The 55,265-nt window shown below is 70.9% G+C and carries 59 protein-coding genes and 1 tRNA gene (2 of these 60 cut by a window edge); 23 read left to right on the top strand and 37 right to left on the bottom strand.

From position 1 onward, the window contains the following. The 3 genes from VC184_RS03235 to VC184_RS03225 form a co-directional block, all read right to left on the bottom strand. Positions 1-44, bottom strand: partial view of a PepSY-associated TM helix domain-containing protein gene (locus tag VC184_RS03235; RefSeq protein ID WP_407667125.1) — the 5' portion only. Its footprint begins 1,459 nt before the window's first position; only the first 44 of its 1,503 coding nucleotides appear in the window; it begins with the start codon at positions 42-44; the stop codon falls past the left edge of the window. An 81-nt stretch (positions 45-125) separates the two neighbouring features. Then, a complete protein-coding gene (locus VC184_RS03230; protein ID WP_323987274.1) occupies positions 126-770 on the bottom strand; it encodes a hypothetical protein in 645 nt (214 codons plus the stop codon). Positions 771-794: 24 nt separating this feature from the next. After that, positions 795-1,268 (bottom strand): S-ribosylhomocysteine lyase, encoded by a 474-nt coding sequence (locus VC184_RS03225; RefSeq protein ID WP_114588189.1) that lies wholly within the window; start codon positions 1,266-1,268, stop codon positions 795-797. Between the two features lie 230 nt (positions 1,269-1,498). On the opposite strand from VC184_RS03225, the gene VC184_RS03220 reads away from it, so the two are divergent. Further along, the gene (locus VC184_RS03220) at positions 1,499-2,530 is read left to right on the top strand and encodes an aggregation-promoting factor C-terminal-like domain-containing protein (protein WP_323987273.1); all 1,032 of its coding nucleotides are present in this window, start codon (positions 1,499-1,501) and stop codon (positions 2,528-2,530) included. Positions 2,531-2,625: 95 nt separating this feature from the next. Here VC184_RS03220 and VC184_RS03215 read toward each other — a convergent pair whose 3' ends face one another. Beyond that, complete coding sequence (locus VC184_RS03215; protein WP_323987272.1) at positions 2,626-2,754, bottom strand: hypothetical protein; 129 nt, start codon at positions 2,752-2,754, stop codon at positions 2,626-2,628. Positions 2,755-2,840: 86 nt separating this feature from the next. On the opposite strand from VC184_RS03215, the gene VC184_RS03210 reads away from it, so the two are divergent. The 3 genes from VC184_RS03210 to VC184_RS03200 all read left to right on the top strand — a co-directional run bounded on the left by VC184_RS03210 (position 2,841) and on the right by VC184_RS03200 (position 5,509). Beyond that, the gene (locus tag VC184_RS03210; protein ID WP_114588191.1) at positions 2,841-3,113 is read left to right on the top strand and encodes a VOC family protein; all 273 of its coding nucleotides are present in this window, start codon (positions 2,841-2,843) and stop codon (positions 3,111-3,113) included. A gap of 23 nt (positions 3,114-3,136) precedes the next feature. Continuing rightward, positions 3,137-4,375, top strand: a complete 1,239-nt coding sequence (locus tag VC184_RS03205; protein WP_269267295.1) for an amidohydrolase — start codon at positions 3,137-3,139, stop codon at positions 4,373-4,375. Between the two features lie 69 nt (positions 4,376-4,444). Continuing rightward, entirely contained in the window at positions 4,445-5,509 is a 1,065-nt protein-coding gene (locus VC184_RS03200) for a sodium:calcium antiporter (protein ID WP_323987270.1), read from the top strand. Between the two features lie 22 nt (positions 5,510-5,531). On the opposite strand, the gene VC184_RS03195 is transcribed toward VC184_RS03200, so the two are convergent. Continuing rightward, complete coding sequence (locus VC184_RS03195) at positions 5,532-5,864, bottom strand: hypothetical protein (RefSeq protein ID WP_112616605.1); 333 nt, start codon at positions 5,862-5,864, stop codon at positions 5,532-5,534. 326 nt (positions 5,865-6,190) lie between these two features. Next, positions 6,191-7,990, bottom strand: a complete 1,800-nt coding sequence (locus VC184_RS03190; protein ID WP_323987269.1) for a DUF2207 domain-containing protein — start codon at positions 7,988-7,990, stop codon at positions 6,191-6,193. A 35-nt stretch (positions 7,991-8,025) separates the two neighbouring features. Between VC184_RS03190 and VC184_RS03185 the strand changes: the two genes are divergently transcribed. Then, positions 8,026-8,457, top strand: coding sequence for a MarR family winged helix-turn-helix transcriptional regulator (locus VC184_RS03185; RefSeq protein ID WP_112616601.1), 432 nt, complete (start codon positions 8,026-8,028; stop codon positions 8,455-8,457). 137 nt (positions 8,458-8,594) lie between these two features. Beyond that, a complete protein-coding gene (locus VC184_RS03180; RefSeq protein ID WP_323987268.1) occupies positions 8,595-9,977 on the top strand; it encodes an HNH endonuclease signature motif containing protein in 1,383 nt (460 codons plus the stop codon). A 138-nt stretch (positions 9,978-10,115) separates the two neighbouring features. On the opposite strand, the gene VC184_RS03175 is transcribed toward VC184_RS03180, so the two are convergent. Continuing rightward, positions 10,116-10,541 carry an Hsp20/alpha crystallin family protein gene (locus VC184_RS03175; RefSeq protein ID WP_064956137.1) on the bottom strand — a complete coding sequence of 142 codons (426 nt, stop codon included), beginning with the start codon at positions 10,539-10,541 and terminating at the stop codon, positions 10,116-10,118. A gap of 150 nt (positions 10,542-10,691) precedes the next feature. Continuing rightward, positions 10,692-12,101 carry an L-serine ammonia-lyase gene (locus tag VC184_RS03170; protein WP_323987267.1) on the bottom strand — a complete coding sequence of 470 codons (1,410 nt, stop codon included), beginning with the start codon at positions 12,099-12,101 and terminating at the stop codon, positions 10,692-10,694. Between the two features lie 89 nt (positions 12,102-12,190). Here VC184_RS03170 and VC184_RS03165 point away from each other — a divergent pair, with 89 nt between their 5' ends. Continuing rightward, positions 12,191-13,261, top strand: a complete 1,071-nt coding sequence (locus VC184_RS03165; RefSeq protein WP_274178416.1) for an FUSC family protein — start codon at positions 12,191-12,193, stop codon at positions 13,259-13,261. Positions 13,262-13,274: 13 nt separating this feature from the next. On the opposite strand, the gene VC184_RS03160 is transcribed toward VC184_RS03165, so the two are convergent. The 4 genes from VC184_RS03160 to VC184_RS03145 form a co-directional block, all read right to left on the bottom strand. After that, the gene (locus tag VC184_RS03160) at positions 13,275-14,528 is read right to left on the bottom strand and encodes an FAD-binding protein (RefSeq protein ID WP_323987266.1); all 1,254 of its coding nucleotides are present in this window, start codon (positions 14,526-14,528) and stop codon (positions 13,275-13,277) included. 124 nt (positions 14,529-14,652) lie between these two features. Continuing rightward, positions 14,653-14,725: transfer RNA gene (locus VC184_RS03155), tRNA-Arg, on the bottom strand. Between the two features lie 76 nt (positions 14,726-14,801). Then, positions 14,802-15,419, bottom strand: a complete 618-nt coding sequence (locus tag VC184_RS03150) for an asparagine synthase (RefSeq protein WP_269267287.1) — start codon at positions 15,417-15,419, stop codon at positions 14,802-14,804. Positions 15,420-15,463: 44 nt separating this feature from the next. Further along, the gene (locus VC184_RS03145) at positions 15,464-15,892 is read right to left on the bottom strand and encodes a YdeI/OmpD-associated family protein (RefSeq protein ID WP_112616589.1); all 429 of its coding nucleotides are present in this window, start codon (positions 15,890-15,892) and stop codon (positions 15,464-15,466) included. Between the two features lie 219 nt (positions 15,893-16,111). On the opposite strand from VC184_RS03145, the gene VC184_RS03140 reads away from it, so the two are divergent. Continuing rightward, positions 16,112-16,528 carry a DUF4383 domain-containing protein gene (locus VC184_RS03140; protein ID WP_112616587.1) on the top strand — a complete coding sequence of 139 codons (417 nt, stop codon included), beginning with the start codon at positions 16,112-16,114 and terminating at the stop codon, positions 16,526-16,528. Then, on the top strand, positions 16,528-17,073 hold the full coding sequence (locus VC184_RS03135) for a hypothetical protein (protein WP_274178413.1): 546 nt from the start codon (positions 16,528-16,530) through the stop codon (positions 17,071-17,073). Before VC184_RS03140 ends, VC184_RS03135 begins: the two co-directional genes overlap by 1 nt. A gap of 39 nt (positions 17,074-17,112) precedes the next feature. On the opposite strand, the gene VC184_RS03130 is transcribed toward VC184_RS03135, so the two are convergent. The 7 genes from VC184_RS03130 to VC184_RS03100 all read right to left on the bottom strand — a co-directional run bounded on the left by VC184_RS03130 (position 17,113) and on the right by VC184_RS03100 (position 24,971). Next, positions 17,113-18,048, bottom strand: coding sequence for an aldose 1-epimerase family protein (locus tag VC184_RS03130; RefSeq protein ID WP_282502099.1), 936 nt, complete (start codon positions 18,046-18,048; stop codon positions 17,113-17,115). A 32-nt stretch (positions 18,049-18,080) separates the two neighbouring features. Continuing rightward, on the bottom strand, positions 18,081-19,583 hold the full coding sequence (araA, locus tag VC184_RS03125) for an L-arabinose isomerase (RefSeq protein WP_112616582.1): 1,503 nt from the start codon (positions 19,581-19,583) through the stop codon (positions 18,081-18,083). A 28-nt stretch (positions 19,584-19,611) separates the two neighbouring features. After that, positions 19,612-21,225 carry a xylulokinase gene (locus tag VC184_RS03120; protein WP_282502098.1) on the bottom strand — a complete coding sequence of 538 codons (1,614 nt, stop codon included), beginning with the start codon at positions 21,223-21,225 and terminating at the stop codon, positions 19,612-19,614. 89 nt (positions 21,226-21,314) lie between these two features. After that, positions 21,315-22,334: a LacI family DNA-binding transcriptional regulator gene (locus VC184_RS03115; protein ID WP_323987265.1), complete on the bottom strand. Its 1,020-nt coding sequence runs from the start codon at positions 22,332-22,334 to the stop codon at positions 21,315-21,317. A gap of 91 nt (positions 22,335-22,425) precedes the next feature. Next, positions 22,426-23,058, bottom strand: coding sequence for a hypothetical protein (locus tag VC184_RS03110; RefSeq protein WP_282502096.1), 633 nt, complete (start codon positions 23,056-23,058; stop codon positions 22,426-22,428). A 185-nt stretch (positions 23,059-23,243) separates the two neighbouring features. Continuing rightward, positions 23,244-23,831, bottom strand: a complete 588-nt coding sequence (locus VC184_RS03105; RefSeq protein WP_282502095.1) for a PadR family transcriptional regulator — start codon at positions 23,829-23,831, stop codon at positions 23,244-23,246. Between the two features lie 63 nt (positions 23,832-23,894). After that, positions 23,895-24,971 (bottom strand): FUSC family protein, encoded by a 1,077-nt coding sequence (locus tag VC184_RS03100; RefSeq protein WP_323987264.1) that lies wholly within the window; start codon positions 24,969-24,971, stop codon positions 23,895-23,897. A 67-nt stretch (positions 24,972-25,038) separates the two neighbouring features. On the opposite strand from VC184_RS03100, the gene VC184_RS03095 reads away from it, so the two are divergent. Next, complete coding sequence (locus tag VC184_RS03095) at positions 25,039-25,539, top strand: DnaJ family domain-containing protein (RefSeq protein ID WP_282502093.1); 501 nt, start codon at positions 25,039-25,041, stop codon at positions 25,537-25,539. 22 nt (positions 25,540-25,561) lie between these two features. Here the strand turns inward: VC184_RS03095 and VC184_RS03090 are convergent, their stop codons facing one another. The 3 genes from VC184_RS03090 to VC184_RS03080 form a co-directional block, all read right to left on the bottom strand. Continuing rightward, positions 25,562-26,716, bottom strand: a complete 1,155-nt coding sequence (locus VC184_RS03090) for a cystathionine gamma-synthase (RefSeq protein WP_269267270.1) — start codon at positions 26,714-26,716, stop codon at positions 25,562-25,564. Then, positions 26,713-27,732 carry a pyridoxal-phosphate dependent enzyme gene (locus tag VC184_RS03085; protein WP_269267269.1) on the bottom strand — a complete coding sequence of 340 codons (1,020 nt, stop codon included), beginning with the start codon at positions 27,730-27,732 and terminating at the stop codon, positions 26,713-26,715. Before VC184_RS03085 ends, VC184_RS03090 begins: the two co-directional genes overlap by 4 nt. Before the next feature lie 156 nt (positions 27,733-27,888). After that, positions 27,889-28,701, bottom strand: coding sequence for an NADPH-dependent oxidoreductase (locus VC184_RS03080; protein WP_323987263.1), 813 nt, complete (start codon positions 28,699-28,701; stop codon positions 27,889-27,891). A gap of 85 nt (positions 28,702-28,786) precedes the next feature. On the opposite strand from VC184_RS03080, the gene VC184_RS03075 reads away from it, so the two are divergent. Continuing rightward, the gene (locus VC184_RS03075) at positions 28,787-29,356 is read left to right on the top strand and encodes a flavin reductase family protein (protein WP_112616979.1); all 570 of its coding nucleotides are present in this window, start codon (positions 28,787-28,789) and stop codon (positions 29,354-29,356) included. Between the two features lie 20 nt (positions 29,357-29,376). Here the strand turns inward: VC184_RS03075 and VC184_RS03070 are convergent, their stop codons facing one another. Beyond that, the gene (locus VC184_RS03070) at positions 29,377-30,234 is read right to left on the bottom strand and encodes a sulfurtransferase (protein WP_323987262.1); all 858 of its coding nucleotides are present in this window, start codon (positions 30,232-30,234) and stop codon (positions 29,377-29,379) included. Between the two features lie 161 nt (positions 30,235-30,395). Here VC184_RS03070 and VC184_RS03065 point away from each other — a divergent pair, with 161 nt between their 5' ends. Together VC184_RS03065 and VC184_RS03060 are read left to right on the top strand one after the other, a co-directional pair. Then, a complete protein-coding gene (locus VC184_RS03065; RefSeq protein ID WP_323987261.1) occupies positions 30,396-31,733 on the top strand; it encodes an O-acetylhomoserine aminocarboxypropyltransferase/cysteine synthase family protein in 1,338 nt (445 codons plus the stop codon). Further along, positions 31,730-33,055, top strand: coding sequence for an NtaA/DmoA family FMN-dependent monooxygenase (locus tag VC184_RS03060; RefSeq protein ID WP_323987260.1), 1,326 nt, complete (start codon positions 31,730-31,732; stop codon positions 33,053-33,055). Before VC184_RS03065 ends, VC184_RS03060 begins: the two co-directional genes overlap by 4 nt. 15 nt (positions 33,056-33,070) lie before the next feature. On the opposite strand, the gene VC184_RS03055 is transcribed toward VC184_RS03060, so the two are convergent. Both VC184_RS03055 and VC184_RS03050 read right to left on the bottom strand, forming a co-directional pair. After that, positions 33,071-35,557 (bottom strand): MMPL family transporter, encoded by a 2,487-nt coding sequence (locus VC184_RS03055; protein ID WP_323987259.1) that lies wholly within the window; start codon positions 35,555-35,557, stop codon positions 33,071-33,073. A 55-nt stretch (positions 35,558-35,612) separates the two neighbouring features. Further along, positions 35,613-36,167, bottom strand: coding sequence for a TetR/AcrR family transcriptional regulator (locus VC184_RS03050; protein ID WP_112616556.1), 555 nt, complete (start codon positions 36,165-36,167; stop codon positions 35,613-35,615). Positions 36,168-36,205: 38 nt separating this feature from the next. On the opposite strand from VC184_RS03050, the gene VC184_RS03045 reads away from it, so the two are divergent. Continuing rightward, complete coding sequence (locus VC184_RS03045; protein WP_282502084.1) at positions 36,206-36,811, top strand: response regulator transcription factor; 606 nt, start codon at positions 36,206-36,208, stop codon at positions 36,809-36,811. Between the two features lie 54 nt (positions 36,812-36,865). Here the strand turns inward: VC184_RS03045 and VC184_RS03040 are convergent, their stop codons facing one another. Beyond that, positions 36,866-37,456 (bottom strand): DoxX family protein, encoded by a 591-nt coding sequence (locus VC184_RS03040; protein ID WP_269267261.1) that lies wholly within the window; start codon positions 37,454-37,456, stop codon positions 36,866-36,868. A gap of 181 nt (positions 37,457-37,637) precedes the next feature. Here VC184_RS03040 and VC184_RS03035 point away from each other — a divergent pair, with 181 nt between their 5' ends. Then, positions 37,638-38,093 (top strand): CinA family protein, encoded by a 456-nt coding sequence (locus VC184_RS03035; RefSeq protein ID WP_282502082.1) that lies wholly within the window; start codon positions 37,638-37,640, stop codon positions 38,091-38,093. Between the two features lie 13 nt (positions 38,094-38,106). Here VC184_RS03035 and VC184_RS03030 read toward each other — a convergent pair whose 3' ends face one another. The 3 genes from VC184_RS03030 to VC184_RS03020 all read right to left on the bottom strand — a co-directional run bounded on the left by VC184_RS03030 (position 38,107) and on the right by VC184_RS03020 (position 39,765). After that, a complete protein-coding gene (locus VC184_RS03030) occupies positions 38,107-38,400 on the bottom strand; it encodes a hypothetical protein (RefSeq protein ID WP_112616550.1) in 294 nt (97 codons plus the stop codon). 64 nt (positions 38,401-38,464) lie between these two features. Further along, entirely contained in the window at positions 38,465-39,424 is a 960-nt protein-coding gene (locus VC184_RS03025) for a Gfo/Idh/MocA family protein (RefSeq protein WP_323987258.1), read from the bottom strand. Positions 39,425-39,468: 44 nt separating this feature from the next. Next, on the bottom strand, positions 39,469-39,765 hold the full coding sequence (locus tag VC184_RS03020) for a hypothetical protein (RefSeq protein WP_114589261.1): 297 nt from the start codon (positions 39,763-39,765) through the stop codon (positions 39,469-39,471). A 173-nt stretch (positions 39,766-39,938) separates the two neighbouring features. Between VC184_RS03020 and VC184_RS03015 the strand changes: the two genes are divergently transcribed. Next, positions 39,939-40,238, top strand: a complete 300-nt coding sequence (locus VC184_RS03015; RefSeq protein WP_323987257.1) for a DUF7882 family protein — start codon at positions 39,939-39,941, stop codon at positions 40,236-40,238. A 2-nt stretch (positions 40,239-40,240) separates the two neighbouring features. Here the strand turns inward: VC184_RS03015 and VC184_RS03010 are convergent, their stop codons facing one another. The 5 genes from VC184_RS03010 to VC184_RS02990 form a co-directional block, all read right to left on the bottom strand. Continuing rightward, the gene (locus tag VC184_RS03010) at positions 40,241-40,690 is read right to left on the bottom strand and encodes a MarR family winged helix-turn-helix transcriptional regulator (RefSeq protein ID WP_269267256.1); all 450 of its coding nucleotides are present in this window, start codon (positions 40,688-40,690) and stop codon (positions 40,241-40,243) included. Between the two features lie 86 nt (positions 40,691-40,776). Then, on the bottom strand, positions 40,777-42,231 hold the full coding sequence (locus tag VC184_RS03005) for a phytoene desaturase family protein (RefSeq protein WP_323987256.1): 1,455 nt from the start codon (positions 42,229-42,231) through the stop codon (positions 40,777-40,779). Beyond that, the gene (locus VC184_RS03000) at positions 42,228-42,668 is read right to left on the bottom strand and encodes an SRPBCC family protein (RefSeq protein ID WP_323987255.1); all 441 of its coding nucleotides are present in this window, start codon (positions 42,666-42,668) and stop codon (positions 42,228-42,230) included. The genes VC184_RS03005 and VC184_RS03000 overlap by 4 nt, the downstream gene beginning before the upstream one ends. A gap of 24 nt (positions 42,669-42,692) precedes the next feature. Next, on the bottom strand, positions 42,693-43,868 hold the full coding sequence (locus tag VC184_RS02995; protein WP_269267250.1) for a zinc-dependent alcohol dehydrogenase: 1,176 nt from the start codon (positions 43,866-43,868) through the stop codon (positions 42,693-42,695). Next, entirely contained in the window at positions 43,865-44,083 is a 219-nt protein-coding gene (locus tag VC184_RS02990; protein ID WP_112616536.1) for a multidrug transporter, read from the bottom strand. Before VC184_RS02990 ends, VC184_RS02995 begins: the two co-directional genes overlap by 4 nt. 104 nt (positions 44,084-44,187) lie before the next feature. Here VC184_RS02990 and VC184_RS02985 point away from each other — a divergent pair, with 104 nt between their 5' ends. After that, on the top strand, positions 44,188-44,310 hold the full coding sequence (locus tag VC184_RS02985) for a hypothetical protein (RefSeq protein ID WP_258524624.1): 123 nt from the start codon (positions 44,188-44,190) through the stop codon (positions 44,308-44,310). A 59-nt stretch (positions 44,311-44,369) separates the two neighbouring features. Here VC184_RS02985 and VC184_RS02980 read toward each other — a convergent pair whose 3' ends face one another. Further along, the gene (locus VC184_RS02980; RefSeq protein WP_274178396.1) at positions 44,370-44,879 is read right to left on the bottom strand and encodes a MarR family winged helix-turn-helix transcriptional regulator; all 510 of its coding nucleotides are present in this window, start codon (positions 44,877-44,879) and stop codon (positions 44,370-44,372) included. Between the two features lie 178 nt (positions 44,880-45,057). On the opposite strand from VC184_RS02980, the gene VC184_RS02975 reads away from it, so the two are divergent. Together VC184_RS02975 and VC184_RS02970 are read left to right on the top strand one after the other, a co-directional pair. Continuing rightward, positions 45,058-45,414 carry a DUF7882 family protein gene (locus VC184_RS02975; RefSeq protein WP_269267244.1) on the top strand — a complete coding sequence of 119 codons (357 nt, stop codon included), beginning with the start codon at positions 45,058-45,060 and terminating at the stop codon, positions 45,412-45,414. Positions 45,415-45,570: 156 nt separating this feature from the next. Then, positions 45,571-47,223: a thiamine pyrophosphate-binding protein gene (locus VC184_RS02970; protein WP_323987254.1), complete on the top strand. Its 1,653-nt coding sequence runs from the start codon at positions 45,571-45,573 to the stop codon at positions 47,221-47,223. 9 nt (positions 47,224-47,232) lie between these two features. On the opposite strand, the gene VC184_RS02965 is transcribed toward VC184_RS02970, so the two are convergent. Further along, positions 47,233-49,122, bottom strand: coding sequence for an FAD-dependent monooxygenase (locus VC184_RS02965; protein ID WP_323987253.1), 1,890 nt, complete (start codon positions 49,120-49,122; stop codon positions 47,233-47,235). A gap of 22 nt (positions 49,123-49,144) precedes the next feature. Then, positions 49,145-50,545 (bottom strand): MFS transporter, encoded by a 1,401-nt coding sequence (locus tag VC184_RS02960; RefSeq protein WP_274178393.1) that lies wholly within the window; start codon positions 50,543-50,545, stop codon positions 49,145-49,147. A gap of 76 nt (positions 50,546-50,621) precedes the next feature. On the opposite strand from VC184_RS02960, the gene VC184_RS02955 reads away from it, so the two are divergent. The 4 genes in view from VC184_RS02955 to hpaD are tightly spaced (at most 53 nt apart) and all read left to right on the top strand, a layout consistent with a single transcriptional unit that may run on beyond the window. Continuing rightward, positions 50,622-52,082, top strand: a complete 1,461-nt coding sequence (locus VC184_RS02955; protein ID WP_323987252.1) for a fumarylacetoacetate hydrolase family protein — start codon at positions 50,622-50,624, stop codon at positions 52,080-52,082. Then, the gene (locus tag VC184_RS02950) at positions 52,079-52,777 is read left to right on the top strand and encodes a GntR family transcriptional regulator (RefSeq protein ID WP_114589260.1); all 699 of its coding nucleotides are present in this window, start codon (positions 52,079-52,081) and stop codon (positions 52,775-52,777) included. Before VC184_RS02955 ends, VC184_RS02950 begins: the two co-directional genes overlap by 4 nt. A gap of 27 nt (positions 52,778-52,804) precedes the next feature. Beyond that, positions 52,805-54,316: a 5-carboxymethyl-2-hydroxymuconate semialdehyde dehydrogenase gene (gene hpaE / locus VC184_RS02945; protein ID WP_282502073.1), complete on the top strand. Its 1,512-nt coding sequence runs from the start codon at positions 52,805-52,807 to the stop codon at positions 54,314-54,316. Positions 54,317-54,369: 53 nt separating this feature from the next. Further along, positions 54,370-55,265, top strand: partial view of a 3,4-dihydroxyphenylacetate 2,3-dioxygenase gene (gene hpaD, locus VC184_RS02940; protein ID WP_114589187.1) — the 5' portion only. Its footprint extends 265 nt past the window's final position; 896 of the gene's 1,161 nt are visible here — the first part of the coding sequence; its start codon is at positions 54,370-54,372; the stop codon falls past the right edge of the window.

Below are 55,265 nucleotides of genomic sequence, written 5' to 3'. Positions count from 1 at the left end.
TCGGGGGCGCCGTCGGTGGACGCGTATGACTCGGTGATGGACATGGGACTCCTCGGTCATCGGGGTGCCTGCACGCGAAGCATGGTCAGCGCGCACGACGGATCGCCCCGACGGGCGCCGGGGCGTCAGAGAGCGAGGAGAGCGGGCGGGCCGCGACGCGCGGGCGCCGCGACGAGGGCGCGAAGGCGCGGTGTGCGAACGCTCGACGCGAGGGGGCGCAGACGCGGCGGCATCGGCGCGGAAGGGACGGCATCCCGAGTCACAGACCGCAGCCGCGTCGCGATGCGCCGCGCGAGATCGGCGAGCGCCGCGAGCAGCCGTTCGCCGCGATGCAGCAGCAGGGTCGTGATGGCGGCCGCCAGGATGTGGGCACCGATCATCGCGGCGTCCGGGGCTGCCGCAGCGATCGCACCCGGCGCGAACGGGGATGCCGGGAGCGACATATGTCCCGCGTGCAGGCTGAACGGCCCCGTCAGGCTCGACGCCGGCGTGGGAATCCGTGCGGAGCCAGCGAGCGGCACGACTCCGAGCGCGAACATGACGTGGAAGAGCGTCTGCGCGGCCGTGACCGCGGCACCGAGGCGCACGACCGAGACGCGGCGCCCGACGACGGGGAGGCTGATCATCAGCGACAGCGCCCACGGGAGGGCGGCACCCAGCGCCGAGGGCGGTTCGCCTCCCGCTGCGACGTGCGACAGCAGCGCGACGAACGTGGCCAGGGTCGCGGCAGCGGCGGCTCGCAGCGCGCGCTGGTGGCGAGACGGGGTCACGTCGCGGCGGTCGGTCGGCCGGCCTCAGACGCCGACGCGGGAGAAGGCGTCGAGGCTGATGCCCTGATCGAGGACGGTCTTCGACCACTCGCGGGCCGAGTGCAGCGAGTGGTCGCGGTAGTTGCCGCACTCGAGAGCGGAGACGCCCGGGATGTCGGCCTCGACGGCCTCCTCGGCGATGAACCGCAGGCTGCCGGTGAGCGCCGCGACGACATCGGCGACCTCGGGCTCGCCCCACATCAACAGGTGGAAGCCGGTGCGGCATCCGAACGGCGAGATGTCGATGACCCCCGCGATCCGATCGCGGAGGAGACCCGCGAGCATGTGCTCGATGGTGTGGATGCCGGCGGTCGGGATCTCGCCCGCGTTGGGCTGCACGAAGCGGACGTCGAAGTTGGTGATGGTTCCGCCGTCCGGTCCGTGCTCGACGCCGATCCGGCGCACGTACGGGGCCAGCACAGCGGTGTGATCCAGCGTGAAGCTCTCGATTTCAGCCACGTGTTCCTCCTTCGACGCGGACGGTCGGACGGCCGCCGAGCGCCGCCGTTCCGGCCAGAGTAACGCTCCCCGTCATGGGCTCGGCGCGCTCGGGCATTCAGGTTACGTCCAGGGACTGTCCGGGACTCGTCCAGACTCAACCCGCAGACTCGGGGAGTTTTGTGCGTCCGCCCGAGACGCCCGCCGCCTGTCGCGGTGCCCGCAAACATCGAAGGACCGCCCCTGTTCGCATGACTTCTTCGTCGAACCAGACCACCCGCCGCGACCTGCGGCGCTCCGCCAGCGTGAGCTCCAGCTCCGCATCCCGCCGCTTCGTCCGTCCCGCCGCCCTCACCCTCGGGCTGGCCATGGGGCTGACCGCGGTCGTGGGCACGACTGCCTCGGCCGCACTGCCCACGGCATCCGGCCCCGCACCGGTGATGCAGCGCGCTGCACTGGTGACCGCCGCGGCCACGTCGACGGCGAAGCCGCTCAGCGCGATCGAGCAGGCCACGAGCGACGCCGTCGCCGCGGCTGAGGCATCGGTCGTCGAGGCCGCCACCGTGACCGGCGACGTCTCAGCCGCCGCGCTTCCGATCGAGGGCGACACGACGATCGACACGACGCAGCTGCGCGAGCGCATCGAGGGCCTGAAGGACACCGAGGTCATCCCGACGCTGCTCCTGCCCGACCTCACCGACCAGCTCACGGACGCAACCGACGACGTGCAGGCCGAGACGGCCGACCTCCGCGGACGTCTCGAGGCCGCACAGGCGCAGAAGGCCGCCGAGGAAGAGGCCGCGCGGATCGCCGCCGAAGAGGCCGCAGCCGCTGAGGCCGCCGCGAAGGCGAAGGCCGAGGAAGAGGCCGCCGCGGCCGCAGCGCAGCGTTCGAGCGGCTCGCGCTCGTCGTCCTCGTCTTCGTCCTCGTCCTCGTCCGCGCCCGCTGCTTCGGCGGTCGCTTCGACGGGCGACAACTCCCCCGGCGCCGCGCAGCAGGCCGCGAGCAACATGCTCGGCGAGTTCGGCTGGGGCCAGGACCAGTTCTCGTGCCTCGTATCGCTCTGGAACAAGGAGTCGGGCTGGAACTACCAGGCCTACAACAGCGGCAGCGGTGCGTACGGCATCCCGCAGGCGCTTCCCGGCAGCAAGATGGCTTCGGCCGGTGGCGACTGGCAGACCAACGCCGTCACCCAGGTTCGCTGGGGCCTCGGCTACATCTCCGGCCGCTACGGCTCGCCCTGCGGCGCCTGGGGCCACTCGCAGTCGGTCGGCTGGTACTGATCACCGCTCGCTGACGGTTCGCGAAAGCGCACGTCCGCACGGTCCGCTCACGCGGAGACCGTGCGGACGTGCGCTTTCGCCGTTCCGGAGCGGGGTCAGTCCTCGTCGAGGGTGTCCTCGTCGAGGGGGTCCTCAGCCGTGACCTCGAGCGTCGGAGCTTCCTCGATCGGGTCGATGGGCATCTCACCGGGTGCGACGAAGGGCACGTTTCCATTGAGGCTCATGGTGGTTCCTCCCTGCAGTTCGTGAGTGGCTCACGCTACGACGTCGCCAGCGAGCGGTCAGCCCCGTTGCCGTCCGGCGATACCGGGTGTACCCACTGTCGGAGGGCGGGAGTACCGTCGGTCGCGACGAGGAGGTCACCGGCTCGAAGCGGGGGCGCAACCGCCTGCACATCGACGTGTCGGTCGCACCCGTCGACGGTGCCCGCCGCGCGACGGCCGAGGCCGTGGATGCCGAGAAGGATCGTCTCGTCGGGCTCGGGGCGAGCGTCGTGCGGCTGGTGGAACAGCAGTGGGGTGCGTGGCCCGAGCGGTATTGGCAGATGCGAGACCCCGAAGGCAACGAGTTCTGCCTCCAGTGATCGTCCGGCATAGGGTCGAGGGCATGGCCCCCCGCATCCTCGCCGTCGTGAACGGCCGCATCGTCCCCGTGTCCGCGCCCGTCATCGAGAGCGGGACGGTGATCGTCACGGACGGCGTGATCACCGCCGTCGGCGGGGCCGAGACGCCCGTGCCCGACGGCGCCGAGATCGTGGATGCCGCGGGGCGCTGGGTTCTGCCCGGGTTCGTCGAGGCCCACGGCCACCTCGGAGTCCACGAGGACGGCGAGGGCTGGTCGGGCAACGACACCAACGAGATGACCGACCCCAACGGCGCCCGCTTCCGCGCGCTCGACGGCATCGACATCGACGAGGTCGGGTTCCGCGACGCCCTGCGCGGCGGCGTCACCTCCGTCGTGATCAAGCCGGGGTCGGGCAACCCGATCGGCGGACGCACCGTCGCCATCAAGACGTGGGGCGGGCGCACCGTCGACGAGCAGGTGATCGCCGAGAACGTGTCGGTGAAGTCCGCCCTCGGCGAGAACCCGAAGCGCGTCTACGGCGACAAGAAGCAGACGCCCTCGACCCGCCTGGGCGTCGCGTCCGTGTTGCGCGACGCCTTCGTCGGCGCCCAGAACTACGTCGCGAAGCGGGATGCAGCGGCGGCCAAGGGCGAGCCGTTCGAGCGCGACCTCGGCAAGGAGACGCTCGCTCAGGTGCTCGACGGCACGCTGCTGTGGGATCAGCACAGCCACCGTCACGACGACATCGTCACCGCGATCCGGCTCGCCGAGGAGTTCGGCTACCGGCTCGTCGTGAACCACGGCACCGAAGGCCACAAGATCGCGGACGTCCTGGCCGAGAAGGGCATCCCCGTCATCTTCGGGCCGATGCTCACCTCGCGCTCGAAGGTCGAGCTGCGCGACCGGGCGATCGGGGCACTCGCCCTGATCGCCGAGGCCGGCGTCACCGTCGCCATCACGACCGATCACCCGGTGGTGCCGATCGACCAGATCCGTCTGCAGGCGATCCTCGCCGTGCGAGAGGGCCTCCCGGCGGATGTCGCGTTGCAGGCGCTCACGACGAACCCGGCCAGCATCCTGCGACTCGACGACCGCGTCGGCGCCCTCGAGGCCGGTCGCGACGGCGATCTCGTCCTGTGGTCGGGCGACCCGCTCGCGGTGGAGTCGCGAGTCGAGCACGTCGTCATCGGCGGCACCACGGTGCTCGAGACCACGGATGACGGCGATGTGCACATCGTCGAGCGGTGGGAGCGGTTCGGACGCTCCAGCTGGCTCCGCTGAGCCGGAGTCCATTCCGGCCGCGAACGCAAGCGGTACGCCGTCGCACAGGTTCGGGTGTGCACTGAGGGGATGTCGAACCTGCCCCTCTGGCTGCTCCTCCTGGTCTTCGCCGCTGCCGCCGCCGTGGTGTGGGTGGCCGGCATCCAGCTCTCGAAGTCGACCGACGTCCTCGACGATCGCTGGCACATCGGCAGCGCGTTCGGCGGGCTGATCGTGCTCGCTGTGGCCACGAACCTGCCCGAGATCGCCATCACCGTCAGTGCCGCCATCGCGGGCAACCTCGAAGTCGCCGTGGGCAACATCCTGGGTGGCATCGCGCTGCAGACCGTGGTGCTGGTGATCCTCGACTTGTTCGGCAAGCGCGGTCGCGGGGTCAGGCCGCTGACCTATCGCGCCGCATCCCTCGTCCTCGTGCTCGAAGCCGTGATCGTGGTCGCCGTGCTCGCGGTCGTGATGGCGGGGAGCCAGCTTCCCAGCGACCTCGTCGTCGCACGTGTCACCCCCGATGTCGTGCTCATCGCGGCGCTGTGGCTCGCCGGGCTCTTCCTCGTGCAGCGCGCCGGCAAGCACCTCCCCTGGCACGAGAACGGCACGTCGCCGGGTGCGAGTGAACACACCCCGGGCCACCGGCGCGCCAAGCCGCGGCATCCGCATCATTCGATGAGCACCGGGGCGGTCGTCGCGATCTTCGCGGTCTCCGCGCTCGCGACGCTCGGAGCCGGTGTCGTGCTGGAGCGGGTCGGCGACGCCATCGCCGACGAGATCGGCCTGTCGGGTGTGCTGTTCGGCGCGACCATCCTCGCGCTCGCGACCGCGCTGCCGGAAATCTCCACGGGGCTGCAGGCCATCCGTCAGGGCGACGACAATCTCGCGATGAGCGACATCTTCGGCGGCAATGCGTTCCTGCCCGTGCTGTTCCTCGTGGCCACCCTGATCTCGGGCCAGGCGGTGCTGCCGCAGGCGAATGGAGCCGACATCTACCTCACCGCGCTGGCCGCGCTGCTGACGCTCGTCTACGTCATCGGACTCATCTTCCGGCCCGCGAAGCGGATCGCCGGGATGGGTGTCGACTCGCTGACCGTGCTCGTTCTCTACGGCGCGGGGATCGCGGGGCTCTTCGCCGTCGCCGCGTGACCGACCGCGACGCGCGGGCGACTCAGACCTCGTCGGAGCGCGGCGACCGCACCGACCATCCGACCCGCCGCAGCGCATCGGCCAACCGCGCGGCCTCCGTCGCCGCGACATCCCAGGACACGTCCGAGCAGACGTCGACGGCGAGCGGCGGCGGGTCGGCGAACTTCGGGATCTGCACCTCGGCCCACACGTCCCGGCCCAGCCCGACGCGCGGGAAGGCCGTACCCGCATTCTCGATCGCCCCGTCCGATACGAAGGCGATCGTCTCGAGGGCATCGGGCTTGGCGATCGGCAGGTCGACGACGAGCGTGACCACGAAGGGTCCGCTGGCGGTGTCTCGGCCGTGGGCGTGCACGCGCTCATCCTGACAGACCCGCGGCACTGCGGAGGCCGAAAACCGGATGTCGTCGAGGTGCCGGCTCAGCGTTTCCGATGATTACGAAAAGATAACGGGAAAACCCTTGCTCGTCGTTACCTCGCCGTTATAGAGTGCTCGCACGGTAGCTGTTTTGCTGTGGCAGCCACCGGCATGTGATTGCAGGAAACTCTTGGTGCAAAGGGACGAGGGTCCGACCGAATGCCTCTTCGGTCGGACCCTCAACTGTCTTCCGGCCGCGAGAGCCGACCGCGCGCGACGACCGCGCGCGACGACCGCGCGTGACGACCGCGCGTGACGACGCGTCAGGCGCCGCCACCACCGCCTCCGCCGCCTCCCCCGCCGGCAGACCCGCCCCCGCTCGACCCGCCCGCGGTCGACGACGACGACGATGCCGCCGACGACAGCGTGCCGATACCTGCCGCGAACGATGACGCATCGAACGCCGCCGTTCCCACGTACCACCCCGGCGTCGCGATGCCCGCGTCGCCGTAGAGCGCCGTCAGGTGCGCAGCCCACTCCTTCTCGCGGCCGAACAGCACGGCGTACGGCAGCAGTCGCTCGTAGATCCGGAGCGTCTCCCGGGGGTCGTCCGTTGCGACCGGCTCGCGCTCAGCGCCGGTCGGCGACTGCAGCATCCGGATGCGGTCGGCTTCGGCCCACCGGATGAAGAGGTCCAGCCCGCGCAGGTGGTCGCGGATCTCCGCCCCCGTGTCCGACAGCGGCTCACCGGCGACCGCGAAGACGACCACCAGGAACGACGCCGTCGCCAGAACGATGCCGACGATGGGCAGTGCGGGGTGGACGTGAGCGTTCAGCGCGAGCGCACCGAACAGGATGACCAGACCCGCCGCGATGGCCCATGCGGCGACGGGCCAGCCACGCACTCCCGCCGGCACAGGCTTGTACATGCCGCGACCGCGGAGACTGTCTTTGGCCATCTTCAGCGCCCGCTGGGTCTCGGTGGACAGCCGGGTGTCGGAGGAGCCGAAGCGGTAGACCTCGCCACGACGGTGATGCGGGAACATGCCGCGCAGGAGTCTGCGCCCGTTCTCATCTGCGGCCCGAGGGTCGACGAGCTCCGCCTGCAGCTTCGCACGTCCCCAGCGGCTCTTCCCATCGTCGACGATGCGGATGGCGCCCACCAGCGCCAGCTCGAGGACCTCGGCGGGAATCGCCTTCGACGTCTTCTGCAACAGCACCGCCGCGTCGATCGCATCGATGCGGCGCGGTGGCGCGTACTCGGCGATGACCGTCGGGCGCCCGGGCTCGTCGCGGAGGTACCGCCGGCGATTGCGCAGCGCCCAGCCGGTGGCGCCGGCGAGCAGCGCCGTCGACCCGGACTGGAGCCATCCGAGCGGCGACGCTAGGAACCCGGTGTCGTACACCTCGAACGTGCCCTCCTCGAACCCGACGGCGAAAGTGAGCGTCTCGTGCGGCGCGAGGTCGGTCGCCGAGGCGGCGATCGCGGTTCCGTCCGGTGAGGCGACGATCTCGGGACACGGCGTGGTGCTGTCCTGCTCGCCGACATAGCAGGCCTGCCGGCCGGCGAGGGCGTCCGCGATAGCGGGGTCGACCCGCAAGGTGGCCGTCACCTGCCGGAACGGCTGATTCCAGTCGGTGCCGTTGACGTCCCAGTAGAACTCGAGCCCGGTGTCCGGGAAGTCCCACACGACATTCTCGAGGTCGTAGGTGAAGACGAAGGTGTTCGGCCCGTGCAGGTACTCGGGCCCGCGCGTCAGGATGCCGAGGGTGCCGTCCTCGCTGTCGGTCTCGACGGGACGGGCATCGCCGTTCTCGTCGGTGACCGAGATGAGTTCCGGATGCAGCGGCTGCCCGTTGTAGGTCTCGGGCAGAAGGCGGCGCATGCCCCGGTTCTGATCGGACTGGGGGAAATCGGCGACGAAGGTCTCGACGACCCGCATCCTGGCCATGCCGTCCTCGTCGCGGCTGAGGGTGTAGTCCACGGCGAGCGAATCGAAGACGAAGGCGTCGAGATCGGCGGATTCGTCGGCGGATGCCGCGGCAGGGACCGCCAGCCCGAAAAGGCCCGTGATCAGCACGAGGACCACGATCGCGAGTGCCGCCCGGGTGCGACGCATCATGCCGACCAGCTTAGGCGGGCAGTAAAGTTGTCGCCATGAACGATCGTCGTCGCGCCGTTGCCGCGTGGGAGAGCCTCTTCCGCGCGCAGCACGAGATCTTCGACGACATCAGCAATGACTTCGCCGGCGATGAGCTGACCCAGGCCGAGTACGACGTGCTCCTGACGGTCGCGCGAGGCACGGGCCATCGCGCTCGCCTGCGAGACGTCACCGCGAACATGCTCATCAGCCAGCCGAGCGTCTCGCGCCTGGTCGATCGGATGGTCGCGCGCGGCCTCATCACCAAGTGCGGCGACCCGACGGATGGCCGCGGCGCAATGCTCACGGCGACGCCGGAGGGGCTGTCGGCGTTTCGTCGACTCGCCGCCGCCCACGGCCGCTCCATCGCCGAACGGATGTCGGTGCTGTCGACCGAAGAGCTCGAGCAGCTCGAGCAGCTGACGACGAAGCTGCGACGTCTGTCCTGACGACCGCGCGGAGCGGAGTTGCGGGTCGCGCGGCGTCTCGCGATGTCGATTCCTCCCCCGGCGGGACGGTGCCCTGACTTTCGATAACCGAACATGTGTTCGACTCGAATGTCGTACCCCGCTGTCACAATGGGAACATGACGGCGAGTGACGGGGGAAGCGAGGCGCGACGCGACGAGGTCACGCCGTCGCAAGCGCTCGCTTTTGCGAGGTACGCGGAGGCCCTTGACCTCTCTCACGCCGCTGACATCGCTCGCACCCGGGCGCTGGCCGACCTGGGTCACGCCGCCCTGCACGACGCGCGCCGCGACGGGGTGCGGGGTATGGCGTCGGACATGGAGTTGCGTTCAGTCGCGGCCGAAGCGGCCGGGATGGCGCGGTTGACGGATCGGCGGCTGCAGGGTGAGATCGACCATGCGATGACCGTCATCGACGACTATCCCGCGGTGTTCGAGGCGTGGGTGCAGCGGCGGATCGAACGTGGCCACGTGAATGTGGTCGTGCGGGTCGGTGCGGGGCTTCCGAATGAGGTGCGGGATTCGTTCGCGGAAGCCGCGATCGCGGTGTGCGAGCGGGACGTGCCGTCGCGGGTGCGGGGTGCGCTGGATGCGTTGGCAGCCCGGCTTCACCCGCAGACGTTCACCGACCGGCACAAGACCGCGGCGGCGGAGCGGTGCGTACGGGTGTTCCACGGGTCGGATGGGATGTCGAATCTCGTCGCGAACCTTCCGACGGTCATCGCCGCCGGGATGCTCGACCGGCTGACGCAGATGGGGCAGTCCGTGAAGGACGCCCGGGCGGAGGGCGACGGGGCGGAAGGTGCCGGGGCGGATGCCGCTGGGTCGGGTAAGCCCGCCGACACGAGGACGATGGATCAGCTGCGCGCCGACATCCTCGGCGACCTGGTGCTCGGCGGGGCGCCGGTCGTTGACCCGACGTATGGGATCGACCGGGCTGGTGGGCTCGGGGCGATCCGCGCGCGGGTTCAGGTGGCGGTCACCGCCGAGACGTTGATGGGGCGTGACGAGAACCCGGCCGAAGCCGTCGGGGGCGCGCTGATCGATGCGGATACGGCACGCGAGCTCGCCGGGCAGGTCAGCGAGTGGGACCGGCTCTTCATCGACCCCGTCACCCGCACCCCGGTCGAGATCGACACCTACCGGCCCACGGCGTCGATGAAGAAGCTCCTGATGGCGCGCGACCAGCACTGCCGGTTCCCCGGATGCCGCAGAGCCGCGATCCGCTGCGAGCTCGACCACACGATCGATCACGCCCTCGGCGGGCACACCCACATCTTCAACCTCGCCCACCTCTGCCAACGACACCACTCGATGAAGCAATTCACGAAGTGGGAGGTCAGGCAGGTCGGCGGCGGGGTCCTGGAATGGACCTCACCCCTCGGCCGGGTCTACCGCGAAGACGTACCCATACCGGCCGTCTGCTTCACCATCGCCACCACGGACCCGCCACCGGATGCGACACGCGGCGGACCACCGCCGGACGAACCGCCACCCTTCTGAGTGCTGCAGCCACGCAGTCGGGCGCGCGCATCGCGCGCCTTCGAATCGGTCGCGGGCGCTGGGGGATATACGCGAAAGGGCGGCCGCCGCCCCCGAAAGAGCTGCGGCCGCCCGTCGTGCGAACGCGGATCTGCGCGATCAGTTCTCGATCGGCACCACCGGCGCGGCTGCGTCGGTCGTGACCTCGACCTTGCGCGGCTTGGCCTTCTCGCTGACCGGGATGGTCACAGTCAGGACGCCGTTGTTGTAGGTCGCGGCGATGCCTTCCGTGTCGACGCCCTGGCCGAGGTTCAGCTGACGCAGGAAGCTCGCGGCTTCACGCTCGCGCGTGATCCACTTCACTCCGTCACCGCTCGCGAGCGTGCGCTCGGCGCGGATGGTCAGCAGCTGGCCGTCGACGTCGATGTCGACCGAGCCCGGGTCGATGCCCGGCAGGTCGGCGGTCATCACGTAGTGGTCGCCGTCACGGTAGAGGTCCATCGGCATGCGACGGGGGCCGCGGCGCGTGTCGAAGAGGCTCGAGGCGATGCGGTCGAGGTCGCGGAACGGGTCATAAGTAGCCATCGATCTTTCCCTTCTCTGATGCTTCGTGTTGAGATCTGAAAGTTGAGCCGTCTCGGCTCAACTGCATCCAGATTAGCACTCTCCCCCATCGAGTGCCAAGGGTTCTCGCACAGCGAACAGCGCCCCGAAGACGGGGCGCGGGAGGGCCTCTCAGCACTCGACGACGTTCACGGCGAGACCGCCCTCGCTCGTCTCCTTGTACTTGTGCGACATGTCGATCCCGGTCTGGCGCATCGTCTCGACGACGGCATCCAGCGACACGTAATGCTGCCCGTCACCCCGCAACGCGAGTCGCGCCGCGGTGACCGCCGTCGACGCCGCGATCGCGTTGCGCTCGATGCACGGGATCTGCACGAGGCCACCGACCGGGTCGCACGTGAGCCCGAGGTGGTGCTCCATCGCGATCTCCGCCGCATTCTCGATCTGCGCGCTGTTGCCGCCCATGACCGCCGTCAGGCCTCCCGCAGCCATTGCGCACGCAGATCCGACCTCGGCCTGGCAGCCGCCCTCCGCACCCGAGATGGACGCGTTCGCCTTGAACAGCGACCCCAGCGCCGTCGCGGTCAACAGGAACCGCCTGATGCCGCGGCGCCGATCCAGATCCTCCGACGCGAGCCGCGACTTCGCCGCGAACCGCCACCAGTACATAGCCACCGCCGGAAGGATTCCTGCGGCACCGTTGGTGGGCGCGGTGACCACGCGTCCACCCGACGCGTTCTCCTCGTTGACGGCGAGCGCGAAAGCACCGAGCCACTCCCCCGGCAGCTCACGCCCACCCGCCGCCTCCGCCTGTTCGAGCTGCGCCCGCATCGCCCCCGCCCGGCGCCGCACGCGCAGCATCCCCGGCAAGGTGCCGTCGGCTCGAAGCCCCGCCTCGACGCACCCCGCCATGGCATCCCAGATCGCGTCGAGGCCGGCAGCGACCTCGGCCTCCGGCCGGAGTGCCTCCTCGTTGCGGCGCGCGAGGCCGGCGATGCTCATCTGCTCGCGCTCGCACAGCTCGAGCAGCTCCGCCGCGGTGCTGAAGCGGTACGGCCAGGCGACAGCGCCCGAACCTCCGCGCCGTCCGCCCGCCTCGGCGGCTTCGCCTGCGCGTCGGATGAAGCCGCCCCCGACCGAGAGATACGTTTCCGACGCGACGAGATCGCCCGCGGCGTCCCACGCGCTCAGGGTCATCGCGTTGGGATGCTCCGGAAGCCGCGTCCGCGGTTCGAAGGTCACGTCGCTCCGCGAGAACGGCACCGCGTGCCACCCCGCGAGCACCAGGGGCGACCCGTCGACCCATTCGGTCCACGCGCCGCGAACCACGTCGGGATCGACGGTCTCGGGCGCATGACCCTGTAGCCCTGCGACCACGGCGTCGGGCGTGCCGTGCCCGATCCCGGTCGCTCCGAGCGACCCGTACAGCACGCAGCCGACCCGTGCGACCTCGGGAAGCCGCCCCGCGGCCTCCAGCCTGACGACGAAAGCACGGGCAGCACGCAACGGGCCGACCGTGTGGGAGCTCGAGGGTCCTACACCGATGGAGAACAGCTCGAACGCCGAGACGTAAGCGCTCACTCGCCCAGGCTACGCCAGCATCTGCCGTACGGGCCCGGCGGCGTCAAGGGGCTGCTGTCGGGCGCGCTGTACGCCTATCGTCGCGATTGATGACCGCCGTACCCCATCCCCGCCTTGTCTCGCTGAAAGCCGCGGCGCGGACCGCGGGCGGAGAGGCCTTCGCGCTCTCTCGTCTGCTGCTCGCCGGCAAGGCGGCCCTCGCCGCTGCGATCGCCTGGTATCTCGCGCCGTACGTACCTTTCGCGCACGACGAGTACTCCTACTACGCTCCGCTCGGCGTGCTCGTGAGCATGTATCCGACGATCGCCGACTCGGCCAAGGCCGGCCTGCAGGCGGTCGGCGGCCTGGCGATCGGCATCGCGATCGGCCTGGTGGGCCTGTGGTTCGTGTCGGGCCCCAGCCCCCGCATCGTGGGTGTGGCGATCGTCGTCGGCGTCGGCGTCGCCGTCGGCGGCATCCGAGCGCTCGGCACCGGCCGAGACTGGATCGCCATCGCCGCCCTGTTCGTACTGCTGCTCGGGGCGAACGACGCGGGCGGCTTCTCGGTGTCGTACCTCGTCACGATGGCGTTCGGCGTCGTCATCGGCGTCGCCGTCAATCTCGCCATCATTCCGCCCCTCTACCTCCGCCGCGCCTCCACACGCCTGTCGCAGCTGCGCGACGCCGTATCGGACCGGCTCGAGATGCTCGCGACCTCGATCGCCGACGGCGAACCGGCCGACGAGGCCGGTCAGCGCTATCTCGAGGAGATCCTCGACGCCGTGTCGACCGACGTCCGCGAGGCCGCACGCAGCCGCAAAGCGCATCCGCTCGCCCGTCGCCGACGGGGCATCGAGACGGAGAACAACCGCCGATTGCGCGCCCTCGAGAACACCGTCCGCCAGACGATCGAGCTGGCCGACGGCATCGACGGGCTGCCCCTCACACCGGATGCCGCGCCCCCGCGTGCCGCACTCGCCGAGGCTGTCCGTGCGACCGCCCGAGCCGTGGCTCGCCCTCTGGGCGACCCCGCCGCCGCGACCACGGTCGAGGATGCCGAGAAGGCGCTCGCCCGCGTCGTCGAGACGGTTCCCGCCCGCAACGACGGGCGCATCTCACCGTGGACGCGGACCGCCGTCGACCTCAGCCGCATCATCGACGCCTCGCGACCCTTCACCTGAGCCGCGGGGCTCCTCAGCGCGCGGGGATGCCCAGTACCCGCTCGAGGTAGGGGCCCGAGAACTTCCCCGTCGGGTCGACGCGCGCCACGAGCTCCCGGAAGTCATCCAGGTGCGGCAGCGATCCGCTGATGGGCATCGAGAAGACCTTGCCCCAGTGCGGGCGCGGATCGAAGGGGGCGAGCGCCCGCTCCACGTGCGAGATGGCCGTGCGCACGGCATCCGGCTCGTTCTTCCAGGTGAAATGGATGCACACGCTGTCACGTCCGAACCCGGGAGAGAGCCAGAGGTCATCGGCGGCGACGGTGCGCAGCTCCGTGACGAGGAGGGCGGGCTCTACCCGGTCGGCGATCGAGCGGACGGCGGCGATGGCGTCGACGGCGACAGCCCGGTCGACCCAGTACTCCGTCTGGATCTCGTCGCCGTTGGACGGCGTCGCATCGATGCGGAAATGAGGCAGACGCTCGCACCAGTCGCCCGGGACGCCGCCCTGCTCGGTCGTGTTGTCGACCCCGTCGGCCGCCGGCGAGTCCGCCTTCGCCGTCACCCGGCGTGCGCTCAGCACTCGTTCCGGCATGTCGGGAGCCGCGGTGTCGTCGAGGCGCTCCTTGACCCATACCTCGCCGACGTCGGGCGTGTTCCAGCGTGTGAAGACACTGACGCTGTAACCGGCTGCCGTCACCCCGTCGAATCGCTCGAAGAGGTCATCCCACGTCAGGCCGGCGTAGGTGTCCTGCCTCACCTGATACGTCGGCTCGATCGCGAGCGTCAGCCGGACGACCGGCCCGAGGGCGCCGAGGTGGACCACACTGCCGGCGAAGTCGGCGTCGCCCGCGGAGACCGTGCGGAGCTCGCCGCCCGGGCCGATGAACTCAAGCGCTCGCACGGCGGTGGCGAGGGATCCGTTGCGATCCCCCGAGCCGTGCGTCGACGTCGCCGTCGCACCTCCGACGGAGACGTGGGGCAGCGACCCCATGTTGTGCAGCGCCCAGCCGTGATCGGCGAGGTGTCGCGCGACCACGGCGTAGCGCGTGCCGGCCCCCACTGTCACCGTGCGGGCCGTGTCGTCGACCTCGATGTCGGGCGCGATCGCCGTCAGGTCGAGAAGGGTGCCGGGAGTATCGGCCAGATCGTTGAAGGAATGCCGCGTTCCCAGCGTCCGGATGCGGTCGTGTGAGGCGACGAACCGCTGCGCCTCGGCGATCGTCGTCGGTGTCAGCACGGCTTCGGCGGCGAAGGTGTGCGTTCCGGCCCAGTTCCGTTCGGTCACGAACCCACGCTACGCGATACCCGCCGAGAATGTATAGCGACGCAACAAAGTCGGCGGGAGCAGCCAGGAAAACAAAGAAGCCCCCGCAGAGCGGAGGCTTCTCGTTCACTGTCTCAACACAGTGTGCGCCCGAAGGGACTCGAACCCCTAACCTTCTGATCCGTAGTCAGATGCTCTATCCATTGAGCTACGGGCGCATGTCCCGGAATCTCTCCCGGGCCGTCGTCAAGCATAGCCCGCTCTCGCGCAAAGAGCGAATCGAGCGCGGAGTGGCTAATCGATCACCGGCGCGACCGCGGAATCCACGGCCTCGTCGCGCTCGACCGCCTGGCGCTGAGCATTGCGCCGCTGCGAGCGCAGGCGCGGCAGATCGACCATCCGCAGGGCCTGCATGCGGGCCGTGCGCATGCGCTCGTAGTCGGGCTCGAGATCGGGCCGCGCCGCCTCGATCCGCAGCGTGCGATCGATGTTTCCGGCCACCTCGCCCCACGCGGCCTCGCGCGCGTCGGCGATGAGCTTGCGCAGCTCGGCCTCGTCGGCGGCGCGCTCGCGCAGCTCCTTCGCGATCCGCAGCGACTGCTTCCGCCGTCGCCGCAGGTTCGACACATCACGGCTGCGATAGTCGTGCGTTCCGCTCGAATCGCTGTAGCGGCCGCTCGCCGCCTTGCGTTCACGGTGGGTGCGTTCGGCGTCGGCCTCGGCCTCCTCGGCGAGCGAGATCAGCGCGTCACGCGCGTCGTCGAGGAAACGATCGGCCTCGAAGTCGCGCCCATCGGCGAGGATGTCGACGAGAATGGCGTTCTTGAGCGCGAGGCGGGTCGCCGCGGAGGCGATGTACAAACCTTCGGCGACGATCTCCGAGCTCTTGGTACGCGCTTGACGGGTGGCCAACGCTGCCCCTCCTCACCTCACCCCAATCCTACGGGGCGCGCGTGTCAGCCGAGCTTGGCGACGACCGCCGCGATCCGCCGCGCGCGCGTCTCGGGCGCCTTCGCGGACTCGATGTTCACGACGTGCGCCTTGCGCGCACTCGGCGACAGCGCGGCGAACGCCTCACTCGCCCCGGCATCCGTCAGGGCGGTGGCGAGATCGGCCGGCACCTCGACCTCGCGCGGCGCGTCGTCGAGCTCGATGTCGACGACGATCCGGTCGCCTCCCGCAAGCCCGCTCTCGCGCCGTCGCTCCGCTGAGAAGGGGATGAGGGCGAGACCCCGCATCGACCCCACCGTGCTGCGGAAAGCGAACCCGTTGACCGTGACCGAGACCGCCGGGCGACGGCCGCCGCCGAGGGCATCCAGCACCGAGAACGGCACCTCGATGCCGGTGTTGTTGCCGAACTGGGACAGCGTGGTCTCGAATCGCACGCTCCTCCATACCACCGCCCGATAAGGGCGCACAAGGCCTGTGAGCCGTGAGATCGCTGACCGTAGCCTCGCGTCACGGCCTGGGCATTACTCCCCATCGATATCGACGACTCACACAAGATCGGACGCCCCGGGCTCCGTCAGAGGCAAACCGATCTGCCACTGTCACCGAACAACCGCAGCACCGCGACATCCGTCGCCCAATGGGAGGGAACCCTCATGCGTACATCACCGAACCGCCTCGTGGCAATCATCTTCGGCGCCGTCTACATCCTCGTCGGCCTCCTCGGCTTCACCGTGACCGCGGGCGTCGACTTCATCGCCACCGAGGGTGGTCTGCTGCTCGGCATCTTCGAGGTCAACCCGCTGCACAACATCGCGCACCTCCTGATCGGTGCCGCGCTGCTCATCGGCGGCCTCTCGGGCGTCCGCGCCGCGAAGGGCGTCAACGTCACCGTCGGAGCGGCCTACCTGCTGCTCGGCATCGTCGGCTTCTTCATCCAGGACAGCGCTGCGAACGTGCTCGCCCTGAACACCGCCGACCACTTCCTCCACCTCGCCAGCGCCCTCGTGCTGCTGGGTGTCGGCCTCGGCACCGACCGCGCCGTCGACAACCGTCGCCACGCCGTCGCCTGATGAACACCGCCGCGCTCACCCGCTCCTGGCCCACGCTCGCCGCGTGGGGGGCTGGCCTGCTTCAGCTCGGCGTGGGCGCGGGCATGATCACGCAGGGCACCGGCGTCGCTGACCGCGGCGTCGGTGTCCTCGCGGCCGTCGTCGGGGCGGCCGCTCTCGGTTGGGGCGTCGCCGCCCTGACCCGCGGCCGCCTCGTCGCTCCCCGCGTCGCGATGGCCATCGCCGTCGTCGGCACGGTCGTATCGGGGCTCGCTCTCGCAGCGGACCCGATGCGGATCAGCGTGCACGCCGTCGGCGTGACCGCGCTTCTCCATGTGTCGTACGGCGTGGCCGCGGCGGCCGTCGTGCGCCGGGCGCGCTCTGCGTCCGCCGGCACCTCCCCCGCCGACGCCCCCGTCGCCCCGCGGACGAGCGTCATCGGACTCGTCGCAGGCTGCGTCATCGTCGCCGGGCTCGTCACGCCTGCGCTGGGCGCGACGGAAGCCGGCCGGGCCGCCCCGAGCCACTCCGACCACCCGCTCTTCTCCACCGAGCACAGCCACTGATCCAGCCGCCGCTCGGCGGCTCGGACAGCTCGGATCCGGTCAGATCGCGCTGATGCGCCAGGAGGCCTCGACCGTGTCGGCCGGCTCGATGAAGACGAGCCCCGCGTCGTAGTCGTACCGTGAGGCGTTGAAGGCATCCGGCGCGCACGTCATGGGTTCGACGGCCAGACCCGCGCGGTGCCCCGGCTGAGCCGGCCCGCCGGGGAGGTCTGCGGTGTGAACCTGGACCCACGGGCACACGGCATCCCACGAGATCGCGACACCGGTTCCCGACGGGTCGGTCACCCGTACGGCGGCGATGCCGTCCTCGGCACGTGAGAGCGCCGTGAACGCGTGGTCGATCTCGACGGGGCCCAGCGTCCGCGGCTGGCGGAAGTCGAACTCGGCGACATCCGTGACGTCGGCCAGCCCGACCGGCGAGAGCCGATCGGGGGTGACCTCGAGCACGCGGTCGGCAGGCAGCTCGAGCGTCCACTCGTCCAGCGGCGCGGATCCGGCGACGAGATACGGGTGCGGGCCGGTGCCGAAGGGCGCGGCATCCGCGCTCTCGTTCGTCGCACGCACTGTCTGCGTCAGGCCGTCGGCCCCGAGCCGGTAGGTCGTCTCGATGCGCACGGTCCACGGGTAGGCGGTCTGCGCGACGATCGTGGCGCCGAGCGTCACGTGGTCGCCCCCGACGACCATGGGCTCGAAGTCGAGCCACGCCACCAGGCCGTGCAGCGCGTGGTGGCGCTCGGGCTCGGTGAGGGCGAGGCGGTAGCGCGTGCCCGCCACCTCGTACTCACCGTCGACGACGCGGTTGGGCCACGGTGCGAGCGTCGCACCGCGGTATCCCGGGCGCACCTCGTCCTCGCCGTAGGGCACGACGAGGTCGCGTCCGGCGACCTGGAAGGAGCGCAACGACGCCCCCACGCTCGCCACGATCGCCTCGGCGTCGCCGAATCGCAGCACGTACGACGTTCCGGATGCCGCCACGGGCGCCCCCTCTCGGTTCTGGTCCTCGGAGCTCACAGTCCGCGGGCCAGGCGGTAGTAGGCCTGGTTCCAGCGGAGCTCCTTCTGGAATCCTCGCACCGTCGTGTCCTCGTCGATGACCACGAGCTCCGTGCCGGCGATCTCGGCGAAGTCGCGGAACACCTCGATACCGACGGCCGTCGTCATGACGGTGTGGTGGGCGGCACCGGCGGCGAGCCAGCACGCGGCCGACGTGGCGAAGTCGGGGGCCGGCTTCCAGATCGCCCGGCCCACGGGCAGCTTCGGCAGGTCGGGAGCCTCGACGTTCTCGACCACGTTCGCCGTCAGGCGGAAGCGGTCGCGCATGTCGCTCATCGCGACCACGAGGGCGGGACCCGGGTCGGCGGTGAAGACGAGGCGCACCGGGTCGTCCTTGCCGCCGATGCCCAGCGGGTGGATCTCCAGACGCGGCTTGGCGGTCGTCAGCGACGGCGACACTTCGAGCATGTGCGCCCCGAGGATGCGCTCCGAACCGGGAACGAGGTCGTAGGTGTAGTCCTCCATGAGGCTCGCCCCGCCGGGCAGGCCCGAACCCATGACGTTGGCGACGCGCACGAGGATCGCGGTCTTCCAGTCGCCCTCGGCGCCGAAGCCGTACCCCTCGGCCATGAGGCGCTGGACGGCGAGCCCGGGAAGCTGCTTGAGCGCGCCGAGGTCTTCGAACGACGTCGTGAAGGCGCCGAACCCGCCCGCCTCGAGGAACGAACGCAGCCCGATCTCGATCGCCGCGCCGTCGCGCAGCGACTGGTGACGCTCGGCCCCGGGAAGAAGTTCCTCGGCGACGTCGTACTGCGCGAGGTACACCTCGACGAGCGCGTCGATGTCGGCGTCGGAGGCCGCGGCGACGGCATCCGCCAGCTCGTTCACGCCCCACGTGTTGACCTGGACGCCGAACTGCAGCTCGGCCTCGGTCTTGTCGCCCTCCGTGACGGCGACGTAGCGCATGTTGTCGCCGAAGCGCGCGAGCTTGAGCGTACGGGCGGCCTGCCAGCCGGCCGCGGCTCGCTGCCAGTCCTCGATCTGGCGCGTGACCTCGGGGTTCGAGACGTGGCCGACGACGGTCTTGCGCGAGACGCCGAGGCGGGTCTGGATGTAGCCGAACTCGCGGTCGCCGTGAGCGGCCTGGTTGAGGTTCATGAAGTCGAAGTCGATGTCGGCCCAGGGCAGCTCGACGTTGGCCTGCGTGTGCAGGTGCAGCAGCGGCTTGCGAAGAGCGTCGAGGCCCGTGATCCACATCTTGGCCGGGCTGAAGGTGTGCATCCACGCGATGACGCCGATCACCGAGTCGTCGGCGTTGGCGTCGAGCGCAAGTCGGCGAATCGACTCGGAGTCCTTGAGCACCGGCTTCCATTCGACGCGCACCGGCAGCCCGGCGAGGCCGTCGACGACCTGCTGCGACTGCTCGGCGACCTGGCGCAGGGTTTCCTCGCCGTAGAGGTTCTGGCTGCCCGTCACGAACCAGACGGTGTACTGCTCGAGAGAGGTGGAGAGGGTCATTGTTCTTCTTCCGGTGATGTCGGACGGGTCAGGAGAGGGCGGCGACGGCGGCGCGCTCGACGGCGAGCCCCGCGTCGTAACGGTCGAGATAGGCGGCGAAGCCGGCGGAATCCGCCTCGTCGGGCTCGGCGACGTCGATCGACGCCGACGCGAACACGCGCTCGCGGAGATAGGCGTCGAGATCGAGACCGTCGCCGTGGACGAGGTAGTCGGCGAGGACGGCGATGCCCCAGGCCCCGCCTTCGGAGGCGGTGTCGCCGACCGCGACCGGGGCGCCGAGGGCGGCGGCGAGGAATCGCTGGGCGACCCCGGCGGTGCGGAACATGCCGCCATGGGCGAACATCCGGTCGAGCTGCACCCCCTCGCGGTCGAGCACGCGCATGCCGAGCGCGAGCGTGCCGAACACGCCGTAGAGCTGCGCCCGGATCGCGTTGGCGAGCGTGAACCGGCTGTCGGGGGCGCGCACGAAGAGCGGACGGCCCTCCTCGGTGCCGGCGATCGGCTCGCCCGCGAGGTGGTTGTACGCCAGCAGGCCGCCGGCATCCGCGTCTCCCGACAGCGCTTCACGGAACAGCGTGTCGTACACGGCGTCCGCGTCGAGCGCCGATCCCGACACTGCGGCGAATCGCTCGAACATCCCCACCCAGGCCGCGAGCTCGCTTGCTCCGTTGTTGCAGTGGACCATCGCGACGAGATCGCCCGCGGGCGTCGTGACCACGTCGATCTCGTGATGCGTGGACTGCAGCGGCCGCTCGAGCACGACCATCGCGAAGATGCTCGTGCCGGCGCTGACGTTGCCGGTGCGGGGCGCGACAGCCTCGGTGGCGACCATGCCGGTGCCCGCATCGCCCTCGGGCGGGCAGAACGGGATGCCGGGCCGCAGCACGCCGGACGGATCGAGCAGCGCGGCACCAGCCGCGGTCAGCGAGCCGGCGGCCTGACCCGCCACGCGGACCTCGGGCAGCAGAGCACGGAGGTTCGCGGGGAGTCGCCCGGCGCTGTGCGCGTCGAACAGGTCGACGCGGCGCTGGTCGTAGTCGCGCGTCTCCGGGTCGATCGGGAACATCCCCGATGCATCACCGACTCCGAGAACCTTCTCGCCGGTCAGGCTGGCGTGCACGTACCCGGCGAGGGTGGTCACGTGACGGATGTCGGCGACGTGCGCCTCGCCGTCGAGCACCGCCTGGTGCAGGTGGGCGACCGACCACCGCAGCGGGATGTTGATGCCGAGCAGCTCGGTGAGCTCGGCCGCGGCCGGGCCCGTGCTCGTGTTGCGCCACGTGCGGAACGGCACGAGCAGCTCGTCGTCGGCGTCGAACGCGAGGTAGCCGTGCATCATGGCCGAGACGCCGATGGCACCGAAGGTCGCGGGCACGACGCCGTACTCCGACTCGACCGCGGCCTCCAGGTCGGCGTAGGCCCCCTGGAGACCCGACCAGACGTCGTCGAGGGAATACGTCCAGCGCCGCTCTTCGAAGCGGTTCTCCCACGCGTGCGAACCGGTCGCGAGCACCTGCGTGGGGTCCGAGCCGATGAGGCACGCCTTGATGCGCGTCGAACCGAACTCGATGCCCAGGCTCGTGCGACCGGCGAGGATGTCGTCGCGCTCTGCCGATCGGTCGCGCGTGGCGGTGTGGGTCACGGATGCCTCCATTGGTCGTGCCGCGGTGGGATCATGTTACCGGTAACACAGCGTCGACGCGAGTATCGGCGGGGACGGATCGACGAACCTCAGACCCGGCGAGTCGAGTCGCGCACCACGAGCCGGGGCGGTTCCGGACCGGCCGGGGCGTCAGCGCCCAGCAGGATGCGCACGCACCGCCGCGCCTCCCCCGCGATGTCGAGACGCACCGTGGTGAGGGCGGGCCGGTAGAACGCGGCGTCGGGATGGTCGTCGAAACCGACCACGCTGACGTCCGCGGGCACATCCACCCCGAGGCGGGCCAGCCCGGAGATGAGGCCGAGCGCCATCTGATCGTTCGCGACGACGATCGCGGTCGGCCCGGCTGCCTCGCCGACGGCGGCGGCGATGCGGGAAGCGATGGCTGCACCCGAGCCGGCGGACCAGTCGCCGCGCCATCGACCCGCGAGCTGCAGTCCCCGGCGCGCGAGCGCAGACTCGGCACCGGTGTCGCGCGCGACGGCCTCGAGCCAGGCAGCGGGGCCCGACAGCTGAGCGATGCGGCGGTGCCCGGCGTCCAGCAGGTGATCGACGGCGAGCGCCGCTCCCTCGGCGCCGCGGTCGCCGCCCCCGCTCGCTCGCTCCCCCGCGGCATCCACTCGTGCATGCAGCGGCACGACGGGAACTCCGAGGGATGCCGCAGCAAGAGTCTCGAGGGCGGCGGTATGCGGCGCCACGACGACGATCCCGTCCACCCCCTGGGCGAGCAGGTGATCGGCGGCAGCGGTCACGCTCCCTGCGTCGGAGCCGTCGGCGTAGGCCGTGGCGATCCACTGGCCCGCCGCGCGCGCGGCACGTTCGAGGGCGCCGATGCCCGCCGCGGGGCCGTAGAGGTCGGTGTCGGAGGCGATCACCCCGATCGTGCGCGTCGTCGCGGTCCCGAGGGCACGGGCCGCGTTGTTGACGCGGTAGCCGAGCTCGGCCATCGCTGTGATCACGCGCTCCCGCGTCTCGGGCCGGATGTGGGGGTGGTCGTTGATGACACGCGAGACCGTCTGCGTCGACACCCCCGCGGCGGCGGCGACATCCCGCACGCCCACTCGCGCCCGCCCGGACATCGCTTCGCTCACTGCGCCAGGCTAGCGGGCACGCCGAAGGGCGGCACCGGCCGAAGCCGCGTGCCGCCCTTCGAGACCTCTCGGTCGGACCGGATCCGGTGGATCAGCGGTCGCCGAGGATGCCGCCGACGAGGTCGTCGACGTCGGAGGTCACATCCGAGGTGATGCCGCCGACGAGGTTGTCGACGGTGCTGCCGATTCCGCTCGTGACGTCGCCCGTGCTGACCTCGCCGGTGCTGACGTCGCCGGTGCCGACGTCCGTGCCGTTGCCGAGGTCGGTGTCGGTCTGGTTGCCGTTGCCGACCTCGTTGCCGTTACCGGTCTCGTTGCCGTTGCCGGTCTCGTTGCCCGAGACGATGGGGGCGTCGACCGGGGCGTCCACGGCGGTGTCGTTGCCCGAGGCGATCGGGGTGTCGTTGCCCGAAAGAAGCGCGCCGTTGCCGACGTCGCTGATCAGCGGGCCGTTGACGAGGCCGCCCTCGAGCCCGAGATTGCCGACGTTCGCGTTCTCGCCCACGCCGTTGCCGTTGGCCTCGAGGACGCCGTCGATCCACGTCGACAGCGCATCGAACGACGATGCGACATCCGTGGTGGTGGTGGTCGTGTCGGTGGTGGACGAGTCGACTGCGGTGGTGTCGTCAGCCGACGCGGGCAGGGCGAATCCGGCGGTGGCGATCGCGGCGGCACCCAGGCCCGCCGTGCCGAAGATTGCTGCTCGCTTCAGGTTCGTACGCATGTCTCTTCCTTCCGTCACGTGCGCTGGATTGCGGCACGTGGGGCTATCCGGGACGACCCCCGGATGCGGATTGGACACCTCGAGCGAAAACCGCGCATCCGCCCCCGTTCGGGCCGCCTGCGATCCGCGCCCTCATGCGGATCGCGGCGGTTTCCTGGCAGTCGCCTGAGAGCGGTCGATCCGGCTCAGGCTTTGACCGGGCGCCCGCGCTTGGGCTTGTCGGTCGACAGCTCGATCGCCATGGCGCGTCCCGGATGCTGCGCGAGGCGATGCTCGGCGTGGTCGAGCCACCGCACCTCGGCCTCGGCCGCGAAGACCATGGAATCGACCACGAGCGACCAGGCGAGCTCCTCGGGGCCCTCGGGGTTCGCGCCGGCGTACTCGGAAGTGCGGAGCTCCTGCAGCCGCGCGAGCGAGGAGCGACGCTGCGCCGCGATCACCTCGCCGACGTCGACTCCGGGGAGGGTCGCCGCGACCGCGAGCTTGATCGCGAGCTCATCCCGTGTGCCCGCCGGCCGTTCGACGGGCGAGCCCAACCATGACGCGACCTCGGCGCGACCGTCATCCGTGATCTGCCAGTAGACGTGGCCCTGCCCATCGACCGCCCCCTTCTCGACGAGCCCGTCCCGCTCGAGCCGGTCGAGGGTGTTGTAGATCTGGCCGACGTTCAGCGGCCACGTCGACCCGGTCCGACGGTCGAACTCCACCCGCAGCTGATAGCCGTAGCAGGGGCCTTGATCGAGGATCGCCAGGAGGCTGAGTCGAACCGACACGATCGTCCTTTCGCATACCGGGTATGTAGTTTGCGAGTCTATGCATACCGGGTATCGAACGACCTACCGGCGCGGCCCCACCACGATCAGGCTGCTGAGGATGCCGAGCCCGACGCCCACCGCGGTGTCGACGACGCGCTCTGCCGCGAGCTCCGCACCGCCCGCGCCCGCCGCACTCAGGATGAGCAGCACGAGCGGCGTGATGAAGACGAGCGCGAGCGCGTAATGACGCACGACGACGAGCTCGATGACGAACTGCAGTGCGCCGAGCACGATGCCGAGCACGACGCCGCCGAGCGGCACGACGCTGATCGCGAGGAACACCGCCGCCCCCGCCGCGGTGCCGAGCGCCCGGTGGATGCCGCGCGACAGCGCGACGCGGCGACTCGCGCTGACTCCGAGGACGGCGATCCCCGCCCCGACGATCCAATAGGCGCGCTCGGGATCGACGAGCAGCGCGATCACCGTGCCGACGACCGCGACCGCCGCCGTGCGCGTGACGAGTGTCCGCGTCGTCGCCCCACCCCAGGCGGCGGGGAAGAGAGAGCGCAGCGCGCGAGGCTGCGTGCCGCGGTGCGCGCGCCGTACGAGAGGGGCCGCCGTGACCAGCCACCCGAACAGGAGCGACGTCGCGAGGATACCGAGGTACAGCGCCGGGTTCACCGCGTGCGATGACTGCGGCGCGGTGACGTGGGCCGACAGTCCGTAGATGAGCACGGCGAACAGCGGGCCCGGCGGCCCCACCGAGCGCCCGAAGACCAGAACGGATGCCGCGACGGCGACCACGATGAGGCCGACGGCCACCGCGACGGGACCGATGGCCGCCGCCGCGACCCCGACCGCCGCGCACGACCACAGCACCGCCGCGACGATCGGGACGAAGCGCAGGCGCTCGAGCGGCGACAGACGCCCACCGTAGAGCGTCGCGAACGCTCCGGTCGCCGCGAGCAGCGCGATGCTCTCGAGCCCCAGCGCCGAGAGCACGATGACCGGCGCCGCCATCGCCAGCGCGGCCTGCAGCCCCAGACGCCAGCGTGGCCCCGGCGACGGCCCGAATCGCGTCAGGCTGCGGCCCAGCTCGCCCGCCTCACGCCGCCACCGGCCGGAACTGTCGGGCGTCGGTTCGGGCGAAAACGGCATTACCCCATTGTCTCGCGAGAACGGCGACGCCCGCGCACCGGCACGTACCCTGGAGGCGGAGAACGACATGAGCGACGATTCCCCCGCATCCCCGCCGCCGGAGACGCCCGCGCCCGGCGCGCGCGAACGAGCCGCCTACATCGAGACGGCGATCCAGCAGGCCATCCGCCGCGGCGACTTCGACGACCTGCCGGGAGCCGGCAAGCCGATCGCCGACCTCGGCCCGCACCATGACCCCGACTGGTGGATCAAACGGAAGATCCGCGAGGAGCAGCTCACCGGCCTCGGTCCGCCGGCGCTGACCCTGCGGATCGAGCACGCCGAGTTCGATGCCCGCGTCGACGCGCTCACCCGCGAGGACGATGTGCGCGAGTACGTCGCCGACTTCAACCGGCGCGTCGTCGAGGCCCGCCGGCAGCTGCAGGGCGGCCCACCGGTGGTGACGCCGACGCGCGACGTCGAGACCGAGGTCGCGGCCTGGCGTCAGCGTCGCGCGGATGCCGCCGCCGCGGCATCCGCCGCTCCCCCGGTCGAGCCTCGACGCCGTCGGCGGCTGTTCCGGCGCTGAGCGGTTCGCCGGCGCCCGGACGTCAGCGCAGCGCCTGCTCCACGTCGGCGAGCAGATCGTCCACCGACTCGATGCCCACCGACAGCCGCACGACCTCGACCGGCACGGCGGCCTCCGTGCCGCGGACCGAGGCGTGGGTCATCGCATCGGGGTAGTTCACGAGCGACTCGACCCCGCCGAGCGACTCGGCGAGCTGGAACAGCCGCGTGGACTCCGCGAAGCGACGCGCCGCCTCGCCGGACTCGAGCGCGAGCGAGAGCATGCCCCCGAAACGGGTCATCTGCGACGCGGCGAGCTCGTGCCCCGGGTGAGAGGCGAGCCCGGGGTAGAACACGCGGGCGACACGCTCGTGCCCCTCGAGGAACGCGGCGATGGCCCCGGCGTTCTCACTGTGACGCTGCATGCGGACATCGAGCGTCTTGATGCCGCGCGTCGTGAGCCAGGCATCCATCGGTCCCGACACCGCACCGGCGGCGTACTGCAGGAAGCCGATCTTCTCGGCGAGCGCGTCGTCATCGAGCACGAGCGCACCGCCGACGACATCCGAGTGTCCGCCGAGGTACTTCGTCGTGGAGTGCACGACGACGTCGGCCCCGAGCTCGAGCGGACGCTGGAGCGCGGGGGTCGCGAAGGTGTTGTCGACGACGACCAGCGATCCGGCCTCGTGTCCGATGGCCGCGAGCCCGGCGATGTCGGTGATCCGCAGCAGCGGGTTCGACGGCGTCTCCACCCACAGCACACGGGGCGCCCGCTCGGCGACCGCGGCCCGCACTGCGGCCAGGTCGCTCATGTCGACGACACGCAGCTCGACCCCCCAGGGCGCCAAGACACGGGCGATGAGGCGATGGGTGCCTCCGTAGACGTCGTTGCCGAGCAGCACCTCGTCGCCGGGCGTCAGCGCGGCACGCAGCAGCACGTCCTCGGCCGCGAGGCCCGACGCGAACGAGAAGCCGTGCGCGCCGCCTTCGAGCGCCGCGAGCTGCACCTGGAGCGCCGTCCGGGTCGGGTTGCCCGAGCGGCCGTACTCGTACCCGCCGCGGAGGCCGCCGATGCCGTCCTGAGCGAAGGTGGTCGAGAAGTGCACCGGCGGGATGACGGCCCCGGTGGTGGGGTCGAACTGCTGGCCGGCGTGGACGGCGAGGCTGGCGAGGCCGCGGGCGGAATCGTGCGTGCTCATGCGTCGCTCCTGGTGTCGTGGGTCGTGCGGGGATCAGGGGTGTCGGTGCCGGGTTCGTCGACGAGGTCGGCGAACCCGTGGGTCCGCATCCAGTCGTCGTCGTAGATCTTCGAGAGGTAACCGCGGCCGTGGTCGGGAAGCACGACCACCACGACGTCGTCGGGTCCGAGGTCGCGCGCCGTCCGCAGAGCGGCGACGACCGCCATGCCCGACGAACCGCCGACCAGCAGCCCCTCTTCGCGCGCCAGGCGTCGGGTCATCGCGAACGATTCCCGGTCGCCGACGCGCTCGTACCGGTCGACCACCGAGGGGTCGAAGGTCTCCGGCCAGAAGTCCTCGCCGACGCCCTCGACGAGGTACCGCCCCACCTCGCCGCTGTAGATGGATCCATCCGGATCGGCGCCGACGATCGTGACCGCGCCGCCGGAGGCTTCGCGCAGGTAACGCCCCGTCCCGGTGATCGTGCCGCCGGTGCCGACCCCAGCGACGAAGTGCGTCACGCGTCCCACCGTGTCACGCCAGATCTCGGGTCCGGTCGTGTCGTAGTGAGCCCGCGGTCCGGCGGCGTTGGCGAACTGGTTCGGCTTGAACGCGCCGGGGATCTCGCGCGCGAGCCGGTCCGAGACGCTGTAGTACGAGTCCGGATGCTCGGGCGGGACGCTCGCGGGGGTCATCACGACCTCGGCGCCGTACGCCTTCAGCACGGCCACCTTCTCGCCGGCGAACTTGTCGGGCACGACGAAGACCATCCGGTAGCCCCGCTGCTGCGCGACGAGGGCGAGTCCGACACCGGTGTTGCCGCTCGTGGGCTCGACGATCGTGCCGCCCGGGCGCAGCAGTCCGTCACGCTCGGCGGCCTCGATGATCCTCGCGGCGATGCGGTCCTTCGCCGAGCTGCCCGGGTTGAAGTACTCGACCTTGGCGAGCACGGTCGCGCGCGTCGAGGCGGCGACGCGGGTCAGGCGGACGAGCGGGGTGTTGCCGACGAGATCGGCGATGTTCTCTGCGTAGCGCACGAGGGTTTCCTCACGGTGTCCGCGCGCTCAGAGGCGCGGGTGCTGTCGGGGTCGTCTGAGGTGAGCGCGGCGGCGCTCAGCGACAACAACGACAGGTCTGCACGCGTCAACCCTAAGCCAGGGCCGCGCCGCTGTCGAGGGCTCCGGCTGTCGGGCTCAGCGCGACGACAGACCGCGGCGTTCGAGCGAGCGGCGCATCGTGTGGCGCCCGTGCAGGCTCGCGGCATCCCGCACCCGGGCGATCGCGGCGCGGAGCCAGCCCCGCGGCTCGCCCTGCGTGCGGTAGTACGCCGTGACGGCGTCCTCGTATGCGGCGATCTCGGCGTCGTCCGGCAGACGGTAGGTCTCGCGGTGACGGACGACCCGCTGCGGCAACCGGGGCTTCACCCCCGCCCGGTCGTGCGGGTCGGGGTGGCCGAGGACGACGCCGAACGCCGGGAAGGCCCCGTCGGGAAGCTCGAGCAGGTCGGCGATCTGCTCGGGATGGTTCCGGACCGCCCCGACGTAGACGGCGCCCAGGCCCAGCGACTCGGCGGCGATCACGGCGTTCTGGGCGGCCAGCGCCGCGTCGATGAAGCCGACGATCGTGCTCTCGATGTACTCCACGGCATCCGACGGTTCCCCCGCGCGATGCGCGAGCTCGCGCGCCCGCGCCCAGTCGGCGACGAAGACGAGAAAGACGCCGCCCCGGCGGATGAAATCCTGGTCGCCCGCGAGTCGAGCGAGCGCATCGCGTCGGTCGGGGTCGCGCACCTCGATCACCGACCACGCCTGCAGGTTCGAGCTCGTCGAGGCCGACTGGGCAGCGGCGATGATCGCGGTCAGCGCCGCATCGTCGATCTCGCCGGGCCCGAATCGCCGCACGGAACGGTGACGGTAGAGCACATCGAGCACATCGTTGTGCGGGAGGCCCTCGGGACCGGGCGGACCGTACCGCCGAGTCCAGCCGTCGTGTGGTTCCGTCGTCACGCGGGGCACGTTACACGGCGTCATCGATCGTCTCCGACGTTCACGGAACATGCGACGGGTCGTCGTGGTTACTAACGTCGTGATCATGTCGCAGCCGAACCTCGACCCGTCCGCGGAGCACCCCTCCCGTCATCTGGGCGGTTCGCTGTCCGCCGATGACTTCAAGACGCTCTTCCGCGGGCACCCCGGCGGTGTCGCCGTCATCACGGCCGACGCCGGCGATGGTCCGGTCGCCCTGACGGCGACGTCGGTCTCCTCGGTGAGCGCCGACCCGCCGCTGCTGGTGTTCTCGGTGTCGGCGCAGTCCTCCGCCTCCGCCGTGCTGTCGACGGCCGAGACCGTCGTGGTGCACCTGCTCGACGCCGACGACCTCGCGCTGGCGAAGCTCGGCGCGACCAGCGGCATCGACCGCTTCGCCGACGCCTCCGCCTGGTCACGGCTGACCACCGGCGAGCCGGTCTACCGCGGCGTCCGCGCCTGGGTCCGCTGCGCCGTCGTCTCTCGCATGGATGCCGGCGGCTCGATCGTCATCGCCGGCCATGCCCTGCAGTCGCACGTCGAGCGCGACGTCGAGCCGGGCGGGCACGGCGATGCGCTGGTCTACCACAACCGCACGTGGCACCGGCTCAGCGAGGGCTCGGCGATCCGCGACTGACGCGGTTCGCCGTCGCCCGGTCAGACCACGCCGATAGTGGCCGCCGGACTCGGCCCCGTCGCGACGGGGCGTCCCGGATCGCGGGACCACTGACTCCACGATCCCGCGAACACGCGCGCCCGGCGGTACCCGGCCACCGCGAACGCCAGCGCGGTGTGGGCTGAAGCGACGCCCGAGCTGCACGTGATGACGACGTCCGTGTCGGGCCCGACTCCGACGGCCGCGAGCGACGTGCGGATCTCGTCCGGGTCGCGGAGAAGACCGTCCGGGCCGATGTGGACGACGGTCGGAAGGTTGCGAGCCCCCGGGATGTGGCCGCTGACGGGGTCGGCCCCCACCGCCTGACCGCGGTAGTGCTGGGGTGCGCGCACATCGAGGAGAACCCCGCGTGCCGGGGCGACAGCCGCTTCGTCGATGCCGGCGAGGCCTCCGCTCCCCTCCGGGAGATCGACGTCACCGGTCGCCGCGGCGCGGTCGCTGTGCTCCAGGCGACGGCCCGATCCGACCCAGGCGCGGAAGCCGCCGTCGAGCACCCGGATGTCGAGGCCGTGGCGACGGAGCAGCCACCACGCACGAGCCGCGGCGACCCCGTCGTTGTCGTCGTACGCGACGAGCCGGTCGCCCGCGTTCACACCCCACCGCCGGGCAGCGGCCTCGAGATCTGCGCGGCTGGGAAGCGGATGCCGTCCCTGTTCCGGAACACCGGGACGAGCGAGCTCGCGCTCGAGATCGACGTACACGGCGCCGGGCAGATGCCCGAGCAGATAGTCGGGTCGTCCTTCGGCACGGTCCAGGCGCCACCGGACGTCCAGCAGACGCACCGGAGCGTCCGCGGCAAGTTCGGCGGCGAGGTCGTCGACACTCACCAGGGGGGACATGACCCCATGCTCGCCACCGCGCGCTCCCATCGTGAACGGGGCCGAAACAGTCGGAAACCGGAGAACACAGAGAGACACACGAGGGCGAGCTCCGGTCACCGCGTGACTCCGGATGACGGCGGAGAAGCGCCGCCGCGGCCGCCCGCCGTACTCTTCCCCCCATGCCCGCTCTCGAGAACCACTCCGAATCCCTCGCCTTCGCGACGCGCCAGCTGCACGCGGGCGCCCGTGGCTTCGACGCGTATGGCTCGCGCGCGACTCCCATCTACCTGACCGCCGGCTTCGAATTCGACGACATCGCCGACGGCGAGGGCCGCTTCGCGGACCCCGCCACCGGGTTCAGCTACACGCGCGTGGGCAACCCGACCGCGGCGGCGGCCGAGCGGCGAATCGCCGACCTCGAGGGCGGCGTGGGAGCCCTGCTCGTCGGCAGCGGCCAGGCGGCGACCTCGACGGCGCTGCTGACGATCCTCGAGTCGGGAGACCACATCGTCGCGGCCTCCGCGATCTACGAGGGTACGCGCGAGCTGCTGCGCTCCGAGTTCGGGCGCCTCGGCATCACAACGGACTTCGTCGACGATCCGCGCGACCCGGCCGCCTGGGAGGCGGCGATCGGCCCGCGCACCCGCGCCCTCGTCGCCGAGACGATCGCGAATCCGCGCGGCGGCGTGCTCGACATCCCGACCGTCGCCGAGGTCGCACACCGGCACGGCATCCCGCTCGTCGTCGACTCGACCCTCGCGACGCCGTACCTGCTGCGCCCGCTCGAGCTCGGGGCCGACATCGTCATCCACTCGGCGTCGAAGTTCCTGTCGGGCCACGGCACGGGTCTGGGCGGCGTCATCGTCGACGGCGGACGCTTCGCCTGGGATGCCGCGCCCGGCCGTTTCCGCCAGATCGCGGCCGAGACCGGACCCGACGGCCGCACGTTCGTCGAACGCTCGGGCGAGCGCGCCTTCCTCGACACCGCGCGCCGCGTCGCGATGCGCTTCGGCCCCTCACCGTCGCCCCTCAACGCCTTCCTGCTGCTGCAGGGCATCGAGACCCTGTCGCTGCGAGTGGAGCGGCAATCGCAGACGGCGGCGACCCTCGCCGCCTGGCTCGAGACCCGCCCGGAGGTCGCCGGCGTCGACTACAGCGGACTCCCCTCGCATCCGGACCACGACCTCGCCGTGCGCCTTCTCCCCGCGGGGCAGGGCGCGCTGTTCTCCTTCACCCTCACCGGCGGGCGGGCAGCTGCGGAGGCCTTCACGCGCAGCGTGCGGCTGTTCACCCCGATGACCCACCTGGGCGATGTGCGGTCGCTCGTGCTGCATCCGGCGACCACGACCCACGCGAGCCGCAGCGACGCCGACCTGGCGCGCATCGGGGTCGGGCCGGGCCTGCTGCGGCTCTCGGTCGGCCTGGAGGACGCCGGCGACCTCATCGCAGACCTCGACCGCGGACTCGATGCCGCCCGAGCCGCGACCGCAGCAGCACCGGAAGCGGTGTCGGCATGACGCGCGCCCAGCACTTCGGCTGGTTCCTCTCGCGCAGGTTCGGTCCCCACGGCTGGGCGCGGCCGTACCAGCGGTGGAACTGGCCGTGGCAGAAGCCCGACCTCTACCAGCACTCGGCCCGTGAGCTCGAGCAGGCGGGGTTCGACTTCGTCCTGATCGAAGACGCGCTCTCGGTCGGGATCACTCCCGAGACGCTGAACCTCCGCGTCCGCAAGGCGTACGGCGGGCCCAAGCACGACCCGTGGACGCTCGCCCCGTACCTGTTCGCCGCGACGCAGCACCTGGGCGTCATCCCCACCGTCAACCCGGCCGCGTGGCCGCCGTACCTCGCCGCTCGCCAGTTCGCGTCGCTGCAGCACCTCAGCGGCAGCAGGCTGGGCCTGAACGTCGTCACGGACGTCGGGTCGGCGCATCATTTCGGCACGGAGCGCCTCGGGCACGACGCTGCCTACGACCGTGCGCAGGAATGGCTCGATGCGCTGCGCCTGCTGTGGCACAGCTGGGACGACGAGGCCCTGATCGCCGATCCCGACACGCAGATCTACGCCGACGGCTCGAAAATCCACGCCGTCCAGCACCGGGGCGAGTACTTCTCGTTCGACGGTCCCCTCAACGCCGAGCCCCTGCCCGCCGGCGACCCGATCGTCGCCTCCCCCGGCGGCTCGCCGCGGGGCATCGGCTTCGCCGGGGCGAACTCCGAGATCCAGCTCGCCCTGTCGAACCTCGACCCCGCGAGCATCCGCGCGTACCGCGGCCGCGTGCGCGAAGCGGCGATCGCCGCGGGGCGGCACGCCGACGCGATCAAGACTCTCTTCGTCGTCAAACCGATCGTCGCGAGCTCGGTCGAGGAGGCGGAGCGCATCGTCGAGGCATCGCGGCATCCCGACGAGGCGACGCTCGTCGAGGTGGCCGAGGCATGGTCGAGCGACCTCGAGACCGACCTCACGTCGCTCGACCTCGACCGCCCGCTCCATCCCGCGATCTTCGGCGATCACGTCTCGAAGGGCACCATTCGGGGGCTGCTCGGGCGGCACTCCGACTTCTCCGAGGCGCCGCTGCGCGACATCCTCGCCGGCAAGGCGCGGCTCGGACGTGTGACCGACGGCGCCGGAGGCACGGTGGGGACCGCGGAGGAGATCGCCGACGTCATCCAGGCGCTCGGCGACGACGCCGACAACGACGGGCTGATCTTCTCGGGCGACTTCCACCCCGTGACGCTCCACCGCGCTCTCGACGAGCTCGTGCCGGTACTGCGACGGCGGGGCATCCTGCGCTCGGAGCACACCGGGCAGGGCCTGCGGGCCGACCTCGACGCGTTCTGACCCCGGCCGGCGCGCTCAGACGTGCGGGTGCGTGCGCTCGAGCTTGGCGCCCTCGACGTCGACATCCGGGAGGATGCGGTCGAGCCACCGGGGCAGCCACCACGCACCGCGCCCGATGAGGTGCATGAGCGCGGGCATGAGCAGCATGCGCACGACGAGCGCGTCGACGAGGATGCCGAAGGCGAGACCGAAGCCCATCGAGCGGATGATCGTCGCCTCGGCGAAGATGAAGCCGCCGAAGACGGACACCATGATGAGCGCGGCCGCGATCACGACCGAACGCCCGGCACGGAAGCCCTGCATGACGGCGAGCCTCGCCTCGGAGCCGTGCACGAACGCCTCGCGCATCCCCGACGCCAGGAACAGCTGATAGTCCATCGCGAGCCCGAACAGGATGCCGACGAGGATCACCGGGAGGAAGTTCAGGATCGGACCGGTCGTGTGCAGACCGATGAGCTCGGCACCCCACCCCCACTGGAAGACCGCGACGACGGCGCCATAGGTCGCGAACAGCGACAGGATGAAGCCTCCGGTCGCGATGAGCGGCACGACGAGCGAGCGGAAGACGACGATCATGATCACGAGCGAGAGCCCGACCACGACCGCGAGGTAGATCGGCAGAATACCGACGAGCCCCTCGGAGATGTCGATGTTGATGGCGGCCTGACCGGCGACACCGAGCGCGTACTCGCCGTCGACCGGTGGCAGTGAGCGCAGGTCACGCACCAGGTCCTCGGTCGCGACGCTGCTCGGCCCATCCGTGGGGATCACCTGGAACGCCGCGATGGTGCCGCTGTCGGAGACCGCGATCGGCGCGACGGCACTGACGTGGTCGCGGTCGGCGATCGCCTCGGCCACAGCGACCTGCGCTCGCAGCCGCCCCGTGTCGTCGAGGCCCTCGGGCAGGCTCGCGGTCACCAGCAGCGGCGAGTTCGCACCGGGGCCGAACGCGTCCTCGGTGAGCTCGAACGCACGCTGGCCGTACGATCCCTCCGGCTCGGACGCTCCGTCGGGCAGGCCCACCCGCATCGACAGCGCCGGAACCGCGAGGGCGAGCAGGAGCCCGACCGACACGACGGCGGTCGTGATGGCGCGCCAGGTCGGCATCGCGCGCGTCGGGGTCGATACCGCGTCGGGCTGGCCTACGCGCGCACGCGCACGACGGACGAGCACGCGCATCCCGAGCAGCCCGAGGAGCGCCGGCAGCAGCGTGATCGCGATCAGCACCGCGATGGCGACGCAGACGGCTCCCGCCGTACCCATGAGACCGAGGAACGGGATGCCGGTGATGTTGAGGGCGAGGAGGGCGACGACGACGGTCGATCCGGCGAACACGACGGCGTTTCCGGCGGTTCCGCCGGCGAGGCCGATCGACTCGTGCAGGTCGATCCCGCGCAGCAGCTGCTTGCGGTGCCGATTGAGCACGAACAGGGCGTAGTCGATGCCGACCGCGAGCCCGAGCATCACGCCGAGCACGGGCGTCACCGAAGCCATCTGCACGACTCCCGACAGTGCGAGCACCCCGAGCACGCCGACGCCCACTCCGACGATGGCGGTGACGAGCGGGAGGGCGGCGGCGATGAGGCTGCCGAGCATGACGAGCAGCACCACGGCGGCGACCGCGACGCCGACGGCCTCGCCGACGCCGAGGATCTTCGGCACGCCCTGGGAGATCTCGGTCGAGAAGCCCACCTCGACGCCGTCGATCGGCGCGGCGGTGAAGTGCTCGACGACGGCGTCCTTCGCATCCTGCGGCAGCTCGAGGCGCGGCAGGGTGAAGGCGACGTTCACGGTCGCGGTCGAGCCGTCCGGCGAGACGAGGGCGATACCGTCGGCGAGGTCGAGCAGGCGCCCGCCGAGGTCGGCGGTCTCGGCCTGCGCCTCGAGCTCGGTCCGCCCGAGGTCGAGGGTCGCCTGCTGCCGCTCCAGCTCGGCGCGGCCCGCGTCGAGCTGAGCCTGCTGAGCGTCGAGCGCGGCGAGCTGCGCGGCCGGAGCACCGGCTGCCTCGAGTTGGGCGCGCGCGGCGTCGAGCTGGGCCTGGCCCGCCTCGAGCTGCGCCGTGCCCTGATCGAGCTGCGCCTGTCCGGCGTCGAGCTGGTCGCGCGCGGAGGAGATCTGCGCTTGACCGTCAGCCAGCTGCTGGGCCTGCGCCGCGCGCTGCGCCTCGGCCTCGAACGGGTCGTTGACGGTCGCGACGTCGGGCAGATCCGTGGCGGAGGCGACGAGGTCGGAGATCGCCGCACGCTGATCGTCGGTGAGCGCGCCGTCCTCAGCGTGGAACACGACGGTGCCCGCCGCTCCGGCGAAGTCGGGCAGCTCCTCGGCGAGCTGGTCGGTGACCTTCGACGAAGCGGTGCCCGGGATGTCGAAGCTCGATGAGAGTCCGCCGAAGCCGAGCGCGAAGGCGCCGCCGGCGATCCCCAGCACGGCGACCCAGGCGACGACGACGAGCCATGCGCGACGCGCGGCTCCCTTGCTCAGGCGGTACAGCAGCTCGGCCATCAGCGACTCCTTCGGAATGCGGACGCCCTTGACGAGACGCAGCGTCTCGTCAACCCTAACCCGGGACCAGCGCGTGGACGATCGCCCGGATGCCGTCCGGCGTCGGAGCCGCGCCCATGAGCACCTGCATCATCATCCAGCCGGCGATCGCGTCGCCGATCTCGACCGCGGCGACCGCGGGATCTCCGTGCGCGACGACCCGCGCCCGGATGCCGCCGTCGGCGCTCAGCCGATCGCGCATCAGCTCGCCGATGGCCGGGTGCTCGGTCGCCGCGGCGACGAGCGAACGCAGCAGCATCCGGCCCTGCGGCGCATCGAGGACCGACCACACCCGCGACATCCACTCCGTGAGATCGCGGCGCAGGTCTCCGGTGTTCCGCACCGCGAGCTGCTGTCGGAAGATCATGCCCTCGAGCAGCGCCTCCGTCAGGATCGCCGCACGCGAGGGCCACCACCGGTAGATCGTCTGTTTGCCGACCGATGCCTGCCGCGCGATGGCCTCGATGGTGAGATTCTCGTAGCCGTTCTGCGCGAGCAGGTCGGCCGCCGCCGTCAGGACCGCGAGGCGGGCCTGTTCGCTCCGCCGCGGACCGGCCCGGTGCTCCTCCATCCCCCCACCGTATCCAGCCGAACGCTACGGTGGAGGCCATGCTCGCCGTGCTGGTCCTGGCCGATCACGACCTGGTGCGCCGCGGCGTGGCCGACCTGATCGACGCGGCCGCGGGCATGCAGGTCGTCGCCGAGGCGGCGACCGCACGTCAGGCGAAGGCTCGCGCCGGGGTGACACGACCGGATGTCGCGATCCTCGGCTATCAGCTGGCAGACGGCACCGGCGCGGCGGTCTGCGCCGCCCTGCGCGCAGCGGATCCGCGCCTGCACTGCATCATCCTCTGCGCCTCGGACGACGACGAGGCGCGTCGCGAGAGCGCATCGGCGGGCGCGTCCGCCTTCCTCCTCGAGGACGTCGCGGCCGGAGAGCTGATCGACGCCGTGCGCCGGGTGGGATCGGGCCATCCGCTGGGCGCGACGCTGCATACGACCGCGTCCTCCGCGCCGTCTCCGGACCCTCTCCCCCGGCGCCAGCGGGAAGTGCTGGCGCTCGTCGCCCGCGGGCTGTCGAATCGCGCGATCGCGGCCGAGCTCGGCATCGCCGAGAAGACGGTCAAGAACCATCTGACAGGCATCATGCGAACGCTCGGCGTCACCAGCCGCACGCAGGCCGCTCTTCGCGCGGCGCAGCCCGCGCACGAATGAGCGAAGGCGCGGACCCCCGGGGGGGATCCGCGCCTTCGGCGGGGCGACTCGGTGTCAGACGAGCCACCGGAAGCGCTGCACGAGAGGCAGCTTCTTCCACATGGCGCCGAGGCCCCAGGTGTCGCCGGCGTGGAGCACGGCGATCACGATCAGCGCGAGCGCGTAGACGATGTGGTAGTCGACGAGGGGGTTGGTAGATGCCGCACCCCAGGCGAACGGCCACTCGGCGAGGTACATCAGGAGCATGACGAGGCTTCCGGCTACCGCTGCGACGCGGAGACCGATGCCCGACATGACGGCGACTCCGATGGCCAGCATGCCCGCCATGAACAGGACGTCGGCGAGCGGGCTCGCCATGCTCTGGAACCAGGGCTGAAGGGGGCCGGTGACGGCGGGGCTGTTGAGGAAGCCCTGCGCCGGGGTGCCGCCGTTGATCCACGCCCGCTCGAACGGCGTCGAGAATCCGAGGCCGAACAGCTTGTCGAGGAACGCCCAGAGGAAGATGAAGCCGGTCGCGTAGCGCAGCGCAGCGAGAGTGCGGCGCCCGGCGAGCGAGGTCACGATCTCGTCCTGGCGGGCGATCGCCTGGGTGCGGGTCCGAGCCTCCGTGCGGGGGATGGCTGCGTGGACCGCGTGCGTGGTCATTTCTGTCTCCTTCGTCGTATGTGGTCTGACCACATAACTATCTCGCATTCGCGATGACTCCACCAGGGACCAAAGTCCCAGTCGAGCTCTGCACCTCCCGCGCGATATCACCGTGCCGAATCGGAGACAATCCCCGCACGCGTCTCCTCCACCGGTGCTTAGGGTCGCGCCAGGAGGAGAAATGACCCACATCGATGAACTCGCCCGGCTGGCACAGGAGAGCGGCACCGTGATCGCGGTGGCGGAATCGCTGACCTCGGGCAACCTCGCCGCCACCATCGGCGCGGCGGAGGGCGCGGGCGACTGGTTCGCCGGCGGCGTCGTGGCCTACCGACTGGAGACGAAGCACCGCGTCCTGGGTCTGGCCGAGGGGATCGACCCCTGCTCCCCGGAATGCGCCGAGCACCTCGCACGCGCGGTCCGCGACCTGACAGGCGCGGATCTGGCGGTGTCGGTGACGGGCGTCGGGGGTCCGGAGCCGCACGACGGCCACGAGCCGGGGACGGTGTACCTCGGGTGGAGCGACGGCGCAGAGACGGGCCACGTCCTGCTCGACCTCGACGGCGAGCCCGAACAGGTCATCGACGACAGCGCGAACGCAGCCGTCGGGTTGCTGATCGATCGGATGCGGCGCTGACCGCACCCGAGCCTCAGGCCCGCGAAAGCGGCGGACGGTGCGCGATGGGAATCGGCTTGGTCGCCAGCGGCGACCCGGTGCGGCGGGACGCGGCGTGTCGGTCGGCGATCGCGCAGGCGGCTTCACCGATCGCGACGAAGGTCTCGGTCCCCGCAGTGCCGCAGAGCCACACCACCTCGAAGACACCGTCCCGGCGCCGTTCGACGTAGGCGACGACGGCATCGGCATCGGAGGACGGGCGCGTGGGATCGCATACCCGCCAGGCATCCTCAGCGATCTCATCCCAGCGCAGTCCCGTGTGGTGCATGGGACGAGCCTGCGTCGACACCGGGTGAAACCCCAGGGCCTTGACAGGGCGCTCAGCGGATGCGTCAGCCGGTTGTCGTCTGGCGGATGCGCTCCATGGTCCGCAGCGTCGCCGCCGTGCGCGCCTGGTCCTCGTCCGGAGCGATCGCGCCGCCCACGAGCTCGACGAAACGCGCGACCTCGCCGTCGAGCGTGTCGACGGCAGCATCCGACGTCCACGCGGACTCCGCACCGTCGAGACCGACCCGTGTCACGCGGCGCGGACTGGCCAGGTGATCGATGAGCAGCGTCGCATCCTCGCCCTGGATCTCGCTCGACCGGAAAGCGGTGGTGATCTTCGAGTAGCCGACGTCGACGACCAGCCCCGGGTATTCGAGCACCGCCAGACCGGCGCCGTCAGCGCCCGTGGCGATCGTCACCGACGACCCGGCCACGCGGGTGGGTTCACCGAACAGGAGGACCGCCGCGTGCACGCCGTAGACACCCAGATCCGCGAGCGCTCCGCCGCCCATGGCGGGATCGAAGATGTTCGGCGTCCCACCCGCGAGCACGGCGTCGTAGCGCGACGACCGTTTGGCGTAGTGGAACGAGGCGCGGCGGAGGGTTCCGAGCGATCCGAGCTGCTCGCGGACGGCCGCGATGCCGGGGTCGTACGCCGTGCGCATCGCCTCGAGCAGGATCACGCCCGCGCGGCGCGACCGGTCGACGAGGTCATCCCACTCCCGGGCTGTGGCGACCGCGGGCTTCTCCACGAGCACGTGCTTGCCCGCCGCGATGGCGGACTCGACCTGCGAGCCGTGGGCGGCGTTCGGCGAACCGATGTAGACCGCGTCGACTTCGGGATCGGCGAGGACGGTATCGAGGCCGGCGATCGCCCGTGCGACACCCAGACGATCGGCGTAGGCCTGCGCCTTCGCCGCATCTCGAGACGACACCGCGACGACCTCGATCCCCCGGGTGCGAGAGGCCGCACCGATGAAGGCGTCGGTGATGACACTCGTGCCGATGGTGGCGATGCGGATCATGTCCCCCAGCCTAGGAGGCCGGAGGACCGCTGCCGGGCCGCGCCTCAGTGACGCCGGGTCGAGCGCAGCGTCTGCACCGCTTCATCGAAGCGGAGCGTCTGACGCAGCTCGACGGCAGCCGAGTACCAGGGCCCGCCGAGGGCTACGAAGACCGCGCCGACGACGTCGATGTAGCCGAGGGTGACCTCTCCCTCTCGCACCTCGTAACGGTCGACGTCGACGAGCTCCCAGCGGACGTCCGCCTCGGTGCTCGGCGCTTCCGGCCGCCGCGACGGCAGCTGACGCAGAGCGCCCGACGTGGCCAGGCGCACCGCGCTGGGCTTGCGGGCGATCGGTGACATATCCAAGACCATGACCACTCCCGTCGCTCTGACACGACTATCGCGGCCCGAGCCGTCTGCACCTACCCGCTTGACAGAAGTTCACGAGGGGTTTACGCGCCATCCCTCCTCTAACTAGTTCGCCTAACTAACCGGAATTAATTAGGCGGACCCCCGCCAGTACCCTCGCGTCCGTGGGAACACTCGTTTACGGCAGTCAAGGACGGACGTTCGACGTAGAAGACCGTCTGCTCGCGCACCTGCGGGTCGTGTTCATGAACAAGCTGCGCCGCAACGAGCCGTTCATGTTCCACCGTTCGACCGACAGCGGGCTGTTCAGCGTGTGGGTGCACCCGGCCGTCCCGATAGTGTTCCTCTTCAGCGGCAGCCGTCCGCCGACGATCAATCGACACTGGGTCGAGGCCCTCCTGCTCGAAGCGGGCGGAGCGAACGGCCTGCGTGTCGTCCCGGAGCCCGCGACCGGCGACGCCTGACCTCAGCGACACTCCTCGTCGACCGCATCCGCGATCGCGTCGAGAAGGGTCGTCAGCTTCGCGGCGGTGTCGTCATCCAGCCCGCGCGCGATGTCGCGCACACGCAGCGTCAGCGGATCGACACCCTCGACGTCTGCGTTGCGATCGGTCGGCACGACGTACTTGCTCCGACCGTCGTCGGGGTTGCGCTCGAACGCCACCAGTCCCCCGTCGCGGAGACGCTTCAGCATGGTCGTCGCCGTCGGCGTCGAGATGCCCAGCGAGGCGGCGATGTCGGTCGGGGTGACGCGCCGGCCGGCATCCGCGCTGTCGTACACCACCCGCATTGCGGCGCGCGCCGTCTCACTGGGACCGCAGTCGCTCTGACGCCGCCGAGCCAGGCTGGCCTCTGCCAGACGGAGCCGTTCGACGGCTCGCGCGACGGATTCGGGCTCGGAAGCACCGGACACCATGAACCTCCCGCAGACGACGATGGTGCGTCCACTGTACGAGCGCGGCGACGGGGCGCTCTTCCGCTTGACTCCGGCGCCTCCCACCCCTAGAGACGCGGTGAGAGGTCGGGACGCGTGAGCACCCCGAACTCGTGCCGCAGAGCGCTCAGAGCCGACCACCATCCGGCCAGCCCGTGAACGCCTGGGCCCGGGCTCGTCGAGGACGAGCACAGATAGACGCCGCCCATGGGCGTCCGCCACGGGTCGCGTGCGAGCAACGGGCGGGCGATCAGCTGATCGAGCGACGGGATGCCGGCGGAGATGTCACCCTCGGGATAGTTGAGGTTGCGCGCGGCGACCTGCTGCGCGGTCTCCGAGTGGGTCGCGAGGATCGTGTCGCGGAAGCCCGGCGCGAACCGCTCGATCTGGCGCACGATCGCCTCGGTCCGGTCGACCTCGCTGCCCGCGGGAACGTGCGTGTATGCCCACAGGGTGTGATGGCCCTCCGGCGCCCGGCCCGCATCGAACAGCGACGGCTGCGCGACGAGCACATACGGCGCGTCGGGCAGCCGGCCGGCGCGCACCGCGTTCTCGGAGGCGGCGATCTCCGGCCGGGTCCCGCCGACGTGGACAGTGCCGCTCTGCGCGATCGCGGGATCGCGCCACGGCACCGGCGCGGACAGGGCGAAGTCGACCTTCGCCACCGCGTCACCGTACCGGAAGCGCTCGAGGCGGCGCCGATAGCGCGTCGGCATCCGGTCCCCGGCGATCGCGATGAGGGCGCGCGGCGTCACGTCGAGCATCACGGCGCGCGCGCTCGGCAGCTCGTCGAGCGAATCGATACGGCGTCCCGAGAACAGCTCGCCGCCGTGCGCACGGATGTCGTCGACCATGGCGGCCACGATCGCCCCGCTTCCGCCGATCGGGATCGGCCACCCGCGGGCATGACCGTATGTCGCGAGGGTGAGGCCGCCGCCGGCTGCCGCGAGACTCGGGAGGCCGAGAATGGTGTGGGCCGCGACCCCCGACATGAGGGCCGGGGCCGCCTGCTCGCGGAACCGCAGGCTCCATGCCGGTGTCCCCTGCTCGAGGGTGCGCAGGCCGAACCAGGCCGCGGCGATCGGATCGCCGGGCACGCGCAGCAGCGATCCACCGGTGAAGTCCGCGATGCCGCGCACGCGCTCGACGAGCGGCGCCATCAGCCGGGCATACGCGCGGCCGTCGGCACCGAGCCCCTCCGCCGTGCGATCGAGATCGCGGTACGCCAGCGCCGCGCCGCCGTCGAGAGGGTGCGCGTACGACACCTCGGGCACGACGAACTCGACGCGGTGGCGCAGTCCGAACTCGCGGAAGAAGGCGGATTCGAATGCGAGCGGGTGCACCGCCGAGCACAGGTCGTGCAGGTAGCCGGGGAGGGTGATCTCCCCGGAGGCCGCCCCGCCGCCGAAGTGATCCTCGGCTTCGAACACCGCGACCGAGAGCCCGGAGCGCGCCAGGGTGACGGCCGCCGCCAGCCCGTTCGGCCCGGAGCCGACGATGACGGCGTCGTACTCGGTCGTCACCGTCCCGCGCCGCCCTCCGCGAGGTGCGCGAGCCGACGCAGGGTCTCGGCGTTGCGCACGTGCAGGGGCAGGTCGAGCAGCGGTTGCGGGATGAACGACCCCGGCCCCTCCGCGGCCACTTCCTGAATGCGCACGACGCAGTCATCGCCTCGGGGCTTGACGTCGATGGTGATGTGGGCTTCGCCGATCGGCCAGCCGCGCGCCTGCAGCACCATGCGGTGCGGCGGATCGAATTCGAGCACCGACGTGCTGTCGTCGATGACGAAGGGCCACACCCCGACGGAATGGTGCAGACGCGACCCCTTCTGGGGCCAGGCGGGACTGACATCGCGCATGCGCGAAGCACCGACGACCCACGCCGGGAACAGCCAGCCGTCGTTCAGGACCGCGAAGACGTCTTCGGGGGCGCAGTGCATGAGTCGGACGTTACGCGACATGGCAGTCTCCTCTCCGGGGCGGAGTCACGGCTGCAGCACCACCTTGATGCAACCGTCCTCCTTCTTCTGGAAAGTCTCGTAGAGGCCCGGCGCGTCGGACAGCGGCGCGCGGTGGGTCGTCAGATCCATGACGCCGAGCGGGTCAGCGGGGTCTTCGACGAGAGGCAGCAGGTCATCGATCCACCGCTTGACGTTGCACTGACCCATCCGAAGGCTCAGCTGCTTGTCGAACATCGTCTTCATCGGCATCATGTCGGCCTCGCCGGCGTACACGCCGCTGAGCGAGACGGTGCCGCCGCGGCGGACGATGTCGATCGACGAGTGGAGCGCCGCCAGCCGATCGAGCCCGCCGGTCTCCATGACCTTCTGAGCCAGGGCATCGGGCAGCAGCCCCAACGCCTTGTGCACCGTCGACACGGCGGGGTTCCCGTGGGCCTCCATGCCGACGGCATCCACAACGGCGTCCGCGCCGCGCCCGTCGGTGAGGTCGCGGAGTTCGTCGACCACTGAGTCGGTCAGGTCGAACACGTCCGCACCGTGCCGCTCCGCCATCGCTCGCCGTTCGGCGACCGGGTCGACCGCGAGCACCCGGTACCCTCGGTGCACACCGACGCGCGCGACGAACTGGCCGACGGGCCCCAGCCCCATCACCGCGAGAGTGCCGCCCTCGGGGACATCGGCGTACTCCACGCCCTGCCACGCCGTCGGCAGGATGTCGCTGAGGAAGAGGTACCGGTCGTCGGGGAGGTCGTTGCCGACGCGGATGTGGTTGTAGTCCGCGAGCGGCACCCGCAAGTACTCGGCCTGACCGCCGGGGACCTGGCCGTACAGCTTGGTGTAGCCGAACAGCGACGCGCCGCTGCCGTACTCGGTGACCTGCGTCGTCTCGCACTGCGACTGCAGCCCGCGCCGGCACATGAAGCAGTGCCCGCACGAGATGTTGAACGGCACGACGATGCGGTCTCCGACCGCCAGGTTCGTGACGGCCGAGCCGACCTCGACGACGACGCCCATCGGCTCGTGTCCGAGCACGTCGCCGCTGTCGATGAACGGCCCGAAGATCTCATACAGGTGCAGGTCGGAGCCGCAGATCGCGGTCGAGGTGATCCGCACGATCGCATCGGTGGGCTCGAGGATCTCGGGGTCGGGCACCGTCTCGACGGAGACGTTGCGGCGCCCCTGCCAGGTGAGGGCCTTCATCGCTCGACCTCCGGCTCGTCACCGTCGGCCTCGGGCGTACCGGGCCCAGGTCCCGGACGCACGGCGGCCGAGTCGGCGATGTCGATGCGCGTGACGCCGTCGTGCTCGCTCGTCTCGATCCGCGGCGCCGCGTCGGCCTCGGTCGATCCGCCGGCGCGCAGCAGTTCCTCGCGGCGGGCGTCTTCGTCGGTCAGGGGTTCGGATGCGTCGGACATGGGGTGACCGTAGGCACATCGTCCCGCCCGGGGCGAGGGGATGGCGGGGGTCGGACAAGCGTGATAGCCAGAGACGACGACCCCATCTCGGAAGGAGACCGTCGATGTCACGAGACGACGCGAAGCCCAGCCAGGCCGAAGGCGCCGACCCCGATCACCCCGACACGGGCGAAGCCCCGGAAGAGGAGACGGGACACCCCTCGCAGGCTGAGGGCGAAGACAGCTGACACGACGAAGCGGGGGCCGACACCACTGATATGGAGTCGGCCCCCGCTTCGTTCGGGAGTCAGGCGCTGCGCTCGGCGATCTCGTCGAGGGCGGAAGCGAGGAGGTCGATGACCTCGGCCGCGATGGCGGTACGCTCAGGGTCGAGCTCATCGATGACCGTCACAATCGCTCGGTGATGGGCGGCGAAGGCGGCATCCACCCGCTCGACGGCGGCGGCGGTCGGAACGAGGTAGTGCGCCCGGCGGTCGCTGGGGTGCTGCACGCGCTCGACCAGGCCCTTCGAGGCGAGACGCTCGACGACATTGGTGACCGTGGCGCTCGAGGTGGCGAGCATGACGATGAGGTCCTTGGGCCCGAGATCGCGGCCGTCGCGGTGTCCCTGAACGAGGTAGCGCAGCGCGGTCAAGTCGATCGCCGACAGCTCGGAGGCGCGCACGGCGAGCCCGGCCTGCACCTGTTCCGCACGCCGCAGACGCAGGACGGCGTCGCTCAGCCGACGACCGACCTCGTCACGAGGTTGATCCGCGTACAGGTGAAGTCCTTCATGACGGACGACGTTTCGAGGCATCGGGTTGCCACCTCCTCCGACAGCATCCTAGAACACTAGCCCAGCTTGACAGATTCTGTCTTTCACAGATGGTGAGATACATAGGATCTAAGAATTGACAGAAACTGTCTTGTCTGGCTAGATACTTAACGAGGGAACCAACACTTCACTCGCTCATCGACGATCTCAGGAGGACAGCATGGGACAGCTCCACTACGGAAACTCCGACACCCGAATCGAGATCCCGGACCGCCTGCTCGCGCACCTCAAAGTCGTCATCGCGACGAAGCTGCGGCGCAACGAGAGCTTCATGATGTCGTGGACGGCCGACGACGGTCGTTCCTCGATCTGGCTGCAGCCGTCCATCCCGCTGCGCTTCGTCTTCGAAAGCGCCGACATGGAGGTCCTCAACCCGGCCGCCATCCGCGACATGGCCAATGCGGCGACGTCGTCCGCCGGACTCGTCGTCGCGCTGGACCAGGAGATCCCCGAGGCCCCGCAGCGTGAGCTGCGGCCGGTGACCGCCGGAGTGCCGCGACTGAAGGTCCCGGCGTAACCCGTACCGAACACTTCACGCCGTCGTCGGTCGTTCCTATAATCGGAACGTCCGGCGGCGGCGTTGCCGTCGGTGCTCGAAAAATGGGCACGAAGCGGCATCCGCGCGTGAGACACATACGGCCTCCATCACCGTTCCGTCTCGAAAGGCATCGCCATGCCCTCCGTCTCCGCGCACGTCGCCGCCGCCCTCTCCCGACACGTCTCGCACGTCTTCGGCGTGATGGGCAATGGCAACGCACACCTGCTCGATGCGCTCGAGCGCTCCCCCGGCGTCACCTTCACCGCGCTCCGTCATGAGGCGGGCGGCGTGGTGTCCGCCGATGCCCACTACCGTGCCGGCGGAGGCCTCGCGGCCGCGACCGCGACGTACGGAGCGGGGTTCACCAACACCCTGACACCGCTCGCGGAGGCAGCGCAGGCACGCACCCCGCTGGTCCTCGTCGTCGGCGATGCGCCGACGTCCGGCCCGCGCCCGTGGGACGTCGACCAGATCGCGCTCGCCTCGGCGGTCGGAGTCCGCACCTACACGGTGGGCCGGGCGGATGCCGCGGCCACGACCGTCATCGCGATCGAGCACGCCCTCGCGTACTCCTCCCCCGTCGTGCTGGCGATCCCCTACGACGTCGCCAAAGCCGACGCCGGCCCGCTCACCTGTACCCCCGAGCCGCGACGAGCGCCTGAGCTCGCTCCCGCCACGCCGTTCGCGACCGGAACCGTGACGCAGATCGCCCGCGCACTGGCGGGCGCGCAGCGGCCCCTCCTCCTCGCGGGCCGCGGCGCGTGGCTCGCCGGAGCGGGCACCGCTCTCGGCGCGATCGCCGACGCGACGGGAGCGGTGACCGCGACCACGGCTCTCGGGCGCGGGGTCTTCCCGCGTCCGGAGTTCGATCTCGGCGTGACCGGCGGATTCGGCGCCGACGGGGCGATGTCCGTCATCCGCGACGCCGATGTCGTGCTCGTCGTCGGCGCGTCTCTCAACCAGTTCACGATGCGGTTCGGGACTCTGTTCGCCCCCGGGACGACGGTCGCTCAGATCGACACGGCACCCACGGCGACGCATCCGCACGTCGGGCTCTACCTGCGTGCCGACGCGGCCCTCGCGGCCCGGGCGATCGCCGACGAGCTCGCCGCGCTCGTCGCTCCGGCGAGCGGATGGCGCGAGTCGCTCGACATCGCCGCCCTGCGCGACCATCTCCCCGGCGACGCCCTCGCCCCCGACGGGCGTCTCGACCCGCGGTCCGCCGCGCGGCGGATCGGAGAGCTGCTGCCCGAGGACCGCGTCGTCGTGTCGGACGGTGGCCACTTCATCGGATGGGCGAACATGTACTGGCCCGTGTCGTCACCCGACCGGATGATGATGGTCGGCACCGCCTATCAGTCGATCGGCCTCGGCTTCCCCTCGGTCCCCGGCGCAGCCCGCGCCCGTCCCGACGCGACGATCGTGCTGACGACGGGCGACGGCGGCGGTCTCATGGCCGTCAGCGACCTCGAGTCGGCCGTCCGGGTCGCCGGCGGCCGTGGCCTCGCCGTCGTGTGGAACGACCGCGCGTACGGCGCCGAGGTGCACCTGTACGGCGCGCAGGGCCTCGCCCCCGCCCCCATGCTCATCCCCGAGGTCGACTTCGCCGCGCTGTGCCGCGCGGTCGGCGGCGAGGCCGTCGTGGTGCGCACGCTCGACGATCTCGAGGCCCTCGCCCGGTGGCGCGATCGCCCCGCCGATGAGCGCCCGTTCCTCCTGCTCGACCTGCGGGTGTCGGCGACGATCCGCGCCCCGTACCAGGAGGAGATCCTCCGCGTGAACTCCTAAGGCGAAGCCCTAGGCCCGCAGCAGGGCTCCCGCGAAGAAGGCGGTCAGCTCGTCGGTCGCGGTGAGCGGCAGGACGGCGGCGACGTACTGGTCGGGGCGGACGACAACGACGACTCCGTCGCGCGAGAGCCCGCGCTCGTCGAAGATGTCGGCATCGTGCCACGCGCTCGGTGCCGCGGCGAACACCTTCTCCCAGTCCGTCAGGCCGAGCGGGCCGGTGCGGGGGCGGAAGATGTCGGGCACGAGCGGCAGCTCAATCTCGTCGTACCGCTGCTGGTACACCACCTTGACGTCGAACACCGCGTCGACGTCGACGCCCGCGGGGGTGTGCACGGACACCGGCGACACGGGCGACGCGAGCCACCGCGCGAAGTCGTCGAGCGCGGACGGCGCGCCCGGCAACGGGGCGTCGGCGAACGCGTAGATGCGCCACCGCCCGTCGGCCCGGGCATGGTGACCCAGGTGCACGGCGTTGCCGTCGGCGACGCGCGCGACCTCGACCGACGCGAATCGCATGCCGATCGGGAAGCCCGAAGCGAGGTCCTGGTGCGCGGCATCCGCGACGATCTCCGACGGGTCGTACCGGGTGCGGAAGCCGGAGGGGAACTCCGCCGTCGCGAGGTAGTGGGTCGCGAGATCCTGCGGGTCGGTGATCTCCTCGGGCTTGCGCGCCATGAGGGCCGACCACTCCCGGTCGAAGTCGATCAGCTGCTGCGCGACGGGGCGTCGTTCCGCCCCGTACGTCGTCAGCAGCGACGGCGCCGCCAGGCCCGTCAGGACGTGGCCGAGCTTCCACCCCAGATTGAACCCGTCCTGCATCGAGACGTTCATCCCCTGCCCGGCCTTCGCGCTGTGGGTGTGGCAGGCGTCGCCGGTGAGGAACACGCGCGGCGCGCGCGGGGCGCCCGCCGGCACGTCGTCGAAGCCGTCGGTGACGCGATGCCCCACCTCGTAGACGCTGTGCCAGGCGACTTCTCTCACGTCGATCGAGTACGGGTGCAGGATCGCGTTGGCTCGCCGGATGATCTCGTCGATCGGCGTCTGCCGCACGCGGTGATCGTCATCGGGGGCGACCTCGCCGAGGTCGATGTACATGCGGCTGAGGTAGCCGCCCTCGCGCGGGATGTGCAGGATGTTGCCCGCCGCGGAGTTGATCGCGCACTTGATGCGCCAGTCGGGGAAGTCGGTGTTCACCAGCACGTCCATGACGCCCCAGGCGTGCGCCGACGCCGCCCCGACGTGGACCCGGCCGATCGCGTCGCGCACGCGGCTGCGCGCGCCGTCGCATCCCGCGACGTACTTCGCGCGGATGGTGCGCTCCTCACCCGCCCGGGCGCCCGCGACATGACGCACCCGCACCTCGACGGGGAACTCGCCCTCCTCGCCGACGGTCAGCCCGAGGAACTCGACGCCGTAGTCGGGCACGACGCGCCCCGGTCCCTGCGCCGCGGCCTCGGCGAAGTAGTCGAGCACGCGCGCCTGGTTGACGATCAGGTGCGGGAACTCGCTCATCCGCAGCGCATAGTCCTCCGTGCGCATGGTGCGCACGATGCGCGTCGGATTCTCCGGGTCGGGTGCCCAGAAGTTCATCCAGCCGATGTTGTAGGCCTCCGCCATGATGCGCTCGGCGAATCCGAACGCCTGGAAGGTCTCCACGCTCCGCGGCTGGATGCCGTCTGCCTGCCCCAGCTCGAGACGCCCCTCGCGGCGCTCGATCAACCTCACGTCGACATCGGGGAACTGCGACAGCTGCGCCGCCAGCAGCATCCCCGCCGGTCCCGAGCCGACGATGAGGACGTCGGTCTCGTCGGGCAGCTCGGCGGGGCGGTGCAGCCCGCGACCGGCCGCGGGCTGCACGCGCGGATCTCCCGAGACGTAGCCGTGATGATGGAACTGCATCGTGCCCTCCTCGCCGCCGCGGTCAGCGCCGGCCGGTGCCGACGATCGGGCTGACCGACTGCTCGGCCTCGTGGTCGGGGTCGAGCGGGATGCCGCTGCGGTCGCGCAGCAGCAGCGTCGCGACGAGCCCGAGCACCGTCATCCCCGCCAGGTACCAGGTCACCGACATGGTCGATCCCGTCGCCTGCACGAGCGCGGTCGCGATCGTCGGCGCGAACGCGCCGCCGAGGATGGCGCCGATGGCGTAGGAGATCGAGACGCCCGAGAACCGGATGGATGCCGGGAAGAGCTCGGCGTACAGGGCGGCCTGCGGGCCGTACGTCAGGCCCAGGCCGATCGTCAGGATCGCCAGCCCGGCGAAGAGGAGGCCGATGCTTCCGCTGTTCACGAGCGGGAAGAGAGCGAACACGCCCGCGAGCTGGAGGATCCAGCCGGCGATGTAGGTCGTGCGGCGCCCGATGCGGTCGGAGAGGAACCCGGCGATGAGCGTCGTGACGAGCCAGGTGACCGCCGAACCGGCGACCGCCCACAGGACCGGTTCGCGGTCGAACCCGAGCGGTCCGTCGGGGTTGGTGGCGTAGTTCTGGATGTAGCCGCCGGTGGTCATGTAGCCGACGGCGTTGTTCCCCGCGAAGACGAACGCGGCGATGATCACGAGAGCGGCGTGCTTGCGGAAGAGCTGCACGATCGGCATGTGGGCCTTCTCGCGCCGCTCGGCGAGCTCGGTGAACACGGGGCTCTCCTCCACGCGGCGACGCACGTACCAGCCGACGAGGATGAGCACGACGCTCAGGAGGAACGGGACCCGCCAGCCCCAGGCCAGGAACGCCTCGCCGGGAGCGATCATGGCCATGAGCGCCATCACTCCGGACGCGAGGAGGAGGCCGAGCGGTACGCCGATCTGCGGCGACGCGCCGAATGCGCCACGGCGCGTCTTCGGGGCGTGCTCGACGGCCATGAGCACGGCACCGCCCCATTCGCCGCCGGCCGAGATGCCCTGGACGATGCGCAGCAGCACGAGGATGACCGGCGCGGCGAGGCCGATCGTCTCGTACGTGGGCAACAGGCCGATCAGTGCCGTCGCGACGCCCATGAGGATGAGCGTCCACATCAGGACGAGCTTGCGCCCGAGCCGGTCGCCGAGGTGGCCGGCGAGGAAGGCGCCGAGGGGCCGGAAGAGGAAGCTCACCCCGACGGTGGCGAAACCGATCAGCGCGCTGTTGGCGCCGAGCGGGGCGAAGAAGAGCTGGCCGAAGACCAGCCCGACCGCCGTGGCGTAGATGAAGAAGTCGTACCACTCCACCGTCGTCCCGACGACGGTGGCGAAGACCACGCGGCGGCGGTCGGCGGCGGTGGCGATGGTCCCGGTCGGGGTGAAGCCGCTGCGTGCGGCCGGACCGGGGGTGGATGTGGGGGTGCTCATCTTCGTGCTCCCGAGGTGTCGACGACGTTGTCTGCAGACGTTGTTCTGCTGGCGATGATCATATACGATTTCGAATATGAGACAAGAGCGAGGAAGCTCCGGTCGACCGGGCAAGATCATCGCGGTCCACCTGAGCTATGCATCCCGGGCCGCGCAGCGCGGGCGCACGCCCACCGCCCCCTCGTACTTCCTGAAGGCGTCGAGCTCGATCGCCGGGAGCGGCGACACGGTCGAACGCCCGGCGGGTACCGAGCTGCTGGCGTTCGAGGGCGAGATCGCGCTCGTCATCGGGCGCGACGCGCACCGGGTCGGCCTCGCCGAGGCCTGGGACCACGTCGCCGCCGTCACCGCGGCCAACGACCTCGGCGTCTACGACCTGCGCGCCGCCGACAAGGGATCGAACCTCCGCTCGAAGAGCCGCGACGGCTTCACTCCCCTCGGCCCCGACCTCATCGACGCCCGGACCGTCGACCCGCACCGTCTCCGCGTCCGCGCCTGGGTCAACGGCGACCTCGTGCAGGACGACACCACCGGCGGCCTGCTGTTCCCGCTGGCGCAGATCGTCGCCGACCTCTCGCAGCACCTGACCCTCGAGACCGGCGACGTCATCCTGACCGGCACGCCGGCCGGATCGTCGGTCATCGTCCCCGGCGACGTCGTCGAGATCGAGGTCGACGCGCTCGACACCGGCGCCACGTCGGGACGACTCGTGACGACCGTCGTCGCCGACGAGGGCGCCGCGTTCGATCCCGCGCTCGGCTCGCTTCCCACGGTCGACGACATCCAGCGCGAGGAGGCCTGGGGATCGCGCGAAGCTGCCGGGCTGCCGGACGAGCCGGCATCCGGCCTCACCGACGATCTCCGGGCCAAGCTCGAGCGCGTGCCCGTCGCGGCACTGTCGCAGCAGCTGCGCAAGCGCGGGCTCGACGACGTGACGATCGACGGCGTGCGGCCGATGCACCCCGCCAGCAAGCTCGTCGGAACGGCCGCCACGCTGCGGTTCGTGCCGTTCCGCCCCGACCTCTTCGCCCGGCACGGCGGCGGCTTCAACGCGCAGAAGCAGGTGTTCGACGCGGTCTCGCCCGGCGAGGTCATCGTCATCGAGGCGCGCGGCGAGACCGGATCGGGCACGCTCGGCGACATCCTGGCCCTCCGCGCCCGGACCCGGGGAGCCGCCGGCGTCGTCACCGACGGCGGCGTGCGCGACTACGCCGCCGTCGCCGAGATCGGCCTGCCCGTCTATGCCGCGGGCGCGCATCCGGCCGTCCTCGGGCGCAAGCACGTTCCGTGGGAGGCGGGCGGAACCATCGCCTGCGGCGGCGCGACCATCCAGCCCGGAGACGTCATCGTGGGCGACGCCGACGGGGTCATCGTCATCCCGCCATCTCTCGTCGCCGAGGTCGTCGATGCGGCCCTCGCTCAGGAGAACGAGGACGCCTGGATCGCCGCGCGCGTGGCGGAGGGCGCCTCGGTCGACGGACTGTTCCCGATGAACGCGGCCTGGCGCGCCCGGTACGACGGCGAGCGCGACGCATGACCTCCCCCACGCCTCCCCTGCCCGAGACGCAGAGCAAGTCGCAACGCGCGTATCACTGGATCCGCGAGCGCATCGCCGAGCAGGAGTTCACCCCGGGGTACCGGCTCGTGCTCGGGACGATCGCCGGCGAGCTCGACATGAGCGTCGTCCCGGTGCGCGAGGCGATCCGCCAGCTCGAGGCCGAGGGCCTCGTGACCTTCGAGCGCAACATCGGCGCCCGCGTGGCGATGGTCGACGACTCGCAGTACCGCTTCAGCATGCAGGCGCTGTCGATCCTCGAGGGCGCCGCGACGGCGCTCGCGGCGCGCGCGCTGAGCGTCGACGACATCCGGCGTGCGCGCGAGATCAACGCGCTGATGACCGAGTCTCTCGATCACTTCGATCCGCGCTCGTTCACCCGGTTGAACCAGGAGTTCCACGCGACGCTGTTCGAGCAGTGCGCCAACCCTCGAATGCTCGAACTCGTGCAGGCCGAATGGGCACGGCTCGGACACCTGCGCGACTCGACCTTCAGCTTCGTCCCGGGCCGCGCGCAGGAGTCGGTGCGGGAGCACGAGCACATCCTGGCGCTGATCGAACGAGGGGCGCCCCTCACCGAGATCGAGCACGCCGCGCGGCGCCACCGCTCGGCCACCCTCGACGCCTACATGACGCACGAGCACCCCGATCAGGCGCTCGGCCTGCCCAACTTCTGACCGCCCCCTGCTGCAAGGACGCACGAGATGACCGACACGACGCTCACCGCCCCCCACACGCCCGCGGACCTGCCCGGCGCCATCCGTCACTACATCGACGGGTCGCTCGTCGACTCGGTCGACGGCGCGACGTTCGACGTGCTCGACCCCGTCACCGGACGCGTGTACCTGCAGGCGGCCGCCGGCAAGAAGGCCGACGTCGATGCGGCCGTCGCGGCAGCCCGCCGCGCGTTCGCCGAGGGGCCGTGGCCGCGGATGCTCCCGCGCGAGCGCTCGCGCGTGCTGCACCGCATCGCCGACCTGGTCGAGTCTCGCGACGCCCGCCTCGCCGAGCTCGAGTCGTTCGACTCCGGACTCCCCATCACGCAGGCGCTCGGCCAGGCCCGGCGGGCCGCCGAGAACTTCCGGTTCTTCGCCGACCTGATCGTCGCCCAGGCCGACGACACCTACAAGGTGCCCGGCCGTCAGATCAACTACGTCAACCGCAAGCCCATCGGCGTCGCCGGCCTCATCACGCCGTGGAACACCCCGTTCATGCTCGAGTCGTGGAAGCTCGCCCCGGCGCTCGCCACCGGCAACACGGTCGTGCTGAAGCCCGCCGAGTTCACGCCCCTGTCCGCGTCGCTGTGGGCGGGCATCTTCGAGGAGGCCGGACTGCCGCCGGGGGTCTTCAACCTGGTCAACGGCCTCGGCGAGGACGCGGGCGACGCGCTCGTGAAGCACCCCGACGTGCCGCTCATCTCGTTCACGGGCGAGAGCTCGACGGGGCAGCTGATCTTCGCCAACGCGGCGCCGCACCTCAAGGGACTGTCGATGGAGCTGGGCGGGAAGAGCCCGGCGATCGTCTTCGCCGACGCGGATCTCGACGCGGCGATCGACGCCACGATCTTCGGTGTGTTCTCTCTCAACGGCGAGCGCTGCACGGCCGGCAGCCGCATCCTCGTCGAGCGCGCGGTGTACGACGAGTTCGTCGAACGCTACGCCGCGCAGGCCCAGCGGGTGCGAGTCGGCTTCCCCCACGACCCGGCGACCGAGGTGGGCGCGCTCGTGCATCCCGAGCACTTCGAGAAGGTCATGTCGTACGTCGAGCTCGGAAAGAGCGAGGGCCGCCTCGTCGCCGGCGGCGGACGCCCCGAGGGGTTCGAGAGCGGCACCTTCGTCGCCCCGACCGTGTTCGCCGACGTCGCTCCGACGGCGCGGATCTTCCAGGAGGAGATCTTCGGCCCGGTCGTCGCGATCACCCCGTTCGACACGGATGCCGAGGCGCTGGACCTCGCCAACGACACGAAATACGGGCTCGCCGCCTACGTCTGGACCAACGACCTGAAGCGGGCGCACAACTTCTCGCAGGCCGTGGAGGCGGGGATGGTCTGGCTCAACTCCAACAACGTGCGCGACCTGCGCACCCCGTTCGGCGGGGTCAAGGCGTCCGGCCTCGGCCACGAGGGCGGCTACCGGTCGATCGACTTCTACACGCACCAGCAGGCGGTGCACATCACCCTCGGCGCGGTCCACAACCCGACTTTCGGCAAGAGCTGACCCGCCGCCCGGAACCGCCGGACCCACCCGACATCGAGAGCAAGGACGCTGTCATGACCCACCGCGACCAGATGACCCGGACCTCCTCGGGCTACTTCGTCAGCCAGGAGGCGCCGATCACCTGCGACGACCCGATCCCGACGCCGACGGCGCCGGCGCCCGACATCCTCCGCTGCGCCTACATGGAGCTGGTCGTCACCGACCTCGCCGCCTCACGGGAGTTCTACGTCGACGTGCTCGGGCTCTACGTCACAGAGGAGGACGACGAGGCGATCTACCTCCGTTCGACCGAGGAGTTCATCCACCACAACCTGATCCTGCGTCAGGGACCGGTCGCCGCCGTCGCGGCGTTCTCGTACCGCGTCCGGTCGGCCGACGACCTCGACCGCGCCGTCGCGTTCTACACCGAGCTGGGCTGCCGGGTGGAGCGGCGGCCGGGTGGCTTCGTGCGAGGCATCGGCGACTCTGTCCGCGTCGAGGATCCGCTCGGCTTCCCGTACGAGTTCTTCTTCCAGACCGAGCACGTCGAGCGCCTCTCGTGGCGCTACGACCTCCACACGCCCGGCGAGCTCGTGCGTCTGGATCACTTCAACCAGGTGACCCCGGACGTCCCGCGCGCCGTGCAGTTCATGCAGTCGCTCGGGTTCCGGGTGACCGAGGACATCCAGGATGACGCGGGCACGGTGTACGCGGCATGGATGCGGCGGAAACCGACCGTCCACGACACCGCGATGACCGGCGGTGACGGCCCCCGGATGCACCACGTGGCCTTCGCGACGCACGAGAAGCACAACATCCTCGCGATCTGCGACAAGCTCGGCGCGCTCCGCCGATCGGACGCGATCGAGCGGGGGCCGGGGCGCCACGGCGTCTCGAACGCGTTCTATCTCTACCTGCGCGACCCCGACGGACACCGCGTCGAGATCTACACGCAGGACTACTACACCGG

Origin of the sequence: Microbacterium plantarum (assembly GCF_035231185.1) — a bacterium.
Lineage (GTDB): Bacteria > Actinomycetota > Actinomycetes > Actinomycetales > Microbacteriaceae > Microbacterium > Microbacterium plantarum.
The sequence above is the reverse complement of the archived record's forward strand: the minus strand, read 5'-3'. Positions and strand labels throughout refer to the sequence as shown.

Coding starts and splice junctions, on each gene's coding strand:
- VC184_RS03220 (WP_323987273.1), top strand. CDS start 1,499: ATGACTTCTTCGTCGAACCAGACCACCCGCCGCGACCTGCGGCGCTCC.
- VC184_RS03215 (WP_323987272.1), bottom strand. CDS start 2,754: ATGAGCCTCAATGGAAACGTGCCCTTCGTCGCACCCGGTGAGATGCCC.
- VC184_RS03205 (WP_269267295.1), top strand. CDS start 3,137: ATGGCCCCCCGCATCCTCGCCGTCGTGAACGGCCGCATCGTCCCCGTG.
- VC184_RS03200 (WP_323987270.1), top strand. CDS start 4,445: ATGTCGAACCTGCCCCTCTGGCTGCTCCTCCTGGTCTTCGCCGCTGCC.
- VC184_RS03190 (WP_323987269.1), bottom strand. CDS start 7,990: ATGATGCGTCGCACCCGGGCGGCACTCGCGATCGTGGTCCTCGTGCTG.
- VC184_RS03185 (WP_112616601.1), top strand. CDS start 8,026: ATGAACGATCGTCGTCGCGCCGTTGCCGCGTGGGAGAGCCTCTTCCGC.
- VC184_RS03180 (WP_323987268.1), top strand. CDS start 8,595: ATGACGGCGAGTGACGGGGGAAGCGAGGCGCGACGCGACGAGGTCACG.
- VC184_RS03175 (WP_064956137.1), bottom strand. CDS start 10,541: ATGGCTACTTATGACCCGTTCCGCGACCTCGACCGCATCGCCTCGAGC.
- VC184_RS03165 (WP_274178416.1), top strand. CDS start 12,191: ATGACCGCCGTACCCCATCCCCGCCTTGTCTCGCTGAAAGCCGCGGCG.
- VC184_RS03140 (WP_112616587.1), top strand. CDS start 16,112: ATGCGTACATCACCGAACCGCCTCGTGGCAATCATCTTCGGCGCCGTC.
- VC184_RS03135 (WP_274178413.1), top strand. CDS start 16,528: ATGAACACCGCCGCGCTCACCCGCTCCTGGCCCACGCTCGCCGCGTGG.
- araA (WP_112616582.1), bottom strand. CDS start 19,583: ATGACCCTCTCCACCTCTCTCGAGCAGTACACCGTCTGGTTCGTGACG.
- VC184_RS03110 (WP_282502096.1), bottom strand. CDS start 23,058: ATGCGTACGAACCTGAAGCGAGCAGCAATCTTCGGCACGGCGGGCCTG.
- VC184_RS03100 (WP_323987264.1), bottom strand. CDS start 24,971: ATGCCGTTTTCGCCCGAACCGACGCCCGACAGTTCCGGCCGGTGGCGG.
- VC184_RS03095 (WP_282502093.1), top strand. CDS start 25,039: ATGAGCGACGATTCCCCCGCATCCCCGCCGCCGGAGACGCCCGCGCCC.
- VC184_RS03090 (WP_269267270.1), bottom strand. CDS start 26,716: ATGAGCACGCACGATTCCGCCCGCGGCCTCGCCAGCCTCGCCGTCCAC.
- VC184_RS03075 (WP_112616979.1), top strand. CDS start 28,787: ATGTCGCAGCCGAACCTCGACCCGTCCGCGGAGCACCCCTCCCGTCAT.
- VC184_RS03070 (WP_323987262.1), bottom strand. CDS start 30,234: ATGTCCCCCCTGGTGAGTGTCGACGACCTCGCCGCCGAACTTGCCGCG.
- VC184_RS03065 (WP_323987261.1), top strand. CDS start 30,396: ATGCCCGCTCTCGAGAACCACTCCGAATCCCTCGCCTTCGCGACGCGC.
- VC184_RS03060 (WP_323987260.1), top strand. CDS start 31,730: ATGACGCGCGCCCAGCACTTCGGCTGGTTCCTCTCGCGCAGGTTCGGT.
- VC184_RS03055 (WP_323987259.1), bottom strand. CDS start 35,557: ATGGCCGAGCTGCTGTACCGCCTGAGCAAGGGAGCCGCGCGTCGCGCA.
- VC184_RS03050 (WP_112616556.1), bottom strand. CDS start 36,167: ATGGAGGAGCACCGGGCCGGTCCGCGGCGGAGCGAACAGGCCCGCCTC.
- VC184_RS03045 (WP_282502084.1), top strand. CDS start 36,206: ATGCTCGCCGTGCTGGTCCTGGCCGATCACGACCTGGTGCGCCGCGGC.
- VC184_RS03040 (WP_269267261.1), bottom strand. CDS start 37,456: ATGACCACGCACGCGGTCCACGCAGCCATCCCCCGCACGGAGGCTCGG.
- VC184_RS03035 (WP_282502082.1), top strand. CDS start 37,638: ATGACCCACATCGATGAACTCGCCCGGCTGGCACAGGAGAGCGGCACC.
- VC184_RS03030 (WP_112616550.1), bottom strand. CDS start 38,400: ATGCACCACACGGGACTGCGCTGGGATGAGATCGCTGAGGATGCCTGG.
- VC184_RS03025 (WP_323987258.1), bottom strand. CDS start 39,424: ATGATCCGCATCGCCACCATCGGCACGAGTGTCATCACCGACGCCTTC.
- VC184_RS03020 (WP_114589261.1), bottom strand. CDS start 39,765: ATGTCACCGATCGCCCGCAAGCCCAGCGCGGTGCGCCTGGCCACGTCG.
- VC184_RS03010 (WP_269267256.1), bottom strand. CDS start 40,690: ATGGTGTCCGGTGCTTCCGAGCCCGAATCCGTCGCGCGAGCCGTCGAA.
- VC184_RS03000 (WP_323987255.1), bottom strand. CDS start 42,668: ATGTCGCGTAACGTCCGACTCATGCACTGCGCCCCCGAAGACGTCTTC.
- VC184_RS02995 (WP_269267250.1), bottom strand. CDS start 43,868: ATGAAGGCCCTCACCTGGCAGGGGCGCCGCAACGTCTCCGTCGAGACG.
- VC184_RS02990 (WP_112616536.1), bottom strand. CDS start 44,083: ATGTCCGACGCATCCGAACCCCTGACCGACGAAGACGCCCGCCGCGAG.
- VC184_RS02985 (WP_258524624.1), top strand. CDS start 44,188: ATGTCACGAGACGACGCGAAGCCCAGCCAGGCCGAAGGCGCCGACCCC.
- VC184_RS02980 (WP_274178396.1), bottom strand. CDS start 44,879: ATGCCTCGAAACGTCGTCCGTCATGAAGGACTTCACCTGTACGCGGAT.
- VC184_RS02975 (WP_269267244.1), top strand. CDS start 45,058: ATGGGACAGCTCCACTACGGAAACTCCGACACCCGAATCGAGATCCCG.
- VC184_RS02970 (WP_323987254.1), top strand. CDS start 45,571: ATGCCCTCCGTCTCCGCGCACGTCGCCGCCGCCCTCTCCCGACACGTC.
- VC184_RS02965 (WP_323987253.1), bottom strand. CDS start 49,122: ATGCAGTTCCATCATCACGGCTACGTCTCGGGAGATCCGCGCGTGCAG.
- VC184_RS02960 (WP_274178393.1), bottom strand. CDS start 50,545: ATGAGCACCCCCACATCCACCCCCGGTCCGGCCGCACGCAGCGGCTTC.
- VC184_RS02955 (WP_323987252.1), top strand. CDS start 50,622: ATGAGACAAGAGCGAGGAAGCTCCGGTCGACCGGGCAAGATCATCGCG.
- VC184_RS02950 (WP_114589260.1), top strand. CDS start 52,079: ATGACCTCCCCCACGCCTCCCCTGCCCGAGACGCAGAGCAAGTCGCAA.
- hpaE (WP_282502073.1), top strand. CDS start 52,805: ATGACCGACACGACGCTCACCGCCCCCCACACGCCCGCGGACCTGCCC.